Annotated in this window: 50 protein-coding genes and 2 pseudogenes (2 of these 52 only partly in view); 23 read left to right on the top strand and 29 right to left on the bottom strand. The window is 59.7% G+C overall.

Features of this window, described 5'->3' with window-relative positions:
• The 4 genes from HPQ64_RS01040 to HPQ64_RS01025 all read left to right on the top strand — a co-directional run.
• Positions 1–120 carry the final stretch of an L-iditol 2-dehydrogenase gene (locus HPQ64_RS01040; protein WP_172886545.1) on the top strand. Its footprint begins 654 nt before the window's first position, so only the last 120 of its 774 coding nucleotides appear in the window; its start codon lies off the left edge, out of view; it ends in the stop codon at positions 118–120.
• Positions 121–164: 44 nt separating this feature from the next.
• Complete coding sequence (locus HPQ64_RS01035) at positions 165–1,643, top strand: mannitol dehydrogenase family protein (protein WP_172886544.1); 1,479 nt, start codon at positions 165–167, stop codon at positions 1,641–1,643.
• An 81-nt stretch (positions 1,644–1,724) separates the two neighbouring features.
• Positions 1,725–2,399, top strand: coding sequence for an HAD family hydrolase (locus tag HPQ64_RS01030; RefSeq protein WP_172888447.1), 675 nt, complete (start codon positions 1,725–1,727; stop codon positions 2,397–2,399).
• Between the two features lie 14 nt (positions 2,400–2,413).
• On the top strand, positions 2,414–4,024 hold the full coding sequence (locus tag HPQ64_RS01025) for an FGGY-family carbohydrate kinase (RefSeq protein WP_172888446.1): 1,611 nt from the start codon (positions 2,414–2,416) through the stop codon (positions 4,022–4,024).
• On the opposite strand, the gene bhcR is transcribed toward HPQ64_RS01025, so the two are convergent.
• Positions 4,014–4,829: an HTH-type transcriptional regulator BhcR gene (gene bhcR, locus HPQ64_RS01020; RefSeq protein ID WP_172886543.1), complete on the bottom strand. Its 816-nt coding sequence runs from the start codon at positions 4,827–4,829 to the stop codon at positions 4,014–4,016. The genes HPQ64_RS01025 and bhcR overlap by 11 nt on opposite strands.
• A gap of 199 nt (positions 4,830–5,028) precedes the next feature.
• Between bhcR and bhcA the strand changes: the two genes are divergently transcribed.
• The 4 genes from bhcA to bhcD all read left to right on the top strand — a co-directional run bounded on the left by bhcA (position 5,029) and on the right by bhcD (position 9,442).
• On the top strand, positions 5,029–6,219 hold the full coding sequence (bhcA, locus tag HPQ64_RS01015; RefSeq protein WP_172886542.1) for an L-aspartate--glyoxylate aminotransferase BhcA: 1,191 nt from the start codon (positions 5,029–5,031) through the stop codon (positions 6,217–6,219).
• A gap of 9 nt (positions 6,220–6,228) precedes the next feature.
• Positions 6,229–7,203 (top strand): beta-hydroxyaspartate dehydratase BhcB, encoded by a 975-nt coding sequence (gene bhcB, locus HPQ64_RS01010; RefSeq protein ID WP_172888445.1) that lies wholly within the window; start codon positions 6,229–6,231, stop codon positions 7,201–7,203.
• Between the two features lie 17 nt (positions 7,204–7,220).
• On the top strand, positions 7,221–8,378 hold the full coding sequence (gene bhcC / locus HPQ64_RS01005) for a 3-hydroxy-D-aspartate aldolase BhcC (RefSeq protein ID WP_172886541.1): 1,158 nt from the start codon (positions 7,221–7,223) through the stop codon (positions 8,376–8,378).
• Between the two features lie 68 nt (positions 8,379–8,446).
• Entirely contained in the window at positions 8,447–9,442 is a 996-nt protein-coding gene (gene bhcD / locus HPQ64_RS01000) for an iminosuccinate reductase BhcD (protein ID WP_343035972.1), read from the top strand.
• Positions 9,443–9,495: 53 nt separating this feature from the next.
• On the opposite strand, the gene HPQ64_RS00995 is transcribed toward bhcD, so the two are convergent.
• Positions 9,496–10,128 (bottom strand): hypothetical protein, encoded by a 633-nt coding sequence (locus HPQ64_RS00995; protein ID WP_172886539.1) that lies wholly within the window; start codon positions 10,126–10,128, stop codon positions 9,496–9,498.
• A gap of 623 nt (positions 10,129–10,751) precedes the next feature.
• On the opposite strand from HPQ64_RS00995, the gene HPQ64_RS00990 reads away from it, so the two are divergent.
• Positions 10,752–11,825, top strand: coding sequence for a tartrate dehydrogenase (locus HPQ64_RS00990; protein WP_172886538.1), 1,074 nt, complete (start codon positions 10,752–10,754; stop codon positions 11,823–11,825).
• Positions 11,826–11,897: 72 nt separating this feature from the next.
• Here the strand turns inward: HPQ64_RS00990 and iolB are convergent, their stop codons facing one another.
• The 9 genes from iolB to HPQ64_RS00945 all read right to left on the bottom strand — a co-directional run bounded on the left by iolB (position 11,898) and on the right by HPQ64_RS00945 (position 21,572).
• Positions 11,898–12,704 carry a 5-deoxy-glucuronate isomerase gene (gene iolB / locus HPQ64_RS00985; protein ID WP_172886537.1) on the bottom strand — a complete coding sequence of 269 codons (807 nt, stop codon included), beginning with the start codon at positions 12,702–12,704 and terminating at the stop codon, positions 11,898–11,900.
• 14 nt (positions 12,705–12,718) lie between these two features.
• The gene (gene iolE, locus HPQ64_RS00980) at positions 12,719–13,624 is read right to left on the bottom strand and encodes a myo-inosose-2 dehydratase (RefSeq protein WP_172886536.1); all 906 of its coding nucleotides are present in this window, start codon (positions 13,622–13,624) and stop codon (positions 12,719–12,721) included.
• A 12-nt stretch (positions 13,625–13,636) separates the two neighbouring features.
• The gene (gene iolD, locus HPQ64_RS00975) at positions 13,637–15,463 is read right to left on the bottom strand and encodes a 3D-(3,5/4)-trihydroxycyclohexane-1,2-dione acylhydrolase (decyclizing) (RefSeq protein WP_172886535.1); all 1,827 of its coding nucleotides are present in this window, start codon (positions 15,461–15,463) and stop codon (positions 13,637–13,639) included.
• Positions 15,460–17,373, bottom strand: coding sequence for a bifunctional 5-dehydro-2-deoxygluconokinase/5-dehydro-2-deoxyphosphogluconate aldolase (locus tag HPQ64_RS00970; RefSeq protein ID WP_172886534.1), 1,914 nt, complete (start codon positions 17,371–17,373; stop codon positions 15,460–15,462). Before HPQ64_RS00970 ends, iolD begins: the two co-directional genes overlap by 4 nt.
• Entirely contained in the window at positions 17,373–18,131 is a 759-nt protein-coding gene (locus HPQ64_RS00965) for an ATP-binding cassette domain-containing protein (RefSeq protein WP_425483803.1), read from the bottom strand. Before HPQ64_RS00965 ends, HPQ64_RS00970 begins: the two co-directional genes overlap by 1 nt.
• Before the next feature lie 61 nt (positions 18,132–18,192).
• Positions 18,193–19,302, bottom strand: a complete 1,110-nt coding sequence (locus tag HPQ64_RS00960; RefSeq protein ID WP_172886532.1) for an ABC transporter permease — start codon at positions 19,300–19,302, stop codon at positions 18,193–18,195.
• 87 nt (positions 19,303–19,389) lie between these two features.
• Positions 19,390–20,316 carry a sugar ABC transporter substrate-binding protein gene (locus HPQ64_RS00955; RefSeq protein WP_172886531.1) on the bottom strand — a complete coding sequence of 309 codons (927 nt, stop codon included), beginning with the start codon at positions 20,314–20,316 and terminating at the stop codon, positions 19,390–19,392.
• Positions 20,317–20,445: 129 nt separating this feature from the next.
• Positions 20,446–21,276, bottom strand: a complete 831-nt coding sequence (locus HPQ64_RS00950) for a MurR/RpiR family transcriptional regulator (protein ID WP_172886530.1) — start codon at positions 21,274–21,276, stop codon at positions 20,446–20,448.
• A gap of 125 nt (positions 21,277–21,401) precedes the next feature.
• Positions 21,402–21,572 (bottom strand): hypothetical protein, encoded by a 171-nt coding sequence (locus HPQ64_RS00945; protein WP_172886529.1) that lies wholly within the window; start codon positions 21,570–21,572, stop codon positions 21,402–21,404.
• 29 nt (positions 21,573–21,601) lie between these two features.
• Here HPQ64_RS00945 and iolG point away from each other — a divergent pair, with 29 nt between their 5' ends.
• The 3 genes and pseudogenes from iolG to HPQ64_RS00935 all read left to right on the top strand — a co-directional run bounded on the left by iolG (position 21,602) and on the right by HPQ64_RS00935 (position 31,859).
• Positions 21,602–22,603 carry an inositol 2-dehydrogenase gene (gene iolG, locus HPQ64_RS00940; RefSeq protein ID WP_172886528.1) on the top strand — a complete coding sequence of 334 codons (1,002 nt, stop codon included), beginning with the start codon at positions 21,602–21,604 and terminating at the stop codon, positions 22,601–22,603.
• An 84-nt stretch (positions 22,604–22,687) separates the two neighbouring features.
• Positions 22,688–22,903, top strand: a pseudogene (locus HPQ64_RS20285) (hydroxypyruvate isomerase); the annotation flags it as partial.
• Positions 22,904–23,696: 793 nt separating this feature from the next.
• Positions 23,697–31,859 carry an inverse autotransporter beta domain-containing protein gene (locus HPQ64_RS00935; protein ID WP_172886527.1) on the top strand — a complete coding sequence of 2,721 codons (8,163 nt, stop codon included), beginning with the start codon at positions 23,697–23,699 and terminating at the stop codon, positions 31,857–31,859.
• Positions 31,860–32,058: 199 nt separating this feature from the next.
• On the opposite strand, the gene HPQ64_RS00930 is transcribed toward HPQ64_RS00935, so the two are convergent.
• The 11 genes from HPQ64_RS00930 to nthB form a co-directional block, all read right to left on the bottom strand.
• The gene (locus tag HPQ64_RS00930) at positions 32,059–32,478 is read right to left on the bottom strand and encodes a hypothetical protein (RefSeq protein ID WP_172886526.1); all 420 of its coding nucleotides are present in this window, start codon (positions 32,476–32,478) and stop codon (positions 32,059–32,061) included.
• Between the two features lie 7 nt (positions 32,479–32,485).
• Positions 32,486–33,049: an invasion associated locus B family protein gene (locus HPQ64_RS00925; RefSeq protein WP_172886525.1), complete on the bottom strand. Its 564-nt coding sequence runs from the start codon at positions 33,047–33,049 to the stop codon at positions 32,486–32,488.
• Between the two features lie 272 nt (positions 33,050–33,321).
• Positions 33,322–34,098 carry a CbtA family protein gene (locus HPQ64_RS00920; protein ID WP_172886524.1) on the bottom strand — a complete coding sequence of 259 codons (777 nt, stop codon included), beginning with the start codon at positions 34,096–34,098 and terminating at the stop codon, positions 33,322–33,324.
• A gap of 97 nt (positions 34,099–34,195) precedes the next feature.
• Positions 34,196–34,549 carry a nitrile hydratase accessory protein gene (locus HPQ64_RS00915; protein WP_172886523.1) on the bottom strand — a complete coding sequence of 118 codons (354 nt, stop codon included), beginning with the start codon at positions 34,547–34,549 and terminating at the stop codon, positions 34,196–34,198.
• A 393-nt stretch (positions 34,550–34,942) separates the two neighbouring features.
• Positions 34,943–35,929, bottom strand: a complete 987-nt coding sequence (locus HPQ64_RS00910) for an acetamidase/formamidase family protein (RefSeq protein WP_172886522.1) — start codon at positions 35,927–35,929, stop codon at positions 34,943–34,945.
• A gap of 141 nt (positions 35,930–36,070) precedes the next feature.
• On the bottom strand, positions 36,071–36,685 hold the full coding sequence (locus HPQ64_RS00905) for an ANTAR domain-containing response regulator (protein ID WP_172886521.1): 615 nt from the start codon (positions 36,683–36,685) through the stop codon (positions 36,071–36,073).
• Positions 36,682–37,890: a transporter substrate-binding domain-containing protein gene (locus tag HPQ64_RS00900; protein ID WP_172886520.1), complete on the bottom strand. Its 1,209-nt coding sequence runs from the start codon at positions 37,888–37,890 to the stop codon at positions 36,682–36,684. Before HPQ64_RS00900 ends, HPQ64_RS00905 begins: the two co-directional genes overlap by 4 nt.
• 177 nt (positions 37,891–38,067) lie before the next feature.
• A complete protein-coding gene (locus HPQ64_RS00895; protein WP_172886519.1) occupies positions 38,068–38,595 on the bottom strand; it encodes a DUF1097 domain-containing protein in 528 nt (175 codons plus the stop codon).
• Positions 38,596–39,016: 421 nt separating this feature from the next.
• Positions 39,017–39,196, bottom strand: a complete 180-nt coding sequence (locus HPQ64_RS00890; RefSeq protein WP_172886518.1) for a CbtB domain-containing protein — start codon at positions 39,194–39,196, stop codon at positions 39,017–39,019.
• A 41-nt stretch (positions 39,197–39,237) separates the two neighbouring features.
• The gene (gene nthA / locus HPQ64_RS00885) at positions 39,238–39,861 is read right to left on the bottom strand and encodes a nitrile hydratase subunit alpha (protein ID WP_172886517.1); all 624 of its coding nucleotides are present in this window, start codon (positions 39,859–39,861) and stop codon (positions 39,238–39,240) included.
• An 81-nt stretch (positions 39,862–39,942) separates the two neighbouring features.
• Positions 39,943–40,617 (bottom strand): nitrile hydratase subunit beta, encoded by a 675-nt coding sequence (nthB, locus tag HPQ64_RS00880; RefSeq protein WP_172886516.1) that lies wholly within the window; start codon positions 40,615–40,617, stop codon positions 39,943–39,945.
• Positions 40,618–41,192: 575 nt separating this feature from the next.
• Between nthB and HPQ64_RS00875 the strand changes: the two are divergent.
• A pseudogene (locus HPQ64_RS00875) lies at positions 41,193–41,948 on the top strand (IS5 family transposase).
• Between the two features lie 312 nt (positions 41,949–42,260).
• Here the strand turns inward: HPQ64_RS00875 and HPQ64_RS20780 are convergent.
• Together HPQ64_RS20780 and HPQ64_RS00860 are read right to left on the bottom strand one after the other, a co-directional pair.
• Positions 42,261–42,404 carry a helix-turn-helix domain-containing protein gene (locus HPQ64_RS20780; RefSeq protein ID WP_425483802.1) on the bottom strand — a complete coding sequence of 48 codons (144 nt, stop codon included), beginning with the start codon at positions 42,402–42,404 and terminating at the stop codon, positions 42,261–42,263.
• Positions 42,405–42,552: 148 nt separating this feature from the next.
• The gene (locus HPQ64_RS00860; protein ID WP_172886513.1) at positions 42,553–43,026 is read right to left on the bottom strand and encodes a hypothetical protein; all 474 of its coding nucleotides are present in this window, start codon (positions 43,024–43,026) and stop codon (positions 42,553–42,555) included.
• A gap of 573 nt (positions 43,027–43,599) precedes the next feature.
• Between HPQ64_RS00860 and HPQ64_RS00855 the strand changes: the two genes are divergently transcribed.
• A complete protein-coding gene (locus HPQ64_RS00855; protein WP_172886512.1) occupies positions 43,600–44,124 on the top strand; it encodes a hypothetical protein in 525 nt (174 codons plus the stop codon).
• Entirely contained in the window at positions 44,103–44,234 is a 132-nt protein-coding gene (locus HPQ64_RS20525) for a hypothetical protein (RefSeq protein WP_281358236.1), read from the top strand. Before HPQ64_RS00855 ends, HPQ64_RS20525 begins: the two co-directional genes overlap by 22 nt.
• 523 nt (positions 44,235–44,757) lie before the next feature.
• Here HPQ64_RS20525 and HPQ64_RS00850 read toward each other — a convergent pair.
• Positions 44,758–44,937 carry a hypothetical protein gene (locus HPQ64_RS00850; protein WP_172886511.1) on the bottom strand — a complete coding sequence of 60 codons (180 nt, stop codon included), beginning with the start codon at positions 44,935–44,937 and terminating at the stop codon, positions 44,758–44,760.
• A 535-nt stretch (positions 44,938–45,472) separates the two neighbouring features.
• Between HPQ64_RS00850 and HPQ64_RS00845 the strand changes: the two genes are divergently transcribed.
• The 3 genes from HPQ64_RS00845 (at position 45,473) to HPQ64_RS00835 (ending at position 48,583) form a co-directional block, all read left to right on the top strand.
• The gene (locus tag HPQ64_RS00845) at positions 45,473–46,831 is read left to right on the top strand and encodes a site-specific DNA-methyltransferase (RefSeq protein WP_210260039.1); all 1,359 of its coding nucleotides are present in this window, start codon (positions 45,473–45,475) and stop codon (positions 46,829–46,831) included.
• Positions 46,828–47,772 carry a DUF5681 domain-containing protein gene (locus tag HPQ64_RS00840; protein ID WP_172886509.1) on the top strand — a complete coding sequence of 315 codons (945 nt, stop codon included), beginning with the start codon at positions 46,828–46,830 and terminating at the stop codon, positions 47,770–47,772. The genes HPQ64_RS00845 and HPQ64_RS00840 overlap by 4 nt, the downstream gene beginning before the upstream one ends.
• Positions 47,773–47,959: 187 nt before the next feature.
• Positions 47,960–48,583 (top strand): hypothetical protein, encoded by a 624-nt coding sequence (locus tag HPQ64_RS00835; protein ID WP_172886508.1) that lies wholly within the window; start codon positions 47,960–47,962, stop codon positions 48,581–48,583.
• An 81-nt stretch (positions 48,584–48,664) separates the two neighbouring features.
• On the opposite strand, the gene HPQ64_RS00830 is transcribed toward HPQ64_RS00835, so the two are convergent.
• From HPQ64_RS00830 to HPQ64_RS00815, 4 genes are all read right to left on the bottom strand, one after another.
• Entirely contained in the window at positions 48,665–49,744 is a 1,080-nt protein-coding gene (locus HPQ64_RS00830) for a maleylacetate reductase (protein ID WP_172886507.1), read from the bottom strand.
• Positions 49,745–49,755: 11 nt separating this feature from the next.
• Positions 49,756–50,562, bottom strand: a complete 807-nt coding sequence (locus HPQ64_RS00825) for a CoA-transferase subunit beta (protein ID WP_172886506.1) — start codon at positions 50,560–50,562, stop codon at positions 49,756–49,758.
• On the bottom strand, positions 50,562–51,422 hold the full coding sequence (locus HPQ64_RS00820) for a CoA transferase subunit A (protein ID WP_172888444.1): 861 nt from the start codon (positions 51,420–51,422) through the stop codon (positions 50,562–50,564). The genes HPQ64_RS00825 and HPQ64_RS00820 overlap by 1 nt, the downstream gene beginning before the upstream one ends.
• A 67-nt stretch (positions 51,423–51,489) precedes the next feature.
• Complete coding sequence (locus HPQ64_RS00815; RefSeq protein WP_172886505.1) at positions 51,490–52,050, bottom strand: redoxin domain-containing protein; 561 nt, start codon at positions 52,048–52,050, stop codon at positions 51,490–51,492.
• A 241-nt stretch (positions 52,051–52,291) separates the two neighbouring features.
• Here HPQ64_RS00815 and HPQ64_RS00810 point away from each other — a divergent pair, with 241 nt between their 5' ends.
• The 5 genes from HPQ64_RS00810 to HPQ64_RS00790 all read left to right on the top strand — a co-directional run.
• Positions 52,292–53,242 carry a LysR family transcriptional regulator gene (locus HPQ64_RS00810; protein ID WP_172886504.1) on the top strand — a complete coding sequence of 317 codons (951 nt, stop codon included), beginning with the start codon at positions 52,292–52,294 and terminating at the stop codon, positions 53,240–53,242.
• A gap of 423 nt (positions 53,243–53,665) precedes the next feature.
• Entirely contained in the window at positions 53,666–55,288 is a 1,623-nt protein-coding gene (locus HPQ64_RS00805; protein ID WP_172886503.1) for an ABC transporter substrate-binding protein, read from the top strand.
• 79 nt (positions 55,289–55,367) lie between these two features.
• The gene (locus tag HPQ64_RS00800; protein ID WP_172886502.1) at positions 55,368–56,309 is read left to right on the top strand and encodes an ABC transporter permease; all 942 of its coding nucleotides are present in this window, start codon (positions 55,368–55,370) and stop codon (positions 56,307–56,309) included.
• Between the two features lie 4 nt (positions 56,310–56,313).
• Positions 56,314–57,225, top strand: a complete 912-nt coding sequence (locus HPQ64_RS00795) for an ABC transporter permease (protein WP_172886501.1) — start codon at positions 56,314–56,316, stop codon at positions 57,223–57,225.
• Between the two features lie 11 nt (positions 57,226–57,236).
• Positions 57,237–57,671, top strand: partial view of an ABC transporter ATP-binding protein gene (locus HPQ64_RS00790; protein ID WP_210260038.1) — the beginning only. Its footprint extends 633 nt past the window's final position; the window shows 435 of its 1,068 coding nt (coding positions 1–435); the start codon lies at positions 57,237–57,239; its stop codon lies beyond the right edge, outside the window.

The raw sequence follows: 57,671 nt of genomic DNA, 5'->3' as shown, positions 1-57,671 counted from the left end.
TTCGGGCGGATGGGAACGGCGCAGGACCTGACCGGAATGGCCGTTTTCCTCGCCACCGACGAGGCGAAATACATCGTCGCCCAGACCTACAACGTCGATGGCGGAAACTGGATGAGCTGATGCTCGTTCGAAAATCGTCACACACTGAGCACGAGGCAGACCTCATGACCACGAAGCTCTCGGCCGCCTCGCTCGGCGCAATTGCGCCGAGTGCGGTCATACCCGCTTACGCGCCGTCGGACCTTTCCCCCGGTATCTTGCATTTCGGCGTTGGCAACTTCCACCGCTCGCATCAGGCGGTCTACCTCGATGCCCTTTTCAACATGGGAGAAGGGCAAGACTGGGCGATCGTGGGCGCCGGCGTCATGGACGGCGACAAGGATATCAGGGAGCGGCTGAAGGCGCAGGACTATCTGACCACGGTCATCGCGCAGGACGCCGACAGGAGCGAAGCGCGCGTGACCGCGGCGATGATCGACTATATCGTGCCCGGCGACACCCAAGCCATCATCGCGCAGCTTGCCGATCCCGCAATCCGGATCGTTTCCATGACGATCACCGAAGGGGGCTATTGCATCAATCCGGCTTCCGGCACCTTCGACCCGACGTATCCCGCAATCGCCGCCGATGCGGCCGCACCGGACAGGCCGAAAACGGTGTTCGGCCTGATCGTCGCAGGGTTGAAACTGAGGCGCGAGGCCGGCGTCCCGGCCTTCACCGTCATGTCTTGCGACAATCTCCCGCATAACGGGGCGATTGCGAAGAGCGTCGCCGTCGGGCTTGCCGCCCTGTCGGACAAGGGGCTTGCCGCCTGGATCGAGGAAAATGTCGCCTTTCCGAACGGCATGGTGGACCGCATCACGCCCGCGACCGGCGACCGGGAGCGCGAAATCCTCGCCCGTGATTTCGGCATTGAGGATACCTGCCCGGTCTTCTGCGAAGGCTTCAAGCAATGGGTGCTGGAGGACAATTTTCCCACCGGGCGCCCGGCGCTCGAAAAGGTCGGCGTCCAGTTCGTACCCGATGTCGCGCCTTACGAGCACATGAAGATCCGCATCCTTAACGGGGGCCATGCGGTGATCGCCTATCCGGCCGGGCTGATGGGTATCCATTTCGTGCATGAGGCAATGGAAAATCCGCTTGTGCGGGGGTTCCTGGAAAAGGTGGAGCGCGAAGAGATCATTCCCGTCGTGCCGCCTGTGCCCGATACGGATCTGGATGAATACTACAAGCTGATCGAAACGCGCTTCGCAAACCCCAAGATCGGCGACACCGTGCACCGGCTTTGCTTCGACGGATCGAACCGGCAGCCCCAGTTCATCATACCCGGAATCAAGGACCGGCTTGAAAATGGGGGCGGGATTTCGGGTCTTGCGCTGGAATCGGCTCTTTGGTGCCGCTATTGCTTTGGCGTGACCGACAGCGGCGCGGAAATTGCGCCAAACGACCCGAACTGGGACCGGCTGAGCAAAAAAGCGCGCGAAGCGAAGGCCGACCCGGCGAACTGGCTTGCCATGGACGATATCTATGGCGACGTTGGCCGCTCCGAGGTGTTCAAAAACGCCTTCGCCGGGTGGCTGTCGGCGCTTTGGGCGAATGGCACCGAATCGGTCTTGAAGGCCTATCTAGAAGACGGGACATAGAGGGAGACGCGGCATGGACTTCGGGCCGGAGGACGACAGGGCAAAGATCACAGGCGGCAAGGAGGGGCCCGTGTGAGCAGCATGTCAGGCAACGCGCCGGAACTGGTGATTTTCGACTGCGACGGCGTGCTGGTTGATTCCGAGCCCATTTCCGTTGCCGTGCTTCTGGAGATCATCGGCGAGGCGGGAGTTCACATCGACGAGGAGACGGCCTATCGCCGCTTCCTCGGCCGATCCATGGCAACGGTCGCCGGGATCATGCGCGAGGAATTCGGCCTGACGATGAACGACGGCCATTTGGAGGCCATGCGCTCGCGCCTCTACGAGCGCTTCCGCCGCGAGCTCAAGCCCATTCCCGGAGTTGCCTCGGCACTTTCAAAGATCGGTCTCCGCCGTTGCGTCGCCTCGTCCAGCCAGCCGGAGCGCATAGAATTGTCGCTTGAAGTCACGGGCCTACTGGAAAGCCTGAAGCCGCACTTATACAGTGCAACGATGGTGAAACACGGAAAGCCTGCGCCGGACCTTTTCCTTCATGCCGCGCGAGCGATGAAGACGGCACCGGAAAACTGCGTCGTGATCGAGGACAGCCCCGCCGGCATCGAGGCTGCGAAACGTGCGGGAATGCGTGTCTTCGCCTTTGTCGGGGGCGCTCACGCCGGGCCAAGCGGCCTGCGCGAAGCGACGGAGGCGCTGGGGCCTGATCTTGTGTTCGACGACATGGAGGAGCTTCCCGCGCTCCTTGGCCATACGCTTTGAACGAAGTCGCTCATATGGAAGGGGCGTTCGTCTGTGCGGTGGATGTCGGAACGGCCAGTGCACGCGCGGGTATCTTCGACGCGGCGGGAAACCTTCAGGGGCGGGCGACCCGGGAAATTTCGATCAACCGGCCGCAAGCAGGTTTCGGGGAATATGATTCTGAGGAAATTTGGGCAAGCGTCTGCTCGGCGGTCAAAAACGCCCTCATGGAATCCGGCCTGACGCCCGGCGACATATCCGCCATCGCTTTCGATGCGACATGTTCGCTTGTTGCGCGAGGACGGGAAGGGGAACAGGTCAGCATTTCGCCGTCCGGAGAAATGACGCGCGACACCATCGCCTGGTTCGACCACCGGGCGATACCGGAGGCGGACGAGTGCACCGCGACAGGTCACCGAGTGCTCGACCACCTCGGCGGCGTCATGTCGCCTGAGATGCAGACGCCGAAGCTCATATGGCTGAAGCGCAACCTGCCGCAATCCTGGGAAAAATGCGGGAAGCTTTTCGACCTCGCGGATTTCCTGACGTGGCGGGCGACAGGGCGGGACGACCGCTCCCGCTGCACGCTGACGAGCAAATGGACCTACCTTTCCCACGACAGCGGATGGCAGGAGGATTTCTTCGAGAAAGTCGGGCTCGAGGATCTGATCGAGCGTGGCGGGCTGCCGCATGGCACGGTTCCGGTCGGTGCCGCAATAGGCACGCTTACGGCCGAAGCGGCGGCGGAACTCGGGCTCGGCCCGGACTGTCGCGTGGCGGCAGGCCTGATCGATGCCTTTGCGGGTTCGCTCGGCGTGATTGGCGGCTATGAAGACGGGGAAATCGAGCGCGGCCTTGCGCTGATCGCAGGCACGTCCAGTTGCGTGATGGGTTTTTCGGGTTCCGCGCATTTCGCAACTGGTATCTGGGGGCCTTACTACGAGGCTACCTTGCCCGGCCTCTGGCTTTATGAGGCCGGGCAATCGGCGACCGGAGCGCTGCTTGACCACATCATCCGCACTCACGGCGCGGGCGGAGAGCCGGATGCACGGATGCACGAGCGCATCGTCCGCCGGATCAGCGAACTTCGGCTGCGCTCAGGCGAAGACTTCGCGGCAAACCTGCACGTGCTGCCCGATTTTCATGGCAACCGCTCGCCCTCCGGCGACCCCCATGCAAGAGGCGTCATCAGCGGGCTTTCGCTTGATGCCAGTTTCGATGGGCTGTGCAGGCTTTATTGGCGTACTGCGGTATCCATTGCGTTGGGCCTGCGCCATATCCTCGATCATCTGAACGACGGCGGGATGGACATCACATATCTGCATGTCACCGGCGGACATACGAAAAACCCGCTGCTGATGGAGCTTTACGCCGATGCCACGGGGCGTACCGTGCGCGAAAGCGAGACTGAGGATGCCGTGCTTCTCGGCACCGCTATGGCCGCCTCTTGCGCCGCCGGCATGTACGGCAGCCTTTCCGAAGCCTGCCGGAACATGCGCCGCCCCTACCGCACACGCGTGCCGAACGGCACTCTTCGCAAGGCCTACGACCGCGATTACGAGATCTTTCACCTCATGCATCGCCAACGCAGCGAACTTGAAAAGATCAGCAATAAATCAGCGCGCACAGGCAGGCTCATGCCGTAACCGGCAATATGCCGCCGGTGGAGCGCGTGATCTCATCGGCCGCACGGCGGATGAGCGCGCCGAACTCACGATCCCTTTCCGGCCTGACGCGCACCGACGGGCCGGACAGGGAGACACCGGCGACCGCTTCGCCATAGGCATTGAAGACCGGAGCGGCGATGCAGCGCATGCCCTCCGTTCGTTCCTCGTTGTCGACGGCGAAGCCGCGCGAGTGTATTTCTGCAAGTTCCGCCATGAAGGCGTCCCGCTTGGTGATTGTCGTATCGGTGAAGCGCGGCAAATCATCGGCCATCAGCTTCTTCACCTGCTCCTCGGGCAGGAAGGCCATGATCGCCTTGCCGATGCCGGACGCATGGCCCGGCCCGCGCGTTCCGGGCCTGAAGAATGCACGAATCGGCTCATGCGTTTCGATCTGGCTGACGAAGATAACCTCGCTCCGGTCGAGGATCGCAAGGTTCGCCGTCTCGCCGGTTTCGTTCATGATCCGCTGCATGAGCGGGCGGCTTCGCTCTGCAAGCCGGGTACGCCCGAGAAAGCTCATGCCGATGCGAAACGCCTCAAGCCCGATGTGCCAGAGCTGGCTGGCTTCGTCGAACTCCACGATCCGGTGCTTGGAAAGCGTCGTCAGGATGCGGTAGCAGGTCGCCTGCGACTGGTCGCCGGCCCGCGCGATCTCCGTCAGTGACATGCCCGAACCGGAGGCGACGATTTTCAGCACGTCGAGCGCCCGGTCGAGCGACTGGATGATCGCGCCTTGCGATTTGTCGTGAAAGGCCTTGGGGCGGCCACGGGTGCGGTTTGTCATGGCTCCTCCATTTGTTTTCCGTTGTATTATGAAATAATTTTTCAAATTATGAAAAAATGAAAAAGTACGTCATTTCAGGAAGATATACCAGAAAATCAAAAAATGAAAAAATTTTTCAAAAAAATTGCCCCTTGAGTGACGCCGAGGTAGCCTTTTTGCAAGCTGACCGCAATGGAGAAGCGCGCTACGGAGGCAGGTCATGTCCACCCAGAATCCGGTTTTCATTCCCGGCCCGACCAACATTCCCGAAGAGTTGCGCAGGGCAATCGACTTTCCTTCGATAGATCACCGCTCGCCCGCGTTTCAGGAGATGCTCGCACCCGTGCTATCCGGGCTGAAACGCATCTTCATGACCAAGCAGGGCGAAACGCTGCTCTTCCCGGGAACGGGAACCGGCGCGTGGGAAGCGGCCGTCACCAATACTCTGTCGCCGGGCGACAAGGTGCTCGCGGCGCGCCACGGCATGTTCTCTCACCGCTGGATCGACCTCTGTCAGCGCCAAGGGCTTAACGTTCAGGCGATTGAGGAGGACTGGGGCAAGGGCGCGCCTGCCGCAGCCTTCGAAGAGGTGCTGGTGGCGGACCGGAACCACGAAATTCGCGCCGTTCTCGTGACCCACAACGAAACGGCGACGGGCGTTCGCAGCGATGTCGCGGGTGTGCGCCGAGCGATCGACGCGGCCGGCCACCCGGCGATGCTGTTCGTCGATGGCGTGAGCTCCATCGCCTCGATGGACTTCCGCATGGACGACTGGGGCGTCGATATCGCGATCACCGGATCACAGAAGGGCTTCATGTTGCCGGCGGGTCTTTCGATCCTCGCCATCAGTCCGAAGGCGAAACTGGCAGTGTCCTCCGCGAAATGTCCGCGCTGCTATTTCGACTTCCGCGATATGCTGAAGCTCAACGAAAGCGGCGGCTTTCCCTACACGCCGCCGGTAAGCCTCATTCGCGGTCTCGACCTTTCGATCCGCATGCTTGAAACGGAAGGGCTGCATAATGTCTTCGCGCGGCATTTCCGGATCGCCGAAGGCGTGCGGCAGGCGGTTTCGGCCTGGGGGCTGAAGCTCTGTGCCAAAGACCAGAAGCTTTATTCCGATACCGTCAGCGCTATCCTCGTGCCAAACGGCTTCGACGGCACGCGGGTCGTGACGCATGCGGCAGAGAAATATGGCGTTGCCTTCGGCGTCGGCCTCGGCGAGGTGGCGGGCAAGGTCTTCCGCATCGGGCATCTGGGCTCGATGACCGACGTCATGGCGCTTTCCGGCATCGCGACGGCGGAAATGACGATGGCCGACCTCGGCTTTCCGATCCGCATCGGCTCCGGCGTGGCCGCGGCGCAGGAATATTACCGCACGAGCTGCGGCTTCGTTCAGACCAAGGCGGCTTGAGGGATGACCATGTCAACCGAAACGAGCGAAACGGCTTTGGCGCTGCCGACCTATGACGACGTTGTTGCCGCGCATCGCCTGATCGAGCCCCATATCCATCGCACGCCCGTCCTGACGAGCACGATGATCAACGAGCTTGCAGGAGCGGAGCTTTTCTTCAAGTGCGAAAACTTTCAGAAGGCGGGGGCCTTCAAGGTGCGGGGCGCATCGAACGCCGTCTTCGGGCTCGATGAGGAAACGGCAAAAAAGGGCGTTGCCACGCATTCTTCCGGTAACCACGCGCTTTCGCTTGCCTATGCCGCCGGGCGCAGGGGAATTCCCTGCACCGTCGTCATGCCGCATACCGCGCCGCAGGCGAAGAAGGATGCGGTGCGCGGCTATGGCGGCAGGATCGTGGAATGCGAGCCTTCGACGTCGAGCCGCGAGGCGGTCTTCGCGGAAGTCGTCGCCGAGACGGGGGCTGAATTCGTGCATCCTTACAACGATCCGCGCGTGATCGCCGGGCAGGGCACATGCTCGAAGGAACTGGTCGAGGACATTCCTGGGCTTGACGCTGTTATCGCGCCGATCGGCGGCGGAGGCATGGTGTCGGGCACTTGCCTGACGCTTTCGACTATCGCTCCGGAAACAGAGATCTTCGCCGCCGAGCCCGAACAGGCGGACGATGCCGCGCGCAGTTTCCGTGCCGGTTACATTATCGCCGACGACGCCCCGCAGACGGTAGCCGACGGGCTGAAAGTGCCGCTCAAGGAATACACCTGGCACTTTGTTTCCAATTACGTGAGCGACATTCAGACCGTATCCGAGCAGGAAATCATCGATGCGATGAAGCTCATCTGGAAACGGATGAAAATCGTCATGGAACCGAGCAGCGCCGTGCCACTCGCCGCGATCCTGAAGAACCCATCCGTCTATCGCGGCAAGCGCGTGGGCGTGATCATTACCGGCGGAAATGTCGATCTCGACAAGCTGCCCTGGATGTGAAGCGAAGGACGCAGGACATGAACATGCAGACGAAGCTTGAAAACCTCGAAGTCGGTTACGATGTCCCGGCACTTCCGGGCATGGACGAGGCCGATATCCAGACGCCCTGCCTTGTGGTGGATCTCGACGCGCTGGAACGCAACATCAAGGCGATGGCCGCATTCTGCCGCGAGATGGGCGTTCGCCATCGCGTTCACGGAAAGATGCACAAATCCGTCGATATCGCGCTTTTGCAGGAAAAGCTTGGCGATGCCGTCGGTGTGTGCTGCCAGAAGGTGAGCGAGGCGGAGGTTTTCGCGCGCGGCGGTATCAAGGATGTTCTCGTCTCCAACCAGGTGCGGGATGCCGCCAAGATCGACCGGCTGGCGCGCCTGCCCAAGCTGGGTGCGCGGACGATTGTCTGTGTCGACGACATCGACAATGTCGCCGATCTTTCCGCAGCTGCGATCAGGCACGGAACGACCATAGAATGCCTGGTCGAAATCGATTGCGGCGCCGGGCGCTGCGGCGTTTCCGCCGGACAGCCGGTCGTCGAATTGGCGAAAGCGATCGATGCGGCGGAGGGCCTGAGGTTTTCCGGCATCCAGGCTTATCAGGGCGCGATGCAGCACATGGAAAACTATGAAGACCGCAAGGAGAAGATCGATATCGCGGTCGCCATGGTGAAAGAGTCCATCGATCTTCTGAAGGCGGAAGGCCTTGAATGCGACATCGTCGGCGGCGGCGGCACAGGCTCCTATTATTTCGAGGGAAATTCCGGCGTCTACAACGAGTTGCAATGCGGCTCCTACGCTTTCATGGATGCCGACTATCAGCGTATCCGCGATGAAAAGGGCGAGCGGATATCGGAGTTCGAGAACTCCCTGTTCATCCTGACGTCCGTGATGAGCCACGCAAAGCCCGACAAGGCGATCTGCGACGCGGGATTGAAGGCCCAGTCCGTCGACAGCGGGCTTCCTTACGTCTTTGGGCGTGACGACGTGGAATACATCAAGTGCTCCGACGAGCATGGCGTCATCTCCGACCCGAACGGTGTGCTCAAGATCAACGAGAAGCTGAAGCTGGTGCCCGGCCACTGCGACCCGACGTGCAATGTCCACGACTGGTATGTTGGCGTCCGCGACGGCAAGGTGGAAACGCTCTGGCCGGTTTCCGCGCGCGGCAAGGCCTATTGACCGCGGTTTCTGATGTTACATGCAGGAGACGAACGATGAATGATGTCGGCCCGGCCGGTGGGCACGAAATCCTGATCATGTCCGAGGAGATTTGCGAGGAACTCGTCGGTCGCCAGGATGCCTTTGAAGCGGTCGAGGGCGTTTTCGCGGCAATGGCGCGGGGCGAGGCCCGTAACTTCCCCGTCGTGCGCGAAGCGCTTGGTCATGCCGATGCGCTTTACGGCTTCAAGTCCGGCTTCGACCGTTCTGGCATGGTGCTGGGCGTGAAGTCCGGCGGCTACTGGCCGGGAAACGCTGCGCGCGGGCTTACAAACCACCAGTCCGCCGTGCTGCTGTTCGATCCCGACACGGGCCGCCTCAAGGCTGTCGTCGGCGGGAATTATCTGACAGCCGTGCGCACAGCGGCGGCGTCCGCCGTTTCCATCGCTCATCTTGCCCGCGAAGACGTGAAGGTTCTCGGCATCGTCGGCGCAGGGCACCAGTCGGCTTTTCAGTTGCGAGCTGCCGCTGAAATGCGCGGGTTCGAGAAGGTCGTCGCCTGGAACCGCAGCCCGGATAAGCTGGAGTATCTTTCATCAGTGGCCGCGGAACTGGGACTATCCTTCGAAAGCGTCACGCTGAAAGAGCTGGGCCGGCAGGCTGATGTCATCATCACCATCACCTCGTCCTTCGAACCGATTTTACGCGGGGAATGGGTGAAGCCCGGCACGCATATCGCCTGCATGGGAACGGATACGAAGGGCAAGCAGGAGGTGGACGCCGCGCTTGTCACCGCAGCGCGCCTCTTCACCGATGAGGTCGCCCAGTCGATTTCCATCGGCGAGGCGCAGCACGCGGTGGCCGCAGGCCTCGTTGCCGAAGCCGATATCACGCCGCTTGGCGACGTCATCAATGGCATACATCCGGGGCGCGCGAACGACAATGAGATTACCCTTTTCGACGGTACGGGTGTAGGCCTGCAGGACCTTGCCGTTGCCGAGGCCGCCATGCGCAAGGCCGTGAGCGGGGGCAGGGCAAGCGTTGTCGGAGGAACGTATCCCGCAAAAGGTGGGCGGCCCTCATGATCGGAAATCGGCTTTGTCGATACGATCAATCGGCCAGGTAATGTTTATCGAAATTACTCGTTCAGAATTGTATCTGGGCAGATCTCGTTTACGGCAGCCATGATCCTGGAAGCATCATTGGAGACGGATACGTAATTTCCGCCCAAAGACGAGATCAATTCTTTATGGAAAGGGTCTGGCTCTCCATCATCCGTAATTTCAACGAGGGATACCCTGTCTGGTAAGCGGAAGATCGCGGCGGCGAGGTAGGGCGAGGTTGGCCCGACCAGGCAGGCAGCGTTTGCAACGCCTTTGACGATCTCGCCAAGTCTGGCCCGCTCGGGGGCCACGAATTGAACCTGATCCGCGTCAAACTTCGGGTCCTGCCGGAACGCTTCGACATACTCGGACTTCGCGAAGGAGCCTTCGTTCGGGGCCAGGAAAACGACAGAATTCGAAGTGGTGGAACGAACGTCAAACGTTTTTCTCGCGCGTTCCGCGGTTTTGGATATGACGGATCCTGAAGGTACAGGGAAATCCAGTTCGTATATCCGCCCCGCTTTTACGAATTCCCGCTGCCAGGTCATCAGTGTCGGCCCGGGCAGGAAGTAGCCTGCTTCGAGAGCGTCCTGCATGTGAGGCAGCGCGCCGATATTCAGGCTTACGAAAAGCGGCGTTTCTTCCGGGATCCCGGCCTCTTCGAACAAGGCCCTGTTTGCCAGGACAACCAGGCAAAGTGTCCGAAAATTCGCCGGGAGTGCATGGTTGACGGCCACAATGGCGTCATAGGCGCGCCCTTTGCGCGTAACAACCGCCTTGATGCCGGGAAATTGGGGCTGAAAAAACTCTGCTCTTTGCTGCGGCCGGTTTTTTACCATTCCGCGCTTGCAGAATATCTCCCCCGAATTGCATTCGACGCCCAGATCGCCTTCATAAAGATATAAGGATGCGTAGGTCGAAAAAGCACTGTTTTCGGATTTCGAAGTTACTGAAAAATCCGTCTTTTTCTTCTGAAAGTCGCTTTGCGTGGCGGCGGGAAGTATTCTGCGGGTCCAGAGGACGATTTTTTCTTTTATCGCAGTCATATTTTTTCAGTAGGCCGTTGGCCCGTCCTCTGGTTTCGCGAGGTCCGCAATCCCGCACTCCTGCTTCTCGTATCCTTCCAGATCGAACTCTTGGCAATACCGCCGGATTCATGAGTTCATGATCTCGCACACATGATAATCGCCAAAGCTATGCCGGCGAACAGTGATACACAGTAGCGCAACCATTCGCCGCCTCCGGTGTCAAATCCGGCCCAACCACGAATGATCAAAATCGGAATTCTTCCATGAAGCATTACAGGATCGCCGCCATTCCCGCCGATGGGATCGGGCCCGAGGTGATCGCCGCGGGACTCCAGGCACTCGAAGCGCTGGAAAAGCGCGATGGCGGTTTCTCGCTCGACGTAACGCATTTCGACTGGGGTTCGGAGCGTTACAAGCGCACCGGCGCGTTGATGCCCGAAGACGGCCCGCAGCAATTGAAGGAATTCGATGCGATCTTCTTCGGCGCCGTGGGCGCACCGGACGTGCCGGACCATGTGACGCTCTGGGGCTTGCGCCTGCCGATCTGCCAGGGCCTGGACCAATACGCGAACGTGCGGCCGACCAGAATCCTGCCGGGGATCGCATCCCCTCTGGCGGGTGTCGGGCCCGGCGATCTCGACTGGGTGATCGTGCGGGAAAACTCGGAAGGCGAATATTCCGGCCATGGTGGCCGTGCACACAAGGGGTTTCCTGAAGAAATCGGCACCGAAACCGCGATTTTCACGCGCGCCGGCGTAACGCGCATCATGAGGTTCGCCTTCGGGCTGGCGCTGTCGCGCCCTCGCAAAATGTTAACGGTGGTTACGAAATCGAACGCCCAGCGGCACGGCATGGTGATGTGGGACGAGATCGCCGCCGAAGTGGCGCGCGAGTTCCCGGATGTGACCTGGGACAAGATGCTGGTCGACGCCATGACCGTGCGAATGGTGAAGGACCCACGGAGCCTCGACACGATCGTCGCGACCAACCTGCACGCCGATATCCTGTCGGACCTTGCGGGCGCCCTGGCCGGCAGCCTCGGCGTTGCGCCGACCGCCAACATCGATCCTGAACGCCGTTTCCCGTCCATGTTCGAGCCCATCCACGGATCGGCCTTCGACATTGCCGGAAAGGGCATCGCGAACCCGGTCGCGACATTCTGGACCGCGTCCCGAATGCTCGACCATCTGGGCGAGACGAAGGCGGCGGAGCGGCTGATGATTGCCGTGGAAAAGGTTTGCGAAGCCGGGATCATGACACCCGACATCGGCGGAAATGCAACCACTCAGGAAGTGACCGACGCGGTCTGCGATGCCATCCGGGGGGCGAATTTCTGAAGCCCCGCAAACAGGTTGGGGCGCGCGGAAAAACCGCATGGTCGCGGTCGTTCCGCCCGCGCCTGCTGAGGTTCATGCGTCGCGCTTCATGATCCACTCGACCTCCGGCGCCGGCACGAACCGCCACTTGCGCAAGGGGCCGGCCATGACGTTGAGATAATACATCTCGAAGCCGTAGGGCGCGCCGCATGGGTGGTGTCCACGCGGGACAAGCACCACATCGCCATCGGCGACCGCCATCGTCTCGTCGAGTTGGCCATCGTCGGTGTAAACCCGCTGGATGCCGAACCCCTCAGCCGGGTTCAGGCGGTGGTAATAGGTCTCTTCCAGATAGGTGATGCGGGGGTAATCGTCCTCGTCATGCCGGTGGCTCGGGTAGGAAGACCAGTGTCCGGCGGGGGTGAAAACCTCGGTGACGAGAAGCGCGTCGCAGTAGTCCTCATTTTCCATGGCGATGTTGTTGATGTGGCGCGTATTCGTTCCCTTGCCGCGCTCCGTCAGCGTGATGCCGTCCGGACCGATCCTGCGCGCCTCGTGCCCGCCCTTGCCGGGAGCGGAGCAGACGGCGATGACGCAGTCGGTCTCGGCGACCGCTCCCCATTCGGTGCCGTTCGGCAGGTAGAGGCAATGCGGCGGCGACTTCTCGAAGACATTCATTCGCTCGCCGAGAACGCCCCAGTCCTGCCCCGCGCCCCGGATTGCGGCTTTCCCCTCGACCATGACGAGGATCACCTCGCGCTCGCCCGTCGCTTCCGCCGCCGTATCGCCCGCGCGAAGGCGGTAGAGCGAAAAGCCGACGTATCGCCAGCCGGCCGTTTCTGGCGTGATCTCGTGAACCTTGCCGCGGGTTCCGAAAGGCTTTCTCAAAAGATCGGTCATGTCGTGCTCTCCGCTCAGCTGCGGCTTTCGATGGTCAGGCCGGATCGTGCGCAGATCTCGACAATGTGGTCGTAGCCCTTCTTGGAGTATTCGTATGGCGGGGCCTTCGCGGGATCCTGCTCCGCTTCGACGACGATCCAGCCCGCGTAGTCCATCGCCTTGAGTTCATCCGCGATGGGCTGGAAATCGATGGCGCCATCGCCCGGCACGGTGAAGGCACCGGCGATCACCGCATCGAGAAAGCTCTTGTCGTTATCCCGAACGTCGCGGATCACGTCGGGACGCACATCCTTGAAATGGACGTGCAGAACCCGCTCGCGCCACTTTCTGAGCGTGCCCAGCACGTCGCCTCCGCCGAACCAGAGATGCCCGGTATCGTAGAGCAGGTGCACCTCCTTCGGCGTGAACTCCATCAGCCGGTCGATGTCTTCCCCATCTTCGATGAAGGAGCCCATGTGGTGGTGATAGGCGAGCGGCACGCCCTCATCGGCCATCCATTTCGCAAGTTCGCCAAGTTTGAGCCCATAGGCCTTCACGGCATCCCGGTCGAGTTTCGGACGGTTGTTGACGGGTGTACCGATGTCGCCTTGCACGGTATTTGAGCATTCGGCGTAGACGATGCAGGGCGCATTGAGGGCGGCGAATTGGCGAACCTGCTGGCGCACGGCCTGCTTCTCGGTCTCAACGTCGTTGATGAGAAGATTGCCTGAGCACCATCCGCCGCAAAGCGCGATGTCGTATTTTTCCAGATAAGCCCGCAGCGCCTCGGTCTCCTGGGGCATCCGCCGGCCACGCTCGACACCGGTGTAGCCGATCTCGCGCGCCTCGCTCAGCGCCTGTTCCATCGTGTAGTCGGCCGTCAGGTCCGGCAGGTCGTCGTTCTGCCATGCGATGGGCGAAATGCCTATCTTCACACTCATTCCCGATGATCCTCAGTCGGCGCGCTGAAGCGCGGTCTGTTTGACATAATTCGCCCGGGCTTCCTTCACTTCCGCCCGTTTGGAAACTTCGGGCACCGCGACGTCCCACCAGTGCCCGCCGGCACCGGTGCCTGGATAGGGGTCGGTGTCGATGACGATGACGGAGGGGACGTCCCTGCCGCGCGCCTCATCGATCCTTGCCTCCAGATCGGCAATGTCGGATGCCTTGACGGCGTGTGCCCCCATCGCGGCGGCATGCGCCACGAAATTGATCTCCGGCTGCGCTTCGACGTTGGCGGAGGCGTAGAGATTGTTGAACTCCGCACCGCCGGTCGCCATTTGCAGCCGGTTGATGCAGCCGTATCCACGATTGTCGGTCAGGATGATGGTGAACGGCACCTTGCGCATCACCGCCGTTGCCAGTTCGGAATTGGCCATCATGTAGCTGCCGTCGCCGACGAAGCAGATAACGTCGGCTTCCGGCCTCGCGAGCTTGATGCCCATGGCACCCGCGATTTCGTAGCCCATGCAGGAAAAGCCGTATTCCATGTGGTAGCCGCCCTGGCTCGACCGCCACAGCGTGTGAAGCGCGCCTGGCATCGTGCCCGCGGCGCACATCACCAGCGTGTCGGGCGTCGCCTGCCGCTGCACGGCGCCGATCACTTGCGCATCGGTGGGAGGGCCCTGCCGGTTCGGCGCGGCCATGACGGCGTCGGTCGTCTCAAACCAGGCGGCGCGGGCTTCACGGTCGCGGTCGGGCCAGCGCTTGTCGCCAAGCATGGCCTCCATCCTCTCGAGCGCCACCTTCGCATCGGCAAGAAGAGGAAGCGCGCCATGCTTGGCCGCGTCGTAACCCGTGACGTTGATCGACACGAGCTTACGAGCGGGGTTGGCGAAGACGGTCCAGGAGCCCGTGGTGAAATCCTGGAAGCGCGTGCCCACACCAAGGATCAGGTCGGCCTGGGCGAGAGCGGCGTTCGCCGCGTCCCCGCCGGTGACGCCGGGAGAACCGAGGTTCACTTCTTCTTTCCAGTCGATTGCCCCTTTCCCCGCCTGGGTCTCGGCCACCGGAATGTTGTGCTTTTTCGCGAAGTCGAGGAGCGTTTGCTCGGCGCAAGAATAGAGCACCCCGCCGCCGGCGACGATCACTGGGCGTTCGGCGGCTTTCAGCGCCGCGACAACCGCCTCCAGTTCCGCCCGGTCGGGCTCGGGCCGGCGGATACGCCATATCCTGGGCTCGAAGAAGCTTTCCGGATAGTCATGGGCCTCTGCCTGCACGTCCTGGCAGAAGGCAAGCGTCACGGGACCGCATTTTGCCGGATCGGTCATCGTCTGCAGCGCGCGCGGAAGCGCGCTCAAAAGCTGTTCGGGGCGTGAAATCCGGTCGAAATAGCGGGAAACGGGCCGGAAACAGTCGTTGGCGCTGACGGTCCCGTCGTCGAAATCCTCGATCTGCTGAAGCACCGGGTCGGGCGCGCGGTTCGCGAAGATATCGCCCGGGATCAGGAGAACCGGCAGCCGGTTCGCGTGGGCGAGGGCGGCGGCGGTGACCATGTTCGTGGCGCCTGGGCCGATGGAGGAGGTCACGGCCATCGCGCGGCGGCGCTTCGACGCCTTGGCGAAGGCGATTGCCGTGTGGGCCATGGTCTGCTCGTTCTGCCCGCGCCAGGTCGGAAGCGCGTCGCCGATCCCGTGCAATGCTTCCCCGAGCCCGGCCACATTGCCGTGTCCGAAGATCGCCCACACCCCGTCGATGAAGCGCACGCCGTCTTCATTCATCTGGACGGAGAGCCATTTTACCAGAGCTTGGGCGGCGGTGAGGCGGATGGTCTTGTTCATTTGGCTTCCCCAGCGGCCCGGGAGCGGGCCTCGTCCCATATGCGGCAAAGCCGCGTGTAGTTGTCGGCCATCATGCGGACGGCCTCTTCATCGGTGATCATGCCGGCCATCCAGTCGCGTGCCGCCTGACCGAAGATCGTGCGGCCGACCGCAAATCCCTTTACGAGCGGCTGCCCGGCGGCAAGCGCGAAGCTGGCGGCCAGTTCGTCTTCCGGCGCATCGAGGCCCAGCACCACGATGCCACGGGTATGCGGGTCGTTCCGTTCGATGGCGTCGACGGCTTGCTGCCAGGCGGCTTCGGTCTTGAACGGTTCGAGCTTCCACCAGTCTGGGTAGACGCCGAGATCGTAGAAACGCTGGATTACCATGGCGCTCGTATCGTCATCGACGGGCCCGCATTTGGAGGGGATCACCTCCAGCAGGAACTCGAGATCGTTTCGCCGGGCGGCGTGGAAAATGCGCAGCACCGTCTGCTCCTGCGCTTGCCACATGCCCTCATCGTCATCCGGATGGCAGAAGCACAGGCACTTCACCACCTGATTGCGCGGCCATTCCCTGAGCCGGCCGTAATCGGGGCCAATCTGCGGCTCGAGCGCGAGCGGCCGGGAGCCCGGCCATTCGACCGGGCGGCCGATCCACAGGCCTGTGCCGGCAGCCTTGTAGAGGGCATCACGGCCGAGCCGGCCATCGCAGAGAATGCCGTAGCCCGCCGCACCGCCCTGGACACCAAGAGCGGCTTTTAGGCACAACTCCTTGAACCGGCCGATCTTTTCGTTCGTCGCGCCGTCCATTTCCTCCATCTGGAGGCGATGGTCGAAGGCGAAGACCCGCATCGTCGACCAATCGCCCTTGCGGTTCGTCGCCCAATGGATCTGTTCAAGCTCCACGTCGTTTCGCAGATCCGGCCGTATGATCCCCCGCCGGAAGAAGAACTGCATCTCTTCCCAACTCGGATAGGCCGGGGTGCAGCCGTGCCGGCTGACCGCGAAGGCGCCGCAGGCGTTGGCGTATTTGAGCGCGGTCGGCCAGTCCTCACCGTCGAGCCAGCCTTTCAGCAGGCCGGACATGAACCCGTCACCCGCGCCGAGGACGTTGAAGACCTCGATCGGGAAGCCGGGGCCGCTCTCGCCCTCATTCAGCGTGTCCGCCACCTCGCCGGCGAAGGCCACAGCCCCAAGCGGGCCGCGCTTGCACACGAGCGTCGCTTTCGAGACGGCACGCACCGCGCGCAGCGCCGCCACCGTGTCGGTGGTGCCGCCCGCGATATGAAATTCCTCTTCGGTGCCGACGATCAGGTCGAAGAGGTGCAGGGTCGACTGCAGCTTGGACGTGACCCGCTCGCTGGCGACGAACCGGCTCTCGCCCTCGCCATGACCCGCGACGCCCCACAGGTTCGGCCGGTAGTCGATATCGAGCGCGGTTTTCATCCCCGCCTCGCGCGCGATTTCGAGAGCCTTTATCGTGGCGGCTTCCACGCGCGGGTGGCTCAGATGGGTGCCGGTGGCCACGACCGCGCGCGCCTCGCGGATGAAGTCCGGATCGATGTCGTCAACCGTAAGGCCCATGTCGGCGCAGTTCTCGCGATAGAAGATCAGCGGGAACTGCTCTTGGTCGCGGATGCCGAGCAGGACAAGCGCCGTCAGACGCTCGGGATCGGTTTTGACACCGCGGGTGTCGACGCCCTCACGTTCAAGCTGCTCGCGGATAAAGCGGCCCATATTCTCGTCACCGACAGCGGTGATGACCGCCGACTTCAGCCCCAGTCGCGCTGTACCGCAAGCAATGTTGGTGGGAGAGCCTCCGATGTACTTGTCGAAGGAACCCATGTCTTCGAGGCGGCCGCCGATCTGTGCTCCGTAAAGGTCTACGGAGCTTCGGCCGATGGTGATCAGATCAAGGGTTTTGGGCATCAGACCGTCCCGCCAAGCGAGCCTTCGAGTTCGGCAAGTTCTTGGCCGCCCGCCATCAGGTCCTGCAGCTCTTCCGGCGAGATCTCGCCCCGCTTCGCCGTGCCGAGCGTCTTGCCCCGGTTGAGCACCGTGAACCGGTCTCCCACTGCCAGGGCATGGCGCACGTTATGGCTGATGAAGACCACGCCGATCCCCTGTTTGCGCACCTTGTCGATGGTGGCCAGAACGTTCGACGTCTGCCGCACGCCAAGGGCCGAGGTCGGCTCGTCGAGGATCAGGATCTTGGCGCCGAAATACACCGCGCGCGCGATCGCGACCGTTTGCCGTTCGCCACCCGAAAGGGTCCCCACGGCCTGGTCGGGGGCGCGCAGGTTGATGCCCATACGGCGCATCTCCTCCATGGTCGTCGCGTTCATTTTGTCGATGTCCAGCCGCTTCAGCGGCCCGCTGCCCTTCGTCGGCTCGCGTCCCATAAAGAAATTCCGCGTCACGCTCATCAGCGGGATCATGGCTAGATCCTGAAACACGGTCGCAATTCCGGCTTCCATCGCATCGCGAGGGCTGTCGAAGGACATGGGTTTGCCTTCGAAATAGATCTCGCCCTTCGTAGGCTTGTGTACACCGGACATGGTCTTGATGAAGGTGGATTTGCCGGCGCCGTTGTCTCCGAGAAGGCAGTGGCATTCGCCCGGCTTCACATCGAAGCTGACGCCGGCAAGTGCGATGATGTTGCCGAAGTGCTTCTCGATGTCTTTCATTTCAACGATGGGCGCGCGATCCGGCACATCGCCGTGGTGGAATTTTGTGTCTTCGGACATCTCAACGCTCCCCCGTCACGCGCTTGCGAATCGCGTTGTTGAACAGAACTGCGATCAGCAGCATTCCGCCGAGAAACACCTGGAACCAGTCCTGGTCGAAGGAGGTGTAGGTCAGGCCGATGACCACCATCCCGAAGATGGTTGCCCCGAAGAATGCGCCGATTGCGGAACCGTAGCCGCCAGTCAGAAGGCAGCCGCCGATGACCGCGGCGATAATCGCTTCGAACTCCTTCTGGAAACCACGGCGCGCGTCAGTCGAACCAGCATCCATCACCGTGATGATCGCCACCAGTGCCGCGCAGCATGCGGTCACCATGAAAAGCGAGATCTTGACCTTGCGCACGGGCACGCCCGAATTCGTGGCGGCGTTGGCGTCTCCGCCCGCAGCGAAAATCCAGTTTCCGACGGGTGTGCGAAGCAGAACCCAGGTTGCCAGGAGCGCAATGATCAGAAACCAGACGATCTCGATAGGAAAACCGGGAACCTTCGGCGCGCCGTTCTTGAAGGTTTCGATCAGCCCGTTTTCCGCGAGCCATGCGAACAGTCCGCCGAAAGCATCGCCGGAAAAGAACGGGGCGAGCCAATCACCTTCGACCGCATCGCGCACGCCGCGAAGCTGCGTCGAGCCGCCGGTGGCGAGCTTCAACCCCACGAGAGACAGACCGCGAAGGATGAAAAGGAAGGCCAGCGTCACAATGAACGACGGCAAGCCGGAGCGGATGACGATGAAGCCGTTAAGTGAACCCATCAGTGCGGCGAAGGCGAATGTCGCGGGAATCGCGATGCTGAGCGGCAAACCCATGGTCACGGTGGCGGCTGCGAAGAAGAGGCCGGCGAAAGCCACCATCGAACCGATGGAGAGATCGAACTCTCCGCCGATCATCAAGAGTGCGGCGCCGATGGCCAGGATTCCGAGCTGCGAGGCGGGCGTCATGAAGTTGACCACGCCAGACAGCGTGAACATTGCGGGGTCGGCCGTCGCAAGAAAGAAGGCCGTCACGAGAATGACGCCGGCGATGGCACCCAGTTCCGGACGTTTCATCAGGCGAGCGCCGAAACCCTCACTTTTGAGACGTTCGTCCACGGCGGATTGAGACGTGCTGTCCGACATTGGTTTCCTCCCTTGGCACGCTGATGCAAAAGGGCCGTGGCGGGTTCACACACCACGGCCCCCTTTGCCGCATGAAAGCGTCGCGGCTTAGCGAATTCCCTGCGCCGACAGTTCGATCACCTGGCCGGCCTTGTCGGCGGTGATCAGGTTCGGGCCCGAAGGAACGTTGCCACCTGGAATGAGGCCGTATTTGGCGTTCAGTGAAAGGAAAACGACCGGGAGATAACCCTGCAGGAACTGCTGCTGGTCGATCGCGAAAGCGGCATTGCCGTCCACAACCGATTGCAGGAAGCTTGCGGACATATCGAAGGTTCCGACATTCACATCGCCGGTACGGCCGACGGCTTCTACGGCTGCGACCGCCGGTTCGCCCACCGTGCTCGCGCCAAGGCCCATGACGGTGTCGATATCGGGGTTCGATTCAAGCGCGGCGCGAATCTTCGCCTCGACCTCGGCCGGATCGTTGGAGGTCGGAAGAACCTCGACCGTTCCGCCGAAGCCCTTGGCGAAACCTTCGCAACGCAGGTCGAGAGCGACGTTTCCGACTTCCTGGTTGACGCAGATCGCGTTGGTACCGCCCATCTCGGCCAGCTTCACGCCGGCGGCTTCACCGGCCGTGAACTCGTCCTGGCCGACATGGAGCAGAGCACCCAGCTTCTTCGAAACGTCCGAGCCGGAGTTCATCGAAATCACCGGAATACCCGCGGCGACGGCACGCTCGATCGACGGGCCGAGCGCATCCGCGTCGGGGATCGAGACGACCAGGCCGTCCGGCTCCTGGTTCACGGCCGCGTCGATCATCTGGCTCATCTGAACCATGTCGAAGGTTTCGGGCGAGCGGAACTCGACGTTCGCGCCCGTATCCTTGGCGGCTGCGTCGACGCCGTTTTTCACGACCGACCAGAACGGGTCGTTGGCCTGGCCGTGCACGACGACGAGGATGTCCTCGGCGACAGCCGGTGCGGCGAAACTCATCGCCGCAACAAAGGCGGCCGTCTTGAAGAATTTGGTCATGATACCTCCCTGATACCTCAACGGGGTCACTCCTCCCCCTTTGGAAATCCGGCTTGCACCGGGTGCTTACTCCATCATCGCCCGATAGGATGGAATATTTATTCCATTTACGGTGAATCAGGCGAACTGTCAACTCCGTTTCTGTAAAGCCCCGACGGCAACGGCCAATGTCGTAGTCAAGGTGATGGATGCGTTCAAGGCACGAAAGCCGGCAACTTCGTCCTCTCGCGCAATCAGCATTTCGCTGGCCCATTCGGCAATCGGGCAGCGCTCGGAATCCGTAAGGCCGAAGACCGTGATGCCCTGCTTGGCCGTGGTTTCGGCAAGTCGGACGGTCTCCTCGGAAAATGGGGCGTACGTCACGGCAAAGAGCGCGTCTTCGGGGAAGATCGTTCCAGCGGTATTGAGCATGCCCGCGCCGTAGTGCAGGTTTGCCGCAACGCCCAGCTTGTCGAAGAGATATGACATGCTGCTTACCACGGCAAAGGCGCGGCGCAGGCCAACCAGATGCACAACGCGTGCCGAAGCCATCCCGCGCGCAATGCGGTCCAGCCGATCTGTCGTCACCGTGTTTGCCAATGATATCAGTGATTTATGCCCTGATTCCGCGAAATCCGCCAGCAGCCGTCCGGTCCCTATCGCGCCTTCCTCGCGCAGGTTCGCGAGGCGCTCTTCGTAGTTCGGCCGGAACTCGGTGTAACGGGCGCGGAAAAGATCCTGCATTTCGGAGTAGCCCGAAAAGCCGAGCGCCTGGCAAAACCTCATGTACACCGACGGCGCCACGCCCGATGCTCCAGCCATTTCTGAAACGGTCGACACGGCTACCAGATGCAGGTGGCGGCGTGTAAAGCTGGCGCATTGCTTCAGTCGCTTGGGCAAGCCGTCGATCGTGCCATCCAGCTTCTCCAACAGTTCGGACACGCTGCCTGGCGCTGCCTGAAGTGGGGTTTGTTCGCTCATGCGCATCTCCTGGCTTGACAGGGCCAGCATAGCGGTTCATCACCAAATTGGAATAAAAATTCCATAATTGAGGAAGACATGGAACACGGCTCCGGGCTTATCTGTAATGGTCTCACGTGCAAGGCTCACACCCTTGCCTGTCGCGCGGCAGGCGCTATGCCGGCGATCTCAAGGCCGTCGAAGCTGTTGTCTTTCTCCGCACGGCCGCCGCAAAGGGCAATGCGTTTCCCGATATTGCCGGCGCGCTCGGCCCCGAACACGTAACCCAGGCCTTCGGCGACCCGGTCCGGTAGCACCGCTGCGCCATTATGTGAAAGGAAAACCCATGAAAGTCGCACTCTTTGGCGCGGGCCGCATCGGCAAGGTTCACGCCGCCTCGATCAAGACCGACCCCCGCTCGGAACTTGTCGCCGTCACCGACGTCGTGAGCGAGGCTGCCGACGCGTTGGCCCTCGAGCACGGCATAAAAGCCCGCTCCGCCGGCGATATTCTTGCCGACGCTTCCATCGACGCGATTCTCATCGCTTCTTCCACGAACACCCACGCGGACCTGATAGAGGCTGGGGTAAAGTCGAACAAGGCGATCTTTTGCGAAAAACCTATCGATTTGTCGCTCGAGCGTGCGCTTGGCATCCGGAAGGTTGCTGCGGGCCACGGCAAGCCGGTAATGATGGGCTTCAACCGTCGTTTCGATCCGAACTTCGCTGCCCTGAAGGTTGCTCTCGACAGCGGCGAAATCGGCAAGGGCGAGCTTCTGGCCGTCACCTCCTACGATCCAGCCCCGCCGCCGGTAAGCTATATCAAGGTGTCGGGCGGGCTTTTCCGCGACATGATGATCCACGATTTCGACATGTGCTCCTTCCTCTTCGGGTTGCCAAAGACGGTTATGGCGCATGGCTCCTGCCTCGTCGATCCGGAGATCGGTAAAGCAGGCGATGTCGATACCGCCGTCGTTGTCATGACCTACGAAGACGGGCGTATCGCCACGATCCGCAACTCGAGGCGCGCGCCTTATGGCTATGACCAGCGGGTGGAAGTTCTTGGGTCCGCAGGCACGCTGGCGGCGGAGAACGAGATCGAGAACACCGTGGTAAAGTCCACAGCCGCCGGCGTCATGTCCGCCAAGCCGGTCTATTTCTTCCTCGAACGTTACATGCGCGCCTATGCGATCGAATGGTCGGCCTTTGTCGATGCCTGCGTTGATGGAAAGCCGGTTCCCGCCGGTATCCAGGATGGCGTCAATGCCCTTGCGCTGGCAGAAGCTGCCAACCGCTCGTTGTCCGAAGGACGCCCCGTCGAGGTCACGCCCGGCCTGACCGGAGCATGATCCATCGCCTTTACGCTCGCCGCTTGCGCGGAGATGCTTTAGCGGGAAAGGCCCATTGAATGGTGCTGTGCAGGGCTCCACGAAATGGGCTTTCAGGCCGGCCTGTGAAACTGGTTCGATAGCGATCTGGGCAAGCTGGCGAGATCAGGCACGCCCTCCTTGATCATGAGCGGATATCTCCATGGCCGCCTGGCGGGGGATGAAGGGGCTGGCATTCTCCTTGTTTCGGCACGTGAAACGGCGAATGTTGGCAGGCGTTTAGGCGTTACTCGGCTGAATTTACATGGTACCGGTCTGGGCTGGAGTCTTTTTACAAAAGGTGTTCCCAAATCAGGCAGGCTCTGATTCTAACATGCCTCTCAGAAGGCATTCTTGGCACGCGGCGATCTGGCAGACGAGGAATGGGTCATCATCGCACCGCTTCTTCCGTCCGAGCGCAGGTTGCTCCGCGGAGGCGTAAACGGTTTCGACCTGCTGCATCGAAGAGCTCGACGGGGTGGCAGACCCGCCCCGCGCGCTTCTCCCGGAGCGCTTTCCGATCAGGTGATCTCACCTGATTGACAAGATAACGCTCCAGATCCAGTCCCTTGAGCATATTCTTGTCGTTCGGATCGAAATGATCCGAACGGAAAATGCTCTTGCATCTCTTTGCCGTTTCAAGCGGCATTCCAGCCGTGTTTATGAGGTCCGTGACCTTAAAGTGCGGGAACGCTGCTTGGCGCTGTCAGACATTTACTCGCGGTAGCAATGGCCAATCAAATATATTGAGCGCTACCGAATTATATTTTGCTTATTTAAGCAATTTCTATATGTGTAAATTTGAGTTTGATATATTTATATTTAAAAAATATTTGTAAATATTAATCTATATTTATAGATTGAGTAAGTTATATATTTTTTATTCTAAGGAAATTATTAATTGGGACAGAAATTGATTATTTCTTGCATCAACTTTGGATCCCAAAGTTTTGCAACTATTGACAGTCGGGCCAATCACAACAATTTGAGGTCGAAGCGGCGAGCGGTCCGCGACGGAATGTGTTAGCGCAATTGTAGAGTTTCAATTTGGTAACCTGTGCGGAAGTTGTTGAATATGAGCGATTTGAATGCCGCGAATTTTCTCAATTCAACAGATGCGCAGGCGCATAGGCGGCTTTCTCCCGGGGCGCGGGCCATCAAGGTTAGAAGCGTCCTACTGTCGAGTAGCTGCCTAGCCGCAGTAGGCTGGGCAAGTGGCGATACAGCTTTCGCGGATAGCCAGGCTCCACGCTGGCAGACCTGGCTGGAAGCCGGCGGCCAGGCGGGTGACGAGGCGGCGGCGTTCCTGGAAGGATTCGTCCCCCTTGGGCAGGATGAGGAATCGCTTGTCTTCCTCGACCTGCGGCTGACGACGGAAGATCGCGGCACGGGCTATTCCTCGCTCGGGATCGGCGCCCGGCGGATCGTCGCGCCCGATCTCGCGATCGGCGCGAACGCGTTCATCGACGGTATCCGCACGGACAACGACAATCTTTACGCCGGGCTCGGCATTGGCCTGGAAGCTTTCACCTCCCGATTCGACCTGAGGGTGAACGGCTATATCCCGCTCGGCGGCGAAGAACAGTTCGGCAGCGGAACGAGCCAGGGCGGGGTGTCGGTCGTCGGAAATTCACTGGTGGAGACGACGGTTCTCGACGACCGCGTCGAAGCTCCGCTTTACGGCATCGGGGCGGAGCTCGGTGCGCTTCTGGATTCGCCATTCAGCGATGACCAGTTCCGCGCCTACGCGGGCGCCTATCATTTCGACAGGGACGGCTTCGAACACCAGTCGGGCGCGCGTCTCGGCCTGGAATACCGCCTCGAGAACCCCTTTGGCCTTGAAGGTGCGCGCTTCACCTTCGGCGCGGAAGCCGTCTACAATCAGGATGACGAGGTCGACGGGCTCGCGACCGCGCGGCTGCGGATCCCGCTGTTCGGCGGAAGCGACGGAGAGGCGCATGACGCCCCTGCCCTTTCGGCCTTGCAGGAGCGCCTCGACGAGAGCGTGCGCCGCGAAGCGATCGTGCGCACGGGCGAGACGACACAGGCGACCGGTACATTTACCACCCCCGTCGTGAATCCTGTGACCGGCAACGCCTATGGCCATGTCCACTTCACCGACGGCAACGACAGCGCGGGCGCGGGCACGCAGGTCGACCCGACCGACCTTGCCGACGCCATCACCGACGCCGGGCAAAACGGCATCGTCGTCGCGCTCGGCGGCAACGGCACGATCGACCTTACGTCCGGCGTAATGCTTCTTCAGGGTCAGACACTTGTCGGCGGCGGCGGCTCGATCCCGGTCCAGCTCGCCAGCGGCAATGTGACGACTTTCAATTTCGGCGCGACGAACGCCGTGATCGATGGCGCGGCCGGTATCGACACGATCACGCTCGCGGACAACGTCACCATCTCCGACCTGACGATCCAGGGCGGCGCGCAAGCTATCGCTGGGGCGAATGTTTCCGATTTCACGTTGCGCGACCTCAACGTCGAGAACACCAGCGGCGACGGCATTCATGTTACCGGCGCATCAAACGCGACAATCGTGGGCATTGACTTTGCCGGGATCGGCGGGACGAACCTGTTCCTGAACAATCACGCCGCGACGATCTCCGACATCACCATCGACGGCGGAACGAACGGCATCGTCATCAACAACAATTCCGGCACGACGACGCTATCGAATATCTCGATCAGCAATGTGACCGGCGACGGCCTCGGCTTTTCCAACAACACGGGCGCGGTCGACGCGTCTGGCGTTTCCGTCGCCAATGTCGGGGACGATGGCATCGACATCGACGGCGGCGGCGCGTTCAGTTTTTCCGGCACCACGAACATCGACGGGCTCGGCGCAAACACGGCGAGCGACGGCATCGACCTGACCGGCACGTCGGGCGCGACGGTCAGCTTCGGCACCGTCAATATATCGGGCGTGGCCGACGGAGCCGGGCTCAACCTTTCCAGCGGCTTTGATGCAACAGTGACAGCCGGTACCGTCAATATATCCGGCAGCGGCACCTCGAGCGGCACCGGCGTCGACCTTTCCGGCAGCTCCAGCACTGCGAGCGTGACCATTGGCACCGGCAACACCTCCGACCTCCAAACCGGTGTGGTGCTCGGCATCAATGGTTCGGCCGGTGTCGCCGGCGAGGCGGATCTGACCTGGTCGAGCGGGACGATCGACGCCGCAACGGCGCTCGACGGCGAAGGCGTCATGGACGGACAGGGGGATTACGATTTCTCGTCCACGACCATCGACACTTTCAACTTCGCAACATTTGCCGGCACCTTTTTCGTTTCAAGCATAGGCACGGGCGACGGAACGAGCATCGCCGAAGCCGCTTCACTTGGCGATGCGATCACCTTCGCGAACACCAACATGGGCGGCGCGACCATCGTGCTGATCAACGACGGCGTCTATTCGACAACGATGACGCTGACGCTTGCCAACGACGACATCACGCTCGCTTCCTTCGGCAACGGCGCCACCTACGCGACGAACGGCCTCATAATCGCCGACACCATCCAGGGTGACGACATCCCGGACGGCGGTGAGCGCGTCGGCGACAACAGGGGCGCGGCAACGCTTGTAAACACCGCCGACGACACGGTGCAGGTCAATGGCGATAATGTCGCCATCGCCAATATCAACCTCGGCAACGACGCCGCCGGAAGCTACGCGATCAGCGCAGCCAACATCGCCAATCTGACGATCTCCGGCGTCGGCATCGGCCAGGGCGCGACGAACTCCGAGGGCGGGGTCGAGCTGAACGGCGTCACGGGCACTGTCCAGGCGAGCGACGTCGACATCGAAGGCGGCAATGCGCTTTCCATCAACGGCGGCAATGCGACGATTACCTTCGACGCGGACAGCACCATTGCCAATGATGATGGCTTCGCCGTCAGCATTTCCGGCCGGGTCGGCGGCTCCTTCAGCCACTTCGGCGATATTTCCTCCGACCGCGCGACGGCGGGAGGCATTTCCGTTTCCGGCGCGATGGCGGCAAGCAACGTCACCTTCGGCGGCTCCGTGGCACTTGGAACCAACACCGCGCTTGGCGGCGGTGGGGGCGTCACGATCGACAATAACGGCCAGGCCTCCACGGTCGCCTTCAACGGCGGACTTGATGTCGCAACAAATGGTCAGACCGGATTTTCGGCGTCCGGCGGCGGGTCGATCGCGGTTGCTTCGGGCTCCGTTTCCTCCGCGAACGGCACGGCGCTCGATCTCGACGGCGTCGACATCGCGAGCGGCGGCATCGATTTCTCGTCCATCGGCGTAACCGGCACGGCTCCCGGCGCGGGCGTTTCGCTCAACAGCATTGGCGGCGCGGGCACATTTTCCGGCGGCGACGTGACGATCGCGGGAACGTCCGCCGGCGGAGCCGGCATCGCGGTTTCGAATTCCACCGCATCCATCGGCTTCGGCTCCGTCGATATTTCGGGTGCCGACGGCGACGGCATTTCGCTCACCGGCAACTCGGGTACGGTGGATTTCGGCACGACGAATATCGCCCTCGGCGGCACTGCGAACACCGCCGGCATCGACATCGAGGGCACGAACGGTCAGGTCACCTTCGGCGATACGACAATCACGGGCGTCGGCGCGGGTCAGACCGGCGTAGACTTTACCGGCGCGGATGCGCCCGCCACCTTCGGCGTTACGTCCATCATGGGTACGGACGGCACGGGTATCGACTTGTCTTCCACCCAGAACAACCGCTCGATCGGCTTCGCCACCGGGTCCGCGATCACCCTTTCGGGCGCAAGTGCCATCGGTGTCGAGCTTGCCTCGGACAACACCGCCGCCACGGCGGCGAGCGCCAATTTCACCTTCGGCGACGGTTCGGGCGTCGATGTGAACGGCACCAACAGCGCAATCGACGTCGCGAGCGGCATCACAGTCGACACGATCGGCGTGCAGACGGTGCAAGGCACGTATAACTTCGAGGATGTCGCCTTTACGGGCAACGCTGCCTTCCAGCCTTCGGATCTTCAGTTCGTCCACGCCGGAATCGGTACCGGCGACGGCTCGCTGCTCAACCCCTTCACCGTGGCGCAGGCGCTTGCCGCCACCGACACCGACCAGACCTTCGTCTTCCTCGACGGCTCCTACGACTTCGGTGGCACCACCTTCACACTTGACGACGGGCAGAGCGTCACCGGTTTCGACAATGGCGCGAGCGTGACGGTCGCCGGCGCGCCGATCAATATCTCCGGTCTCGGCTCGAGCACCATCGACATCAGCCGCACTGAGGGCAACACCGGTGGCACATCGGTCTCTATCTCGAACAGCGGTGGGGCGGACGTCTTCTCCTTCCTTGGCGCGGGCATGATCGCCGATCTGACGATCGACGGCACGGGGGCGGGCGACGCCTTCACCGTAGGCGCAACCAACGGCACAATCATGGTGGACGGCGTCACGGTGCAGAACGTGACGAGCGGGCAGGCTGCATTCTCCTTCAACGGCTTCAACGGCACGGCGACCGTACAGAACTCCGGCATCGCAAGCGCCGGCGGCGGCATCGCCAGCGTGACAGGCGGCACCGGCTCCTACAGCTTCAACGGTGTAACGACCTCGGGAACGGGAGTGGCCGGCAACACCGGCATCCTGCTCGACAGCCTGGGTGCCGCGTCTGCCTTCAACTTCTCAAGCGACCTGACGCTCGCCGGTTACGACAGCGGGATTTCCATTCAGGACATCGCTGGCGCCAACGTCGATATCGATTTCGGCGCTGTCGACGTCAGTTCCTCGACAACCGGTATTTCGGTCACCAACATAACGAACGCTGCAACCGGTATCGACATCGACTTCGCAAGCGTCGCGGTGAACGGCGTGGACACCGGCATCGCCGTCGACGGCTTCAACGCTGCCGGCCAGGCCATCTCCATCGCAGGCACGACGACGATCACCGAAGCCGCCGTCGCCGGCATCGCGATCAGCAATTCGGGTGGCGATGTCTCCTTCGACGGACGCACGACGATCACCAACACGGTAGCGGCCGGCCACGGCATAGACCTCGGCCTCGACGCTGGCGGCGCGAACGCCGGCACCTACACGTTCAACGGCGTCGACGTGACGGTGAACGGAACAGGTGCGTTCGGCCTGCGCGCGCGGAATTCCGGCACAGTCGATATCCTCGATCCGAACGGAGACAACCAGATCACCTCGAACAACGGCACGGCGATCTTCATTAACCCGACGCTGGTCGATATCACGCTTGCCAATGTGACATCTCAGAACGCCACCGGTTCCGGCCTCGATCTCGAGCTTGTGTCCGGCTCGTCCTTCTCCGTAACAGGCACGGCGGATGTCACCGGTTCGGATGGCGCGGGTGTCGAAATCACCAATTCCGGCGGTTCGACGATTTCCTTTGGAACACTCAACATCGATAATGACGATACGGCGGCGGATGGCGCGGGCTTCGTCGTCAACAACAGCACTGCGGGAGCCGTCACCGTAAATGTGGCGGACGGCACCATCTCCTCCGGCGACGACCGGGCGATCAACATCGCCAACAGCGGCGGCGGGATCGTCCTCGGGCAGGCATTCTCCTCCGTCTCGGCGAATGGCGCGGATCGCGGTGTGTCGCTAGAGGATACGTCAGGCGGCGGCACGATTTCCGGCACGCTCAACACCGGCTCGGCGGGCACGATCCAGAACACAACCGTTGCAGCCGTCGACATCATGGGCGGAAACGCGACAATCAGCATCGGTCAGGATATCGTCACATCGACCGGACGCGTAGCTGACCTTGGAACCCTTGCACTTGGAAGCACCGTCAATATCAGCGGCAATATCAACGCGACTGGCGGCACGGGCATCAGCGCCGATCAGCTTGGCGGTGCGACAGTGACCTTCTCCGGCGCCTCGAAGGTATTGAATACCGGCACCAACACAGCCGTGAGCCTGACGAACAGCAGCGCGGCGACGTTCAACTTCACGGGTGGCGGGCTCGATATCGACACGACGAGCGGCTCGGGTTTCCTCACCAATAATGCTGGTACCGTGACAGTTTCTGGTGCAAACAACACGATCACGTCCGGCACTGGCGGCGCGCTCAATCTCTCAACGACGACCATCGGCGATGCAGGCTTCAACCTCGCCAGCGTCGATTCCACCGGCGCGGCACAAGGCATTTTGATCGATGCCCTGTCGCAAACCAGCCTCTCGACCGGGCTCGATATCGCAGGCGGGGCGATCATCGGTGCGACGGCGCGGGGCGTGGACATCAACAACGCGTCCGCCGACATCGCGATCGGGACAACGATCTCGACCTCCGGTACGGCCCGGTCTGTCGAGGTGACCAATTCCGGCGCTACAGGCGGCAATGCGATTACCTTCTCAGGCGCGGTCACCGATACGGGCGCGGGCATCAACCTTGACAACAACGATCAGAACGGCGGCGACGCCACGGTGCAATTTTCCGGCGGATTGAACCTGAATACGGGCGGCAACACGGCCCTCAATGTCATGAACGGTGGCATCGCTGAAATTTCGGGGACCACCAATTCGATCACCACAACTTCCGGTATCGGCATCAACGCCACAGGCGGCGGAACGATCACGGCAACAGGGATGAACTCCAGCGTGTCGACGACGACAGGCACCGGGGTCAATATCGACAATTCAACCATCGGCGCGGACGGATTCGCGTTACGATCCGTCTCCGTCAACGGCGCGGCGAATGGCATCGTGCTCAACAACACGGGCAATACGGGCGGCGTCTTCAGGGTTACGGGCGACGGATCGCTTGCCCGCAACGCCTCCGGCGGCACGATCCAAAACACGACCGGCGACGGCGTCGAACTGACGGACGCCTTCAACGTTGTCCTGCAGTCGCTCGATATCCTGAACGCGGGCAACTCGGCGAACAGCGCCGCTATCGCCGCCGTCACAAATGACCACGCGGTTCAAAGCGTGCGCGGTGGCAACATCACCCTTTCCGGCGTGACCATCCTGAACCCGATCGGCACCGGCTGGGAGGCGTTCGACATCACGGGCGTGAATCGCATCGATAACAACTCGCTCGTTCAGGGCCTCGACGATACGTCCAACTTCGCAGGCATCAGGCTCACGAACGTCAACACCGACTTCACGTCCTTCACGCTCGACAACATCACCGTCGATCACGCCGATCCGACACCTGGAGATGCAGCAGTCAACGGCAACGCCAATGTGGTTTTCACTACGGAAGGAACGGTGAACGGAACCTTTGACATCCGCAACTCCACGTTCACGGGAGCCCGCGGGACGGCGGTAACAGTTGGAATCGGCAATACGTCAGGTTCCACGGGGACCGTGGACGTCAATATCGTCGGCAATACCTTCCAGGACGCGCATGACATAAATGGCCAGAACAATCTCGCTATCACAGTTCAGCAGAGTGCTACGGCCAATGTGCTGATCGACGGCAACACCTTCACCGACACCGGTAAGGGCGGGTCGCTCTCGGGTCAGATTATCGTCCAGCAGAACAATAGCGCGGTGCTCGATACGATCATCCAGGACAATGTGGTCAACGGTCTCGATACGCCAGGCACCTCGCGACAACGCGGCATCGAGGTGTTGGCACTGGAGCAGTCTACAGTAGGTGGCAAGGTCGACGCGCAGATCCTGAACAACCAGATCTACGATATCGGGCGTACCGGCATCTACATATCACCGCGCGGGGCGATCTCAGACTTCGACGCGGTCGTGAGAGGCAACACTGTCGGAGATGCGACGAGGCCCGTGGGCTACGAAGCATTGTTTGAAAACGCAGGCATCGCCGTCGTTACCAATGATTCCGCGAGTTCGACATCGAATAGCAACATTCTAATCGAAAATAACAATGTAACCGTCAACCTGTCGGATAGCACTCGCACAGGCGGCATAAGCGCCATCCTCGATCCGTTCAGTTCCGGCGCGGGCACCGTCAACCTGACGGTACTCAACAACACGGTTACCAATCAGGGATCGGTCGGCCACAACTTCTTCTTCCTCGCAAGGGACTCCAGCGTCGGGGGCAATTCCGCCACACTGAACCTCGACGTGCGCGGTAACAATGCCCTAGGCGCGACAAACTCCTACAGGTTCGAAGAAGCCTCAGGATTAACACCCAGCGATCTTAACGTCGTGGATTTTGCGAATATCGCGGCGAACAATCAAAGCGGGGGCTCGACTGCTAATGTCTCCTCGGTGGGAACGGTCGACGATATCGCTGGCCCGCTGCCCCAGCCAGCCTTCAATTGATCTCCATAGTCACGAAATCCATGAGAGAGGCACGCTGGCGCCCTCTCGGTATTCCGCCGCGAGCATACTAGTCGAAGCACTACAAGGCTCGGGCGCAATGGCCATCAAAAATTATTCGCCAACGCCCGGGTGTCCTTCGATTGTATTAAATCGCTTGCCTGAGGTTTAAGGCTTTAAAGCGCTACCTGAGCTGCCGGTACTAACTGCGCGGTTTCTCGACCTTGACGATCCTTGGCACCGGGAAGACGCCGAAGCCAAGGTCGATACGATTCGGCCTCGACGTGCCAGCGTCCGACGATGCCCGGCTATCCGGCTGTTGCGCCTCTTCGATCGTCGAGAGCGATCCGCCGCGAATGGCCGAAAGCGTTTCCTCCACCATTGAAGAAAACCCGCCGGCGTGAAGCGCACTCAGGAAGGAGAGCGTTCTGCCGGCCTCCTCGCCGAAGGCCCAGCGGCAGCGCTCGAACCCGCAGCCCGACAGCACGGGCAGCGCGCCGCCGGAATAAGTCAACTGGCAATCCTTGAAGGAACAATCGCGAAATTCGCTTCCATCGAGCACAATCGTTTCGCCGTAAAACGTCCTGCTCGAAAAGTCGCCCTGAAGGGGAGAAGCGCTCATCGCCGGCTTAATTCGCCAGCTTCTGATAGGCGGCGGAAAAGCCGATCAGCGTGACGGGAACGGTCACCGGTTGGCGTTGGGCGGTTTGAAATGAAACCTTCAGCGTGCCGCCCTTTTTCATCGCCGCAATCAAATCCTGGGAAACTGCCGTCCCGGCGTATGCGCCTCCGGCATCGCTGGTCTGGATCGGAAGGGCGATATTGTCTCCCTCGTCGACCTGAAGGCTTGCCCCGGCAGGCAGGAACAATCCATGCGGAAGGGCTAGAACGAGCGCAAGTTGCTCCGAATTCGGGCGCTGCTCGATCAGAACGGTCAACAATCGCTGGCCGGATTCCTGGACCACGATGTTCTGCGCCATTCGACACCGTGAACCGGTGCCTTGCGACGCTTCGCTACAATTCACGACCCAATTGGCGCCGGCGGCACCCGGCACCTGCCCTTCGGCACCGGCGGAGTTAGCTACTCCTTGAGCAAGCGTTGTCTGCGGGCTATTAAAAGAACAAATAATCCCTAGCGTAAATACTGCGAAAAATTTCTTAGAACACTTCCTGTTGACTTTACGAATTCCCATTACTTAAGACTCGATGATAGTGGTTATTGCCATAATGGATTTTTATGCTGAAATTTAGCCATTTGAACATTGCAACTCGAACCAAATTTTCGTGACCCGCCCCGTCAAAGACACGCGCACCGAATAGGGAGCAGAACCCTGTTCCGGGCATCCCCGAAATCGCCAATTGCAGTGGGAGCAAATACCAAGCCGTGGCCATCTCGAGAAGGCTTTTCGACCGGACCCGCAAGCCCGATCGAAGTTCGGTTTTCGCACCCGCAGAAGGTGGGCTTTCAGGCTCCCTGAGGCTTGCCGTCGCCATAGTCGCCAAACCTTTTGGCGAAGAGCCATCCCGCGACAACTCCGAGGAGGACCCATAGAACCGCTCCGTGCACCAGCGAGGCGACAGCAAATTTGGCCGAAAGGTGCGCGGGCACGTTCGAGGTTGCAGCGTGGCCGCTCAATTCAGGTGCGCCAACGGCATGCGGCGCCAGAATAAAGAAGGTGCCGGCAGCGATCCCCGCCCATCTCGAAAGCCCGCGAACGGAAAAGGCAACCAAAGCAATACCGATGCTCGTCGACAACGCCGTGCCGACCCACCAGATTTGCCTGTCGACGAGATCGGGAGCCGTCATGCCCGGAAGTTCAGGAGGTAACCCGAAAAAGGGAGCAAGGCTGAATGCCGCGAATCCGGCTGCTCCCCAAAGAGCACCCGTTCCCGCGTTTATTGCGCGCCCGCTCAGGAACAGGCAGGCGACCAGAAGCAGGGCGAAACCCACCGCGGCGAGAATATTCGAGGCGAACGTATAGAGATTTCGCTCTAAGCCGCCCGCCGGCTGCCACTCGTCCTCGCCATGTGCGTGCCCTTGAAAAGCACCAAGATCGTGGGAGTGGCCACTAGCCGTGGCGGCGGTTCCGGATTGGGCGGTTATGGTTGAAGCCGCCGCTCCAGTTTCGTAAAGCTCAGCTTCCTCGATCATCGGAACGGAATAGACGAGCTGAAAGAGCGTGGCGCCGGCCCCGGCGATCACACCGGCGACGATGGCTATTGTCAACAAGCGCTGAAGCATTTGGACGATCCTCAGGTCACTGAATCCCGCGAGGCGATATCCTTTCGAAACTCTCACCTCGCCCAATGTGTTCGTATCGGCATTGATGACCGCGCGTTCAGAAGGATTCGGTACGCGTCTTGTTCCGGAACTCTTCCGTACGTCGATCGATTTCCTCGGCTGAAACCAGCCCTCGGCTCACCGCCAGTCGCTCGAATGCCCTCAGCCACTGCTCGTAGTATTCCCAGGATTGGTCGTCGACGCTGTGCCCCTTCTCCCAGTCGCTGATCGTGGCGATCAGGCTTTGGCGAAAATCCTCGTAATCGAAGACCTTGTCCTCCGACAGCGCCAACACCATTCCGAAGGCGCGACTTTGCCAGGGTTCATCGAACGTCAGCCGGTCGCAGCGGCGCGGCGGCTCCGCAACGCTGCCGTTTAGAGTATCGATATAGCTCTGCTCGAGATTCTGCATTTCGGTGCTCCTTCCCCTTCTGGCGCAAACACAAAAAAAGCCCCTCGGGTGAAAACCCGGGAGGCTGCGATGCCTGTGTGCCGTGGCACGATATTTTTCAGAACTCCCGAAGCCGTCTTACTCCACGGCCGAGAGCGTTTAAAAATTACATCATGAACCGCAAATAATAGCAATAAAAAAAGCAAAAAAGAAAATAACTCAGTAGATTATTTGATAAACGCATACTAAACAGTAAAATAATGAGGGTCTCCATATATTAGTATATTTTAAATATGTAAAATTCGCGTATTTACTTCACCCTGCCGAAAAATCCCGGCAGGGTGCTAATCACTACACGATCGCAGCGCTGAAATTATGAGCGCCTAGTAAGGATATACGGGCTTAGACCGACCGTTACGCGAGATAGGATTTCGCGATCGACGCCCCGATGGTGTACTTCGGATCCACCATGTTTCCGAGTCTGACGCGGCCAGCCTGGGTGAGAAAGAAATATGCTTCGAGCTTGTCCCATCCGTAATCTTCGACCAGCCAGTTGATGAGTTCGCGGTAGGCAATGCGGGCCGCATCCTCCATCGGTCGTGCAGAGCCGAGCGTCATGATGAAATCTTCGTTTTCGAGGCGCGGCCAGGCAATGTGGCGGTTCTTGATGACGTCGATCTGGATTGTGGTCGTCGATGCCATTTCGACCGCGACGCCGCACAATTCGCCGTCCCCCTGTGCTGCATGACAGTCGCCGAGGTAGACGTATCCATCCTTGCGGTGCACCGGAAAATAGACGATCGCTCCTGGCGCGACATCCGGGACATCCATGTTCCCGCCCCAGTAATCCGGCTGCAGCGACGTTACAGCCTCGATCTCCGGGCTGACGCCCAACGTTCCGATGAAAGGCTCGTAGGGGATGGTAATCTTGCTATTGAACTCAACGCCATCTTCCGTAACGTTCATCTTTTTCACTTTCTCCGGAAGCGCTTCGTTCAAAACCGCGGTATGAGCCGTTCCGACAAGTCCGCCGAATTCCGCGATCAACGCCGTCGTGCCGACCGGTTGCGGCCCGCGCGGTTTGATCGAGTGGATCCTGATCGCGATGATATCGCCCTTTTCCGCGCCTTCGACGGCGATCGGCCCGCATTGCGGGTTGAGAAACGGTACATTGAGGATTTCCGATGGGCTGTCGGTTTCCCGCTCGATCTTGCCCTCGAAGGCATCTTTCGTTTCGACCACCACGAGGTCACCAGGCGCGACCTGAAGGACGGGATCCGGAAACGGGCCGTAGACATAGTGGTATTTGCCCTGGGCTTCCTCGGTCAGGTGATGCGTTCTTCCTTCGCTGCCGCGTGCCAGGCCTTCGCGGTGCATCCATGAGCTGTTCAACCATTCCATATCAACCTCCTTCGATTTCAAATTTCAAACGGGGCTCCCCGTCCTGTGCCTTCGTCCCAAACGACCGCGGTGGATGGTTGACAGGGCGAGCGCCGTCGTTCCGCGAAAACCGCGGCCTTTTGCATCGACTTGGAATGACGGCTATCTGCTTTCAGCCGTGTCGCCGCGCCAGTGAAGGGGCGCCAACGAACGGGACGCCACGATCTGCTCGCAAAGTGCTTCCACCGACACCTGCTTGCGCATGGCCTGTGTTCTCAACACGCGGTAGGCATCGCTGTTACCGAGACCGAACTCGACCGCGAGCATCTGGATGGCCTCCGTCACCAATGGCCTTGCACGAAGACGATCGCCCAGATCCGCAATTTTTCGCTGCATCCGTTCCATGTATTCGTAATTGTGAAAGGCAATCGCCAATGCACTGAATACGCCGGTCGAACGAACGGGCTTGAGGATGTAGGCCGCCGGCATCTGCGAAAGCGTCCACTCGATACGGCCAGGCGCTTCGGACCCCAGAAGCGCGATCAGCGGTATCGGCGAAGCCCCCGGCTCCCAGCGGAATTGCTCCGAACAGCCACGGTCCGCGTCGAAGAACAGGACGTCGAAATCGTCCACCTTGATACCGTGCGCGGGCCACGACGTTTCGGTGCGCAGGCCGAGTTTCCTCAACTGCTCCGTCAGAAGTTTGGTGTTCGCGTCCTCAGGGTGGACAACCATGGCCCTCTGGCCAGAGAAGTTCGGTAGTCTGAACCTGCTCATTGGACCATCCTCAGCCGGGTACGGTCTTTGCGGGTCGACGGCCCATTCTTCAGTTTGACATTTTTATAGAACTCCTGTGAATTGAAATTGACAAGATAAGGATCCGGCTTAACAAATTTGCTGGATGACCAAATAATATCGAATTGACCGTCTTTATTGGAAATGCCAAGTGAAGGCGTCAGGTAGCAATGATTATTGTCCTGATCCACTTTTACCAAGCCTTGAGGGGCTTCGAACTCGATTGAATAAAGGGCTTGCTTGACATCATCGATATTTTGAGACTGTGATCGCTGTATCGCTAACGCCAGTAACTTCACTGCATTGTAGGATGCTTCCGCATCGGCAGAAGTAACGCTCTGCGCGCCGAATCTCTTCTTGTAGGCCGCTACGAAACGGTCGTTTTCTTCCCGCTTCATGCTCTGGAAATAGACGCTCGACGCAATATGGCCCGAAACGGCCGCCGGGCTCAGTTTCTTCAGTTCGGGCTCGGACAGCGTGCAACTGCAGATCGGGATTTCGCCCGCTTCCAGCCCTTCGAATTGTCTACGCGCGCTCTGGAACTTCTCCATGAAGGCGTAACTTGACGTACCGATGAATGAACTGAAGACAAAGGACGGCTTGACCGCCAGTATTTCGCTGACGATACGGTCGACATCGAGAGAACCGACCGGCAGATACCTTTCGAACTCCACCGTACCGCCGCATCCGGTCATTATCTCGCGCAGGATGCGGTTGTTTTCCCAGGCCCAGATGTAATTCGAGCCGATGCAATAGGCCCGGTCGCCATATTCCTGCAGCATGTAGGCGGCGAGCGGCACGATATGCTGATTTGGCGAGGCGCCGCTGTAGATGACGTTGCCGCAGTGCTCGAAACCTTCGTAGTGCGAAGGATACCAGAGCAAACCGTCGAGCTTTTCGAAGACGGGGATGACTTCCTTGCGGCTAATCGAGGTGTAGCATCCGACAACGTGTCGCATGCCCTGGCGCAGAAGGCCTTCGCACATGGTGCGGTAGTTCGTCAGATCTCCGCCGGGATCCTGTGTCGTCGGCACAAGCTTGAAATCGAAATCATCACAGGCGTTGACCTCCTGAACCGCCAGCATGGCACCATTGTGCATTTCCTGGCCGATCGTGCTGTACGAACCGGTTAGCGAAAAGACTAAGCCGATCGGTACCGTATCCTTGTCTTTCTTGCCTTTGGTCATGTCACTCACGCTTGTTGGCGAAAGGGTTGTGCCGGTTTTGCGGTGGTCCCTGCAGGTCGGCCCCTCATCGGACGGTCAGCCACGGGTTCCAATGTTTGTTGCCACAGCCGGGACGGGAGTGGGACTTGGGCCATTTCACATGGCTACCCCCTTCCGACCCGGTCCTGGAGGCCGGCCTCAGCCGGGTTGCGTTTGTACCGAAATCACCTCGGCAGCCTTTGCCGAGGCGTAGGCGAATAGCGCACCGATCACCATCGAAAGCGGCACGACGAGATAGGAACTCTCAAGGCTGAGGGACAGAACCGCCTGCAGCGAGAGCCTGTCCGGCGTCTGCAGCAGATAAGCGAAAGTGGCCGCATATCCGAGGGTCGTCCCCGGGATCGACGAGATGATCGCGATATTGGCTGCCAGGATGTAGATCGCGATCGAAGCGGTCACGACAAGGCTTGCCCAGATATTCGCCCCGATCTGATCGGCCATCGGCACTGCGAGGATCACCACTGCCGTGGTGGATGCCACGATCACGCCGAAAATATTCGAGGCGATGGTGCTTTTCAGGGCGGCCTCATCACCCCCTGAAAAATAAAAGCATGCCCAAGCGACGAAGGCCGCCCAAATCAGGATCGTCCCGACCGATAGGAACAACCAGGTGGCGATACCGCCAAGTATCGATACGCTGATGGCCAGTGCAGTAATCTTCGACATAGTGGCTCCTCACTTTTTTCTTTCCCTCTCCGCCGGCTTTGGCATCGCGGTGTTGGTCCGCAGCCTTCGTCTTCAGTGGCATGTCGCGCTTCTTGTCTGTCTGCGACGATGCCGGCGGTTCGGCGGGCCGGCCCTTCGGCTGTTTGTCTTCCGGGCCGGCCACGCATCGCGGTCTGATAAACGGGGAGGCGGCCTGAAGGGGGTCAGGCCACCTCCCAGGTCCGGGCCTTGGGAGGTGGGCGCCGGGGAGTTCAACTTGCGCCGTGGCAAAGACGCCTCGATGCGGACATGCTGAACGCTTTGAACGTGTCAGGACTTCCTGTATTCGCTCCTTCGAACTCAGGGGTACCAGTGCTCCTTTCGATTCCGGCATTTGCCCGAACGCAACCAGAAGCGGGAGGCGAATGTCGGATTCGGAGCACTAGTGGCAGGGGAATCCTATGGCGTGCCGCGTGTCATGAGCGGCGTTATGTGCCGCCGAAATCTGGGCGAAACCGACGCCGAACACGATGAACATCCCAAGTGCGGTGAGGATGGATACCGCTTTAAGTTGTTCTGTAATTGCAACTGGCCTCGTGACTGTGGCCGCTGAATGTTCCATTTTACTTCTCCGTTCCTGCTGTACCTGCGAAGTGATGAAGATCAGGCCGTAACGAGATCCAGTCCTTGCATCGCTTCGGTGGAGATGAGCGCGGCAAGCTTCTCTTCATCCCATCCTTCAGTGCCTTCGGGACGGTTCGGGAGGACGAAGTAACGGATCTGCGCGCTGCTGTCCCAGACTTCGACCCTTACCGACGGGTCGAGTTCGACGCCGAAATCCTTGAGGACTTCGCGCGGCTCGCGCACGACACGGGCCCGGAAGACCGGATCCTTGAACCAGTAGGGCGGCAGGCCCAGGAGCGGCCACGGCCAGCAGGAACACAACGTGCAGGACACCATGTGATGGACCTTGGGCGTGCATTCCACGACCTTCAGGTTTTCGCCCTCGATGCCGTCACGCAGTCCGAGTTCCGCGATGGCGGCGTTGCAGTCATCGAGGAGGCGCTTCTTGAACTCTCCGTCCGTCCACGCCCTGGCGCAAACCTTGGCGCCATTGAAGGGGCCCATTTCCAGATCGAAGAAGTTGATCACGCGATCGACCGTGTCGGTGCCGATAAGCTTCTTCTCGCGAAACAGAGACTCCAACGCCTTCGTGCGCGCGGCGTAGTAGCTCTCGCCTTCGCGAAGATGGTCGTGATGACCGTGTTTGTCTTTTTCGGTGGACATTTTTGCTGTTCCCGTGTGGATGGCTTCAAACAGTGGTCTGTCCGTAACTTCGTGCGGACAAGGCGGATCTTCGGACGAAGATCACGCAGCCTCGAGGTAGGTTTCGAAGCAGTCGTTGTAGATGATGTCGTCGGTATCGGGGATATCGGCCCAGATATCGCGCGTCATGAACTTCACTCGATAGATCGGCTGGGGTGTGCTGACGCTGTCCGTGGGCACGCTGTCCGAATAGAGGATTGCCTTGGGATAAACCTCGTCTACCACTCCGATCTTGTTGCGCAGGTAACCAGGCAGGCGCGTATGGACCGCGGAAGGCATGTCCTTCACCTGCACGCGTTGGCCTTCCCTGAAAATCGGGTTGATGACGACATCGCGATAGGGATCGTCGCCCGTCCAAAGGTAGTCGACGACCTTATCGGTAATGTTCTTGTTGCCCTTTTCCGGCAACGGCGCATCGGGATTTGCGAGGAAGTGCGCGGTCAGTTCATCAAGTTCATTTTCGTCGATATAACCGCGCTCTATCAGGAAAGCACACATGCCGCCGAGCCACTTGATGTAGTAGCGATACTTGAAGTAATCGAGCGGGTTCATGCCCTCGGCCTTGACGCGCAGATGCGGCCAGGCCCAGATGCCGGTGCCCATCATTGTCATGTGGACGCCGAAGAGCCGGGCTTCCCAGTCTTCGACGAATACACGTTTTTCGACGTTTACAGGGCCGAGATTTTCAAGCCCTCCTAAGTATTGTTGAAGCTTCATTACAGTTCCCCTCTTCGTCAAGGCACAAAAAAACCCCCGCGAGCCATAAGCTCCGGAGGCTTCGATGCCATTGCGCCTGCGGGCGCTATATTTAATCTCGGATTGCCCGAGAATTTATTCAGGATGGGCAATTCCGAACTTTACGAAAACATAAATCACCTGCTAGGGCAATCATAAATTTTGATTGCCTGCGCACTTTTTTTGGCAAAGGTCAATTTTGGTTTAATTTCACATACTTGTAAGCTTCAACATCAAGTTAGTTATATTCATAAATACGAAAATAAAATAAAATAACAAAATACGCTACGTCGATTTATTATTATTTATCAATAATAAATAAATTTCACAAATTTAGGAAATAAACATAACGTAATATATTTAGTCAACAATAAATTATTTATAAGCATTGCAAGAGTGTCGTAGTTATTATATAATTATTGCAACTAATCTGTCGCAATGTCGAAGATATTCGATGTTAAAATTCGCTATTTCTTCATGAGCTTGGATTCGGGTTTATAAAACGCCTCTGAAAATGAGTTGAAGTCTGATTCAAGCTCCTGAGCACGAGTTTGGCGATTTCTGACGGGTTGTTCTGGTTAAGCGATGAGCGTTTTTCCAACTTGCAACCGCTTTTACCTACGGATACGCGGGGCAAGGCTCGGGTCGGTGACTGGCGTGTCATCAGCGGCATTGTTCAAGTCTTGAAGTTCGGTGGAGGCTGGGTTGATGCTCCGCGGGCCTCTGGGTCGAGGAAAGCCCCTGCAACCGCCTTGTCCGGAGGGCCGAGAAGGGCTTCGGGCCGACATTCTTTGACACCCTTTGTCAACCTGGTGGCCCGACACTGGAAGTGATGATCGACAGCACGACCGTTCGGGCGCATCGGGTCTCCCATGGCGGCAAAGGGGCTCAAAACCATGCCCTGGGCATATCTCGTGGCGGCTCGGGAACCAAAATCCACGCTTTGAGCGACAACAAAGGCCGCCTGCTCGCCTTTCACATCACAGGCGCCAGTATCTCGGACTTCACCGGCGCCGAAGCACTATTGCCAAACGTTCTGGCGAATGGCGTTTTGCGTGGTGATAAGGGCTATGGCAGTGACCATATCCGGCGGACCGTGAAAGCCCGCTGGACCCTCTGCAAACATCCCGCCTCGCAGAACACGGAAATGGAAAAACTGTTTCTCGCCATACCTTTATAAAGGGCGTAATGTCATCGAACGCTTGCTCGGCAGACCAAAGGAATTTCGCAGGAACGCTGCACGTTACGACCGCAACGCCAAAAACTTTCTGTCAGCCATCTGCATCGCAGCAACCGTCTGCTATTGGTTATAAGCCCAAAACCTAGCCGCCAATTGACCGGCCGGCAATCCTTTCATGATCGACGGCTCGAAGGGGCTGCGTTTCGTCAGCCCACAACGCTACTCAGCTCCCTGTCCCCTCAAACCGGGTTCGTCTGACCGAGCCGGAAAAGACGCTGCGTGGAGCGATGGTCGGGTATACGGCTCAATCATCGGGCGGCGGCGCTGATCCGAGAAGTGTCTCGGACGGGTTTTCGCCGAAGACGGCTCGATAATCGGCCGCGAAGCGTCCGCTGTTCAGGAATCCCAAGGAGCGCGCGACGTCCTTGACCGACGCGGGCGGCCCTTAGGGATCTAGCAGGAGGCTTCGCGCCTCTCGAAGGCGGAGGGCCCGCAGATACGCCGCGGGCGAGACCCCGTAGACAGCGCGGAAGCATCGGTGAAGCCAGGTCGGGCCGACACCGGCCGCCCGGCAGAGGTCATGCAGCATCGCATGGCACGGTCGCGCCGCGTCGATCGCCGCCCGGGTCGCCCTCACAATTCGGATCTTGTTGAGATCAATGAGATCTGCCGGTGCCGGAGCCGCAAGATGCGGGTGTAGGCTGCGGGCGATGAAGTCGATCAGGTCGATCTCCGCCTCAGAAGAAAGGAGACAGCGCCCGGCGTCCGGAGAACCTGCAAAGTCGTCGTTCAACAGCGCCAGCAGGTGGCTTCGTAGCGCGGTGCCCGCTGCCTTTCCGAGGGGGGGGCCGCTGGTCGCGCAACGCGGCCTCGTTATCGCGACCGGCGGAGAGCGCCTTCAAGGAATTCTGTAACATCGTTTTGCGCAGGCCGAGGGTCAGATTGTCACGCCTCTCGCTCAGGGTCGCGTATCCGTCCGGCCCTGATGACAGGAACACGTCGAACGGACGCGCCAGAAGTCCGTTGAACAGGTAGGGAGTGTCCCACCTCAGCGGGATCATGATGGCCAGCCAGTCGGGGTCGGCCACGAGATGTCCGGCGATCTTCGGGTCAAGCTGAAGCCGGGCAAGTACAAGATCGCGCCTGCAGACACGCTGGGAGTAGACTACCGGAGAGTCCGGGCCAAGCTGCGCCGTGTAAGCCACACGCAAGGGAAGCCCCGCGATATGGTCCCAGTGGCGGAGGAACGCGCGCGGAAAGTCCCTCTGTCCTTGTCCGGACGCTTTGCTGCCGGCTGACGCCGGCCACGCACGTCTTCCTTGAGACTACTCCCGTTCGATCCCCAGTATAAGAAATGCCCCTTGAATCCCCAAGCCATTCAACTCCTAACCTGCTAGGCTTGAGGGCAATCGTCTGCGTTCTGAGCAGAAGTAGTGCGTCAAGCACAAAGGGAGGGCGACCCCTGATATACCCGTCGTCCACGTTCCCGCTTCGGGGGGCGCCATCGGCTCTTGCCTGCGACATCGAGAGCGGCACGTCGGACCGGTCGGGGAAGGCCGCCAATGGGTCAGGAATACGCGTAGGCATCCGCATCGACTTCCTCCAGCGCGGCTATCCGCTGTCCCTCGCTATGGACAAAAGGACCACAGGACGTGAAAGACCATAAAAAGCCCCCAAAGCCCGACCTCCGGATGAACCGACGTGGATTTTTCGCGGGAACCGCCGCGGCGGGCATGTTCGGGACGCCGCCGAGGCGCGTTGCCGCGTAGACCACCGGTGTCCCCGTGATCACGCCGGTCAACGAGATAACCACTCCGCTATCGAAGGCGAAAGTGCCTTTCCCGCTCGATTTCTTCGATTGCGGTCTCACCCCGAGGGTGATGACGCCGCAGCCGTTCGAACGGGCGATCGTTCCCGAGCTCGAGAACCTGACCTTCACGGCCAGGGGCGGGTTCGAGACATCGCCTCTCAAGGAGTACCTCGTCATCCAGCATGCGCTGAGCAACGTGTCGGAGCTGAATACGGAGCGCTTGCCCTCGGTGTTCGACGAGGAAAACTCGATCGGCGCAACCGGCCAGATGCGAACCTGGCACACGATCAATCCGTGCTTCTCGACGACCAAATCACATATCAGCCATCGGGTTGGAGACCGTTCTTGGGCGAGCCACGCGACCAACGTCTTCGAGAAACGCGAGGACGTTCTCGCTTACACCAAGAACAATTGCCTCGGGTTCATGATCTACTACATGCGGGCGGGCTCCTGGCGGCGGTATGTTCCGGACTCCTCATGCGCCTCGCGGACGGCATGATCCTCACGCTCGAGATCAAGGACACGGACAGCCCTCAGAACAAGGCCGAGCGGGACGCGCTGAATGGATGGGGCAAGGCGATCAACCCGGCAGGCGGTTTCGGACGCTGAGCATGGGCTGTCGCCTTCAAGCTGGGTGAAGTGCAGTACATCGTCGCGAAGCTCGCGGCCGTCGCCGAGCCAGCGGAATAGAGCCCGCAGCTCATCCGATGAGCAGGGATATTGTTCTACCCCGGTCCCGTCTCGACAGCGCCACTGGTATTGAAGTTCAGGTCAGACCTTGATTTTGTCTCCGCTTTTCAGCGGGTTACACACTCTACTCCATATCTGCGCAGCCGAAAACCCCGGAGAATATCGGCCCTGATAGACCGCTTCAGGGCCTCCTAGCACCGGGATCGGTGCTCAGCCCCTCCCGCATAACCCTCGAGAACAACGGAAAACCCGACCGAAGCCGGATCGGGAGAACGCTTTCGACAGGACAAGTGGCGGTGGGTGTAGTCCACCGCGAGCCCGTCTTTGGGTTTGGCCGCTGAAGTCTCCGAAATATCAGGGAATCGGGCCATTCTGCCGAGGATTTGTCGCGCAGAGGTCGGTGTTCGTTCGTGTTTTCAATGGGTTGCAGAGGTTTTATGCATCACGCAATGGACGTTGTGATGTTTTCTTTTTCGCAATCTATCTCGATATCAGGGAATTTGCCCCGCAAAACGGTGCCGTTATCCGGGATGCCATTGCGGTTAAGCGGGATTGCATTGCCGCAAAGCGGGATGCGAATGCCTTCTGACGGAAGCAGCAGGCAGCAATACGGGAAGGTCATGCCGATTGCACGGGAATGTAGTGTCGTTTGCCGGTTGGCACATCACAAATTCCGGGATTGCATTGCCCGATGATGCAGGCGAGACGGTTTTTGCTTTTGGTGCCGCAATGTCGGAAAGGCGGATGCGGCAAGATACGCGCATCGGCTGATGAAACTGCGGCCTGGATCGGTTTCAGAGATCCGCTTCGATCTGCTCTCCGGTACCGAATCGTTCTTCGGCATCACCATCATGACGCCCGCCATGCGCTCCAAGACCAGCGGCTGCCAGCATTCAGCGTATTGTTGTCCACGGCGTATCACGCGTTCGTGAACATCTGAATTTAGCCGGTGTTTTCGAAGCTCGTCCGTTCAAACGGGCTTCAAACACCCTTCTAACGCCTTTTAAATTTTGAGGAGGCTTCGAAAGTTCCATAACTCTAAAATTCCTCGATTATAGCCGCGATGCGCGCATCATTGCGTTCTTGATCCATACGCCGTTGTCCGCCCAACGTTTGTCGCACTCGCTCGGGTGACGGACTGCGAAAGGAGCATGGCGATGACGGCGATTGCGTCCCGGATAGAGATGATGAAACTGTCGGCGCTGCGGCCATACCCCGGCAATGCGCGACGGCATTCGAAGAAGCAGATCCGCCAGATCGCGGACAGCATCGCCCGCTTCGGCTTCACCAATCCCGTGCTTGTCAGCGACGACGGGGAAATTATCGCCGGCCACGGCCGGGTGGTGGCAGCCAAAGAATTGGGATTGGATGAGGTGCCGACGCTCAAGTTATCGCAACTGAGCGCGGCGGAACGGCGGGCCTATGTTCTTGCCGACAACAAACTCGCTCTCAATGCTGGCTGGGACACCGAAGTGCTGGCGATCGAATTGCAGGCACTGATCGATCTCGACTTCGATGTGACGTTGACGGGGTTTTCGCTCGCCGAGATCGACCTGACGCTCGACCACGCTCAAGAGGCCTCGATGACGGCTCCGGACATACCCGCCGATCGGATTCCCGAACCTCCGGAGGTGGCGGTATCGAAACGCGGAGACCTCTGGCGCCTCGGCCGTCATCGGTTGCTCTGTGGCGATGCCAGGTCGGCCGACGACATCGCACTTTTGATGGGCGAAGACCGTGCTGATCTCATCTTCACCGATCCGCCCTACAATGTGCCGATCGACGGGCACGTCGGAGGCCTGGGCAGGGTCAAGCATCGGGAGTTCGCCTTCGCCGCCGGCGAAATGAGCCGCGAGGACTTCACGGAGTTTCTGACGACAACGCTGAAGAATGCTGCATCGATGGCGAGCGACGGCTCGATTGCCTTCGTCTGCATGGATTGGCGACACATGCGCGAATTGCTCGATGCCGGAGAGGCCGCGTTCTCGGAGTTGAAGAACCTGTGCGTCTGGAACAAGACGAACGGCGGCATGGGTACGTTCTACCGGTCGAAACACGAACTCGTTTTTGTCTTCAAGGTGGGCGACGGCCCGCATGTGAACAGCTTCGGCCTCGGAGACACCGGGCGCTATCGAACGAACGTGTGGGACTATGTCGGCATCAGCAGCGTCGGAGCGAAGCGCATGGAGGAGCTTGCCATGCATCCGACCGTCAAACCGGTCGCTCTCGTCGCCGATGCGATCCGCGACTGCTCGCGGCGTGGCGATATTGTGCTTGACGTCTTCGGCGGTTCCGGCACGACGTTGATCGCCGCTGAAAGCTGCGGCAGGCAGGCGCGGATCGTCGAATACGACCTGGCCTACTGCGACGCGATCCTTACCCGATGGCAGGCCTTCACTGGCAAACAAGCTGTGCTGGAGCCAACGGGAACCGTTTTCGAGGAGGTTGCCGAAGAAAGGCGCGCGCCGCCGGCCGTACCGGTAACGCGGGCCCGGAGAGGGAGAACCGGTAAATGAGCGCCTCTTCGAAGGACGAACCGTCGGATCGCGACGAGAAGCCGTCGACCGGGATTCCCCAAGAGGCGGTGAGGCAAGCGAAGGATACGATCCTGTTCGGCACCGGCTACAAGCGTCCGCCTGCGCACACGCAGTTCAAGAAAGGGCAGTCCGGCAACCCGAAGGGCCGGCCCAAGTCTCAGGGCCTCTCCGACGATCGATGCCTGTCGACGGACGAACTGGTCCTGAAGCTTGCCGAGCGCAAGGTGACGGTCCGTGAAGGTAGCGAAACACAAGCGATTTCGGCGATCGAGGCCGTACTTAGGGCGCAATACGTCGCGGCCACGAAAGGCAACTCGCATGCGCAAAGGCATGTGATCGAGCGTTACGACCAGGCCAAACGACGGGAGCGGCAGGAAATTACCGACAGCAATGACTTCTGGCGGGGTTATGTCGCGGCCGCTCGCAAGGATATCGCGGAAGCCGAAGCGCGTGGCGAAACTCCTCCGGAGCCGTTGCCGCACCCCGACGACGTTGTCATCGACGCGGTCAAGGGCGTGCGATTTACAGGACCGATTGATGGGGAAGGTGCAGCGAAACTCCGGGAAACCTGCAAGTTGCGGGATATCCTGTTCCTGCAGGATGCGCTGGACTGCCGGTCGATGGGAGATCCGGACGGTGCCGATCCGCTCAACGGACCGGGAACGGCGCTCGCCTTCGCGCAGATACTGAACGACAGCTTGCCCGGACGGCATCGGCTGTCGGACGACGAGATCGTTCTGCGCAGCATGCGTCATGACGCCCTGCCGAAACGCCAATTGCTCAAGGAAGTCTACCAGGCGTGGCGAAGGTTCGGTCGAGAACAGTCGCGCGGCAAGACTTTCCCGCCCCTGCGCTATGCAAAGCAACTGTCCGACAACCTTGTGGAGGGGCTGGAGCGACTGCGTGAAGGCGAGGCGTGAGCGGTCCGACCGACCCTCCATGGTGGCGTATCCAATTCCGCGAAGACGCGGACAGTCCTTGAAAGAAAAGCTTGCCATCCGCCTGGAAGGAAGCGGTCCTGCGGACGGCCTTTTCCGCTGCCTTCGCCGAATACTGAAGGGCGTTGCACAAGATGAGCAGGCTACCTGAGATACGGAAGGCGCACATATGGCTATCCTACAGTCGGGCGATCTCGCTCTCGAAATCGTCCATAGTGATTTCGAGCATGGCTGGGTCAGTTACGATGTCGGCCTCTTGTGGAAGGGAGAGTCGATCGTCAACGACGCCATATTGAAGCGCACGACCGAATATTGGGCGTCGCGAGGGGTGGGCGTCATCAGGGCAAGCGAAGACGAGGCCTGCAGCCTGCTACCGTTCCTCAAGCGCGTTCTGCGAACCAATGAATCAGACTACTGGGCGCCCACTGAGCCGGATATCTCCCTGACGATCATAACCGATGGGCGTTTTCCGGACATGCCTGTGCCGCGCGACGGGGAATTGGCGCGGCCGGAGAGCGGAGCAGGGGAATCAGGGGACGCGGATGCCAACGCGAATGCCCTTTCGCCCGATGATTGGATCCGGCTTCTGCTGAGCGTCGATACATATAACTTTACGGATGCCATCAAATACAGTGGTCAGGGCATTTGCATCCGCCTGAGCGTCACGCGCGCGGACCTAGAACGTTTCTATTACCGGCTTCGTGTTGAATACCTCAGGTTCCGGTACGACTTCGCCGTGGACGAACAACTTGAGCTCAGCCATGGATCGGATTACGAGGCGCCGGAGTTTTGAACAACGCCGTATCTCCAACTTGGTGCGTTGGGTGGGTGCTTCACCGTTCCAGATCCGATATTTCCGGGGAGCTGATTTTCTTCAAGTATAAGCTGTAGCGTCAGGGGGATTTCCAGACCAAGCGCGGGCGATCAAGGCGCGAATACTGACTTCATCGATCGGTCGCGGATTCCAGTAAGGATTCTCCACGGTCAAACGGGCGATCTCGCGAATGCCGGCTTCCGGCATGCCAAAGTCCCTCAGTGCGCTGGGAGCGCCGATGGATGATGTCAGCGTGGCCAATGCGGCCGCTCCATCTGCATCGGTGCGCCCAAGCGCGCGCGCAATCCTTGCCATGGCGTCCGGTGTGGCGCTTGCGTTGTACGCGGCAGCATGCGGAAGAATGATTGAATGCGTTTCGGCGTGCGGAAGGTTGTAAGCGCCTCCGATAGCGTGACAAAGCTTGTGATGCAGAGACATGCCAGCCGCACTCAGGCAAGTGCTGCAAAGCCAGGCCCCGTAAAGGGCATCCGATCTTCCCTCCAGACTTGAGCTGTCGTGTTTCAGAGCCGGGAGTGCCTGACCCAACGCGCGAATGCCTTCTTCTGCCATCAGCGAAATCACCGGGTTGCCGTCCCTTGCATAAAGGGCCTCCATGGCGTGTGCGACTGCGTTGAGGCCGGACACAATGGACATCTGCACGGGCAATGACAACGTCAGGTCGACATCGTAGATCACGGTCTTCGGCCTGACCCTGTCGTCACGCAATGTGGTTTTCCGCCCGCCTTCGCTCTGCCCGAGATAAGGGGTCATTTCCGAACCCGCATAGGTGGTCGGGATCGCAATCTGCGGGAGGTTTGCGTGAAGCGAGAGAGCCTTGCCAAGTCCGATCGTCGATCCGCCCCCAATAGCGACAGTTGCATCAACATCGCGTTCAGACGCGACCGAAATGGCGCGATTGGTGATTTCGACGGGCGTATGCATCGTGGCTTGATCGAAAGATCCTACCGCCCGGCCGTCGAGCAATTCGACCAATGCGTCACCTTGTTCGCGTTGCTGGGGCGTCGTAAGGACGAGTATCCTGCGAGCGCCGAGGCGTTCGGCCTCTGCCGGCAATTCGGCAAGTGTGCCGCTTCCGAATATGACGCGGCTCTGTGTACCGGTGTAGATGAAGTCTTTCATCGGAGCCTCCATTAGCCGGCTGTGCTGGCTCGCCTGGCCATTTTCATGGCTAAAGGCCTTTCGCGGGCAGCTTTCGTGCGCGCATTGAGGTCACGCAACACGAGAAGCTCTTCCTGACTGGGAGGCTCCGTCGTTGCCACGTTCTCAGCGTATCGGACAGGCCAACCACAGGATTCCTGTATCTGTTCCGCACCGACGCCGGGGTGAATGGCGCTGACGATGAACTCCTTGCTTTTGGAGTCGGGCTTCCAGATAGCGAGATCCGTGATGAGCAGGGTCGGTCCCTTTGTCGCAATACCTGCGTTCTGGCGGGCATCACCGCCGTCGCCGTGGCCGAACGAGGTCACGAAGTCCACCTTTTCGACGAGTCCCCGGCGCGACTGCTTCATCATGACGAAAGTCTGATGGCAGGAGGTCGCTATCTCCGGGGCCCCCCCGCCTCCAGGAAGGCGGACGTCGGGGCGGTGATAATCGCCGATGACCGTCGTGTTGATATTGCCGAACCGATCGATCTGCGCCGCGCCGAGAAAACCTACGGAAATACGGCCACCTTGCAGCCAGTATCGAAACATTTCCGGTACAGAAACGGTTGTTAGGGCAGTGTCGGTCAGTTCGCCGTCACCAATCGACAGCGGTAGCACAGTTGGCGCTGTCCCGATCGTCCCGCTCTCGTAGATCAGGGTCAGTCCGGGGGCATGGGTCATTCGGGCCAGGTTGCAGGCTGCCGACGGCGCACCGATCCCCACGAATACGACATCATCGTTCTTGAGCGCACGTGCCGCGGCGATGGTCATCATTTCCTCAGACGTGAAAGCCATTATGCCGCGCTCCTTCGCATGCGTTCGACGCGCAGGTCGAAGCAATTCGGATCCGCATTCAGTACATTTTCTTCCATCCAACTCAGGAAGACGGCCCGGTCTGACGAGATACGTTCCCACTCGAGATAGGCGGCGTTATCCCGGTCGTAGTAACCGTGAGCGTAGGAAGGATGCGCGCCACCAGGAACGACGGAAATAGACTGGATGGTCCAAGCAGGCAAAATGCACGCGTTGGGATGGACTCCGGAGAAGCTGTCGACAATTTCCTCGACCGTGACGACGACGCATTTGGCGGCAAGCGCCGCCTCCTTCTGGACTCCCAAAATGCCTTCCACCAAGACGTCGCCCTTCCTGTTGGCTTTTTGCGCATGAATAATCGTCAGGTTTGGCGTTAACGAGGGTACTGCCGCGAGAGTTTCTCCGCTGAAGGGGCACGTTATGAACTTGATGCCAGGATTGACCTTCGGGAGGTCTGCGCCCTTGTAGCCTCTGAAGATGGCGCAGGGTAATCCGGCTGCTCCGGCCTCATAAGCCTGGGCCATCGCGGAATGCGAGTGTTCTTCAAGCTCCAGCGGCCTCGGCCAGCCATTTTCCACCGCATCGCGCATGCGTCGCAGCAGCCCCACACCGGGATTGCCCGCGTAGGAGAACGTCATCTTCCTGACCCTTCCCATGCCAATAAGTTGGTCATAGATAAGATCGGGCGTCATGCGTATGAGGTGCAAATCCGTCACGCCCTGGCGGATGATTTCATGCGCCGCCGCATAGGGGATCAAATTCGTGAAACCCTCGAACGCGACGGTAAAGCCGTCCTCGATATTCTCGCCGATTGCGTCTTTCAAATCCTGAAATCTTGCCATCTGCCTTACCTGTCGGGAATCCGCTGGCCGCTCGGCTCCGCCGCAACCTGCAGCCAAAGCATTGGTCTTATTCGGCTCCCCGAGGAGGGGTTCCACGCTCGATCGACAGCTGAACACCGCGAAGGAAGATGTCCAGGTCAAGCCGGAACCAGGGGGCAGTCGACTGGAACTGCGCATAAAGGGTTCCGTCCGGGCGGACGAGGTAGGCGCCCGGCTCACAGAATGTCTCAGGCTCGGCAGGCTTGATCTTCCGGGATATATACAGGCCCCAGTCTCGCGCCTGTTCCTCCGTCAGGCCGTAGCCAAATGGTACATCGCCTACCGACCATTCCCGTAGTGCCGTGGCCGCACGCTCGGCGTCATCCATGCTAACCGCGACAACCGACATGCCGATGGCATCGAGCTCCGGCAGGCGTTCGCGAAGAGCCTGAATCTCCTGCTTGCAGAAACTGCAATGCAGCCCTCTGAAGGCCAGTATGAGCGTGAATATCTTCGGACGCTGCTCGGAAAGCTTCCATCGACCGCCGCGCGCAAGCGGTACATCCAGCTCGGGAACCTGCTCACCGGAACGCAGTCGTACTGATTGTGTCGCGCAGGCATCTGCGCGCTCAATTGCGGATGCGGTCATTTGACCCTCACATTGCTGCCGGAGACGACATTGGCGAGGTCAGATCGACGCCGGGCGGCCGCGGGCGAAAAGATCATATTCGCCTGCACACACCATCCTGCCAGATCGTCGGATGCCTGACTGTCGGCACCGGATTTGCGAATGTCTGGAAAATACCCAAGCGAAGATATCATCGGAAATATCAAATAAAGAATTTCCATATCATAATGATATGATTGGCAACAATGCCGGAGGCAAACAGATGACCGATCTGAATCCAAAGCATCTGATGTGGCTTGCTGAAATCCATGAGGCCGGCGGCTTTACCGAGGCAGCGGCGACTCTGGGTACGAGCCAGCCTGCGCTTTCACGCTTGGTGAAAGATCTCGAGGTGCAAATCGGCGGCCCCCTCTTCTCTCGTGCCCGCAAACCACTGCAGCTGACAACGGTGGGAAAACGACTGGTCGAACAGGGGAACGCCATCCGCACCGCCACGAAACGCGCTTGCGAAAGCGTTGACCGGATCCGCACAGGCGAAGAAGGCGAATTGCGCATCGGCGGAACTCCGTTCCTGCTGGAAGGTTTTGTATCCGGATTGATCGCCGGCTTTCAGGCAGATCGTCCGGACGTTACCGTACAATTCAGTCACGGCTATCCGGATGATCTTGTTTCGCGTCTTGTCGGAGATCGTATCGACGTCGCCGTTTGCCCTATGGATTTCCTGGATCCGGAAAAAAACCTCGACTTTACCCCCTTGATCCATGGACGGAATCTGGTGGCGTGCCGGACCGGGCACCCGTTACTCTCAATGGATAGGCTGACGGCTGCCGATTTATGCAGATACCGATGGATCGCCCCGCCGCCGCTCAGTCCGCTGAACGTTGATTTGAAAAACGCACTCCTCTCGGTCGATGCCAGCCATGTCGAGATCGCGGCATTCGGCGGAGGGCTCGGGACTATCGTCAATTACCTGATGAACACGGACTGCCTGACGATATTGCCTCACACCGTCGTATATGCCCTTCACGGCGCCGGCGCGATAACGGCGCTTCCGATGAAGCTGGACCACCCTAATCGCACTTTGGGCTTGCTCGTGCCAAAGTCGGGTTCAAAAACACCGCTGGTGGAAAAACTTAGATCATACCTTCTATCCCGATTTGAGGATCTGAAAGAAAAAATAAGAGCGCATGAAGAATTGTTTATCGATAAATAAAAATCTGAATACATAAGTAATGTGCGCGTAAATAATGGAGACATACTATCATAAAATGAGAAATCATTGAATTTTTGTATTTATTTTCTATTCATAAGCAGTGAATTGGGTCGACGCGGAATCGCAGTTCTTGGATTCGATCAGGTGAAATTCTTGCCATTCATGCCAAGGTGCCAAGCGAATGCGCTTGAGATTTCCGCGGCAGTGCCAAAAAAGCAAGAAGCCGCTCGATTGGAGACTGCGCGCCGCAGAAGGCGTCCGGGAGATGCCCGCAATCCGGCTTTGGAACCGTTGCGTGGTGCCATTCATTGCTGGGATTGGATAGGGCTGCGTTCCCCGGATAGTGCGTTGACCGATGCTCCGCTTCACTGGACCCAATACCAAGAATAATACGAGTAGAGTGTGCAATGGAGGAGTACGCACATGGAAATCAAACGCGGATTGAGGTCGCTACTTACCACGGCAGCAGCCGTGGCGGTATTGATGGTTTTGGGGCCGGATCGCGAGGCGAACGCGGAAGGAACGCTGCGGATAGCGATAACCGCTGCCGATGTGCCCACCACGACAGGTATGCCCAACAACGGTTTCGAAGGTTTCCGGTTCCTTGGCTATCCTGCTTTCGAGGCGCTCGTGCACTGGGACCTTTCGAGCGCCGACCGGCCTTCGGAGATCGTCCCGGGCCTAGCTGAAAGTTGGACCCAGGACAAGGCCGACCCGACGAAATGGGTCTTCAACCTGCGAAAGGGGGTCAAGTTCCACGACGGGACCGACTTCAATGCCGATGCGGTCATCTGGAACCTGGAGCGTTTCTACGATGTCGGGTCTGCGCAGTTCGAGGCTCAAGGATCCGCGATGACCCGAGCGCGAAACCCGAATTTGGAAAGCTGGCGAAAGATCGACGATTACACCGTCGAAATCTCCACCGACGAACCGCTTAGCTATTTCCCTTACCTCGTGGCCTACGTTCTCTACGCAAGTCCGACGCAGTTCGAGAAGGTTGGCGGCACATGGGAAGCGTTTGCGAAAGCGCCGGCTGGAACCGGCCCGTTCAAGGTCGTCGAATTCAAGCCGCATGTGAGCGCGACGCTTGAAAAATTCGAAGACTACTGGAATGAAGAAAAGGTCGCGAAGCTCGACAAGATGATCGTCTATCCGATGCCGGAAGAGACGACACGTCTGGCGGCACTGCGTTCCGGGCAGGTGGACTGGATCGAGATGCCGCCGCCGGACGCAATTCCCAGCCTGGAAGACGCGGGCTACGAAATCGTGACCCATACCTATCCGCACATCTGGCCATGGGAGTTCAATTTCAAGAAGGAGGACTCACCGTTCCGGGATCGGCGGGTGCGAGTGGCCGCGAACTACTGCATCGATCGCGACGGCGTGGTTCAACTTCTGAATGGAACTGCCGAGCCGGCGACCGGGTTCTTCCACAAGAGCAATCCGCTCTATGGCAATCCGAACGAGTCCTACAAGTACGACCCCGACAAGGCCAGGCAGCTCCTGAAGGAGGCCGGTTATAGTCCTGACAATCCGGTCAAGGCGAAGATCCTGATCTCCACCGCGGGCTCAGGCCAAAGAACGCCGCTGCCGATGAACGAGTTCCTGCAGCAAACGCTTTCCGAATGCGGCTTCGATCTTGAGTTCGAGGTGGTAGACTTCGGTACGCTCCTTGTCGCGTTGCGCAGCGATCCGGCCGGACCGCAGGCATTGGGCGTCGACGCCATGAATATGAGCCTCGTCACTTCGGATATTTCCCAAATGGCGCGCTGGTTCTGGTCGGCGAATTTCGCGCCCGGCGGCTCCAACTGGGGTAACTGGAGGAACGATGAATTCGACCAGGTGCTTCGGGAGGTCCAAATGGCAACCGATCCGGAAATCATCCGGAAAAAAACTGCGCGCCTTCACGAAATTCTGGTGGATGACGCACCCTGGCTGTGGGTCGTGCATGACCTGAGCCCCCGGGCTATCTCCAGGAAGGTCAAGGGCTTCGTTCCCGCCCAGGCCTGGTTCCAGGATTTCACGCAGATCGAGATCGAAGAATAAGACTGCGGTGACTGGCGGTCTCCGGCAGAAGCCGGCGACCGCCCTTTTTCGCATTCGACTGGCAGGGAGACCAAGGAGCGTGTGGTTCTTTATCTTGCGGCGAATACTGTATGCCGTACCCGTGTTGCTCGGGGTTTCGATAATAGTATTCACCCTGGTGCAGCTTTCCCCGGGAGATGTTGTCGACATTCTCATCCCCCCCGAGGCCCCGGAAGAGGTCGCCGATGCGCTTCGAAAGCAGTACGGGCTGAATGAGCCGGTCTACATTCAGTATTTCATCTGGCTCGGGCATTTGCTCCAGGGAGATCTCGGCACGTCGATATTCAGCGGCCAGCCTGTCGGCGGCGAACTTGCAAGCGCCTTGCTGAATACCCTCAAGCTGGCAGTGCCGGCCGCGATACTTGGCATGACGTCGGGGATCATCTTGGGCTCACTCGCGGCGTTCCATAATGGTACTTGGCTCGACAGGCTGTTCTCCGCCGCGGCGATCACCGGAGTGAGCCTTCCGCACTATTGGGTCGGGATCGTCCTTGTCGTGGCCTTCGCGGTAATCTGGAACGTCCTGCCCGGTCAAGGCATGGGCCCGGACGGATTTCCAGCTACCTGGGAACAGATCAGGCACCTTATCCTTCCCGTTTTTACGATGTCGCTTATTCCGATGGGCGTGGTCAGCAGGCTCGTGCGTGCCACCGTGCTGGAAGTGATCGGCCGCGATTTCGTAACGACACTGCACGCCAAGGGGCTGCTGAACCGAAGAGTGTTGATGCATGTGTCCAAGAATGCCGCGCCTGCCGTACTCGCCCTGATGGGACTTCAATTTGGCTACCTGCTGGGAGGCTCGGTGCTGGTCGAGACGGTGTTCAACTGGCCAGGCTCCGGCAACCTTATGGTGTTGGCAGTTTTCCGCCGGGACGTTCCGGTACTATCGGCGACGATCGTGGTGCTCGCGGCGATCTTCGTAGTCATCAACATCGTGGTCGACATCCTTCAGGCTTTGATCGATCCACGCCTACGCCGGTAACGTCATGGTATCCGATTCCGAAAACTACGTAGCTGCAAATACTTCCCTTACCGTGACAGTGACCGCTGCCAGGCGAAATCAGGGATATTGGGGCCGTGTCTGGACCCGTCTCCTCCGTGACTGGGGCACGCTCGCCGCGATCTCGATAATCGCACTGATCCTGCTCGCGGCAATCTTCGCCCCGCTTCTGGCCACGCACGATCCGACGCAAGGTTCGGTCCTCGGTCGCCTCAAGGGCTTTGGTTATAATGGCCATATCCTCGGCACCGATGAAACCGGCCGCGATCTTTATAGCCGATTGCTCTATGGAAGCAGGCTTACACTGATCACCGGTGTCCTGCCCGTCCTTCTCGCGTTGATTATCGGCGGGTTTCTAGGTGTGATCGCCGGCTACTTCGGCGGCCTCATCAACAGCCTGATCATGCGCGTGATGGATGTTCTTTACGCCTTTCCGTCGGTCCTTCTGGCGATAGCGATAACGGGCATGCTGGGGTCCGGCGTGACGAACACGATACTGGCGCTGACGATCACATTCGTTCCCCCACTCGTACGCATTTCGGAGACGGTGACGAGCCAGACCCGGGCCATGGATTTCATCGAGGTCGCCCGGTCAAGCGGCGCCGGTTCCTTCACGATTATCCGGTTTCATGTTCTGAGCAACATCCTCGCTCCGGTGCTTATCTACGCAACGAGCCTGATATCTATCTCGATAATACTTGCTGCGGGCCTGAGCTTCCTCGGTCTTGGCGTCACGCCGCCGAATGCCGAATGGGGACTGATGCTGAACAACCTTAGATCGGCGATCTGGGTAAATCCGGCGATCGCGGCGTTCCCCGGGCTGATGATCTTCATCACGTCGATGTCATTCAACCTTATGAGCGATGGCCTTCGCCGCGCCATGGATCTCAAGTTGTGAGGATGCAAGCGATGACGGGCACCAATGCGAACATGGCATCCGATCCCGCGATAGTCGAAACACAGCGACCACTGCTGTCAGTCGAGAACCTGCGCAAGCATTTCCCAATCAAGGGAGGACTATTCGGTCGCACGCAGGCCGTAGTTCAGGCGGTCGACGACGTAAGCTTTGAAATACGCAAAGGGGAAACGCTTGGCATCGTTGGCGAATCCGGCAGCGGCAAATCGACGACGGCGCGCGTGATAATGCATCTGTTCGAGGCGGATGCCGGCAAGGTCGTTTTCGACGGTGAGACGGTAGGCCGCGGCGGTATCGCCTACCGCGAATTATGCCTCAACGTACAGATGGTCTTCCAGGATTCCTATTCAGCGCTGAACCCGCGCATGCCGATCGGTCTGTCGATCGCCTTCGGCTCCATGGCTCATGGCGTTCCTCGCAAGGAGGCG

Origin of the sequence: Hongsoonwoonella zoysiae (assembly GCF_013266695.1) — a bacterium.
In the GTDB taxonomy this organism is placed as follows: Bacteria; Pseudomonadota; Alphaproteobacteria; order Rhizobiales; family Stappiaceae; genus Hongsoonwoonella; species Hongsoonwoonella zoysiae.
The sequence above is the reverse complement of the archived record's forward strand: the minus strand, read 5'-3'. Positions and strand labels throughout refer to the sequence as shown.

Excerpts from the sequence above, each read along its gene's own strand:
- HPQ64_RS00820 (WP_172888444.1), bottom strand. The coding sequence starts at position 51,422 with ATGGCAAGATTTCAGGATTTGAAAGACGCAATCGGCGAGAATATCGAG.
- HPQ64_RS00930 (WP_172886526.1), bottom strand. The coding sequence starts at position 32,478 with ATGAGCGCTTCTCCCCTTCAGGGCGACTTTTCGAGCAGGACGTTTTAC.
- HPQ64_RS01035 (WP_172886544.1), top strand. The coding sequence starts at position 165 with ATGACCACGAAGCTCTCGGCCGCCTCGCTCGGCGCAATTGCGCCGAGT.
- bhcB (WP_172888445.1), top strand. The coding sequence starts at position 6,229 with ATGTCAACCGAAACGAGCGAAACGGCTTTGGCGCTGCCGACCTATGAC.
- HPQ64_RS00825 (WP_172886506.1), bottom strand. The coding sequence starts at position 50,562 with ATGGCTTTCACGTCTGAGGAAATGATGACCATCGCCGCGGCACGTGCG.
- HPQ64_RS00960 (WP_172886532.1), bottom strand. The coding sequence starts at position 19,302 with ATGTCGGACAGCACGTCTCAATCCGCCGTGGACGAACGTCTCAAAAGT.
- bhcR (WP_172886543.1), bottom strand. The coding sequence starts at position 4,829 with ATGACAAACCGCACCCGTGGCCGCCCCAAGGCCTTTCACGACAAATCG.
- HPQ64_RS00970 (WP_172886534.1), bottom strand. The coding sequence starts at position 17,373 with ATGCCCAAAACCCTTGATCTGATCACCATCGGCCGAAGCTCCGTAGAC.
- HPQ64_RS00955 (WP_172886531.1), bottom strand. The coding sequence starts at position 20,316 with ATGACCAAATTCTTCAAGACGGCCGCCTTTGTTGCGGCGATGAGTTTC.
- HPQ64_RS00805 (WP_172886503.1), top strand. The coding sequence starts at position 53,666 with ATGGAAATCAAACGCGGATTGAGGTCGCTACTTACCACGGCAGCAGCC.
- iolG (WP_172886528.1), top strand. The coding sequence starts at position 21,602 with ATGAAAGTCGCACTCTTTGGCGCGGGCCGCATCGGCAAGGTTCACGCC.
- HPQ64_RS00920 (WP_172886524.1), bottom strand. The coding sequence starts at position 34,098 with ATGCTTCAGCGCTTGTTGACAATAGCCATCGTCGCCGGTGTGATCGCC.
- HPQ64_RS00935 (WP_172886527.1), top strand. The coding sequence starts at position 23,697 with ATGAGCGATTTGAATGCCGCGAATTTTCTCAATTCAACAGATGCGCAG.
- iolE (WP_172886536.1), bottom strand. The coding sequence starts at position 13,624 with ATGAGTGTGAAGATAGGCATTTCGCCCATCGCATGGCAGAACGACGAC.
- bhcC (WP_172886541.1), top strand. The coding sequence starts at position 7,221 with ATGAACATGCAGACGAAGCTTGAAAACCTCGAAGTCGGTTACGATGTC.
- HPQ64_RS01030 (WP_172888447.1), top strand. The coding sequence starts at position 1,725 with ATGTCAGGCAACGCGCCGGAACTGGTGATTTTCGACTGCGACGGCGTG.
- HPQ64_RS00965 (WP_425483803.1), bottom strand. The coding sequence starts at position 18,131 with ATGAAAGACATCGAGAAGCACTTCGGCAACATCATCGCACTTGCCGGC.
- HPQ64_RS00990 (WP_172886538.1), top strand. The coding sequence starts at position 10,752 with ATGAAGCATTACAGGATCGCCGCCATTCCCGCCGATGGGATCGGGCCC.
- HPQ64_RS00895 (WP_172886519.1), bottom strand. The coding sequence starts at position 38,595 with ATGTCGAAGATTACTGCACTGGCCATCAGCGTATCGATACTTGGCGGT.
- HPQ64_RS00830 (WP_172886507.1), bottom strand. The coding sequence starts at position 49,744 with ATGAAAGACTTCATCTACACCGGTACACAGAGCCGCGTCATATTCGGA.
- HPQ64_RS00840 (WP_172886509.1), top strand. The coding sequence starts at position 46,828 with ATGAGCGCCTCTTCGAAGGACGAACCGTCGGATCGCGACGAGAAGCCG.
- HPQ64_RS00950 (WP_172886530.1), bottom strand. The coding sequence starts at position 21,276 with ATGAGCGAACAAACCCCACTTCAGGCAGCGCCAGGCAGCGTGTCCGAA.
- HPQ64_RS00810 (WP_172886504.1), top strand. The coding sequence starts at position 52,292 with ATGACCGATCTGAATCCAAAGCATCTGATGTGGCTTGCTGAAATCCAT.
- HPQ64_RS00815 (WP_172886505.1), bottom strand. The coding sequence starts at position 52,050 with ATGACCGCATCCGCAATTGAGCGCGCAGATGCCTGCGCGACACAATCA.
- HPQ64_RS01025 (WP_172888446.1), top strand. The coding sequence starts at position 2,414 with ATGGAAGGGGCGTTCGTCTGTGCGGTGGATGTCGGAACGGCCAGTGCA.
- bhcA (WP_172886542.1), top strand. The coding sequence starts at position 5,029 with ATGTCCACCCAGAATCCGGTTTTCATTCCCGGCCCGACCAACATTCCC.
- HPQ64_RS00910 (WP_172886522.1), bottom strand. The coding sequence starts at position 35,929 with ATGGAATGGTTGAACAGCTCATGGATGCACCGCGAAGGCCTGGCACGC.
- iolD (WP_172886535.1), bottom strand. The coding sequence starts at position 15,463 with ATGAACAAGACCATCCGCCTCACCGCCGCCCAAGCTCTGGTAAAATGG.
- HPQ64_RS00890 (WP_172886518.1), bottom strand. The coding sequence starts at position 39,196 with ATGGAACATTCAGCGGCCACAGTCACGAGGCCAGTTGCAATTACAGAA.
- HPQ64_RS00905 (WP_172886521.1), bottom strand. The coding sequence starts at position 36,685 with ATGAGCAGGTTCAGACTACCGAACTTCTCTGGCCAGAGGGCCATGGTT.
- HPQ64_RS00795 (WP_172886501.1), top strand. The coding sequence starts at position 56,314 with ATGGTATCCGATTCCGAAAACTACGTAGCTGCAAATACTTCCCTTACC.
- nthA (WP_172886517.1), bottom strand. The coding sequence starts at position 39,861 with ATGTCCACCGAAAAAGACAAACACGGTCATCACGACCATCTTCGCGAA.
- HPQ64_RS00900 (WP_172886520.1), bottom strand. The coding sequence starts at position 37,890 with ATGACCAAAGGCAAGAAAGACAAGGATACGGTACCGATCGGCTTAGTC.
- HPQ64_RS00915 (WP_172886523.1), bottom strand. The coding sequence starts at position 34,549 with ATGCAGAATCTCGAGCAGAGCTATATCGATACTCTAAACGGCAGCGTT.
- HPQ64_RS00835 (WP_172886508.1), top strand. The coding sequence starts at position 47,960 with ATGGCTATCCTACAGTCGGGCGATCTCGCTCTCGAAATCGTCCATAGT.
- HPQ64_RS20525 (WP_281358236.1), top strand. The coding sequence starts at position 44,103 with ATGCGCCTCGCGGACGGCATGATCCTCACGCTCGAGATCAAGGACACG.
- iolB (WP_172886537.1), bottom strand. The coding sequence starts at position 12,704 with ATGACCGATCTTTTGAGAAAGCCTTTCGGAACCCGCGGCAAGGTTCAC.
- HPQ64_RS00850 (WP_172886511.1), bottom strand. The coding sequence starts at position 44,937 with ATGACCTTCCCGTATTGCTGCCTGCTGCTTCCGTCAGAAGGCATTCGC.
- HPQ64_RS00845 (WP_210260039.1), top strand. The coding sequence starts at position 45,473 with ATGACGGCGATTGCGTCCCGGATAGAGATGATGAAACTGTCGGCGCTG.
- HPQ64_RS20780 (WP_425483802.1), bottom strand. The coding sequence starts at position 42,404 with ATGCTGCATGACCTCTGCCGGGCGGCCGGTGTCGGCCCGACCTGGCTT.
- nthB (WP_172886516.1), bottom strand. The coding sequence starts at position 40,617 with ATGAAGCTTCAACAATACTTAGGAGGGCTTGAAAATCTCGGCCCTGTA.
- HPQ64_RS00925 (WP_172886525.1), bottom strand. The coding sequence starts at position 33,049 with ATGGGAATTCGTAAAGTCAACAGGAAGTGTTCTAAGAAATTTTTCGCA.